General features: G+C 66.7%; 45 protein-coding genes, 5 tRNA genes and 3 pseudogenes. 31 read left to right on the forward strand and 22 right to left on the reverse strand.

Annotated elements, in window-relative coordinates:
* Positions 1-1,449: O-antigen ligase (locus NWF34_RS22515; RefSeq protein ID WP_258326116.1), on the reverse strand; the 1,449-nt coding region annotated here is incomplete at its 3' end.
* A 268-nt stretch (positions 1,450-1,717) separates the two neighbouring features.
* Between NWF34_RS22515 and NWF34_RS22520 the strand changes: the two are divergent.
* Positions 1,718-2,736, forward strand: a pseudogene (locus NWF34_RS22520) (IS481 family transposase).
* Between the two features lie 3 nt (positions 2,737-2,739).
* Here NWF34_RS22520 and NWF34_RS22525 read toward each other — a convergent pair.
* Positions 2,740-2,859: transfer RNA gene (locus NWF34_RS22525), tRNA-Ser, on the reverse strand.
* 341 nt (positions 2,860-3,200) lie between these two features.
* On the opposite strand from NWF34_RS22525, the gene NWF34_RS22530 reads away from it, so the two are divergent.
* Together NWF34_RS22530 and NWF34_RS22535 are read left to right on the forward strand one after the other, a co-directional pair.
* Positions 3,201-3,881 (forward strand): hypothetical protein, encoded by a 681-nt coding sequence (locus tag NWF34_RS22530; RefSeq protein WP_258326117.1) that lies wholly within the window; start codon positions 3,201-3,203, stop codon positions 3,879-3,881.
* Positions 3,882-3,890: 9 nt separating this feature from the next.
* Entirely contained in the window at positions 3,891-4,088 is a 198-nt protein-coding gene (locus NWF34_RS22535; RefSeq protein ID WP_258326118.1) for a hypothetical protein, read from the forward strand.
* Here NWF34_RS22535 and NWF34_RS22540 read toward each other — a convergent pair.
* Positions 4,085-4,786, reverse strand: a complete 702-nt coding sequence (locus tag NWF34_RS22540; protein WP_258326156.1) for a hypothetical protein — start codon at positions 4,784-4,786, stop codon at positions 4,085-4,087. The genes NWF34_RS22535 and NWF34_RS22540 overlap by 4 nt on opposite strands.
* A 133-nt stretch (positions 4,787-4,919) precedes the next feature.
* Positions 4,920-6,225 (reverse strand): annotated as a pseudogene (locus NWF34_RS22545) (IS3 family transposase).
* Between the two features lie 297 nt (positions 6,226-6,522).
* On the opposite strand from NWF34_RS22545, the gene NWF34_RS22550 reads away from it, so the two are divergent.
* Together NWF34_RS22550 and NWF34_RS22555 are read left to right on the forward strand one after the other, a co-directional pair.
* Complete coding sequence (locus NWF34_RS22550) at positions 6,523-7,716, forward strand: NAD-dependent epimerase/dehydratase family protein (protein WP_258326119.1); 1,194 nt, start codon at positions 6,523-6,525, stop codon at positions 7,714-7,716.
* Complete coding sequence (locus tag NWF34_RS22555; RefSeq protein ID WP_258326120.1) at positions 7,713-9,587, forward strand: hypothetical protein; 1,875 nt, start codon at positions 7,713-7,715, stop codon at positions 9,585-9,587. The genes NWF34_RS22550 and NWF34_RS22555 overlap by 4 nt, the downstream gene beginning before the upstream one ends.
* Positions 9,588-9,663: 76 nt before the next feature.
* Here the strand turns inward: NWF34_RS22555 and NWF34_RS22560 are convergent, their stop codons facing one another.
* On the reverse strand, positions 9,664-9,987 hold the full coding sequence (locus tag NWF34_RS22560) for a hypothetical protein (protein WP_258326121.1): 324 nt from the start codon (positions 9,985-9,987) through the stop codon (positions 9,664-9,666).
* Between the two features lie 235 nt (positions 9,988-10,222).
* On the opposite strand from NWF34_RS22560, the pseudogene NWF34_RS25485 reads away from it, so the two are divergent.
* Positions 10,223-11,182: pseudogene (locus NWF34_RS25485) on the forward strand (glycosyltransferase); the annotation flags it as partial.
* A gap of 263 nt (positions 11,183-11,445) precedes the next feature.
* On the opposite strand, the gene NWF34_RS22575 reads toward NWF34_RS25485, so the two are convergent.
* A tRNA-Lys gene (locus tag NWF34_RS22575) sits at positions 11,446-11,521 on the reverse strand.
* Between the two features lie 182 nt (positions 11,522-11,703).
* Here NWF34_RS22575 and NWF34_RS22580 point away from each other — a divergent pair.
* From NWF34_RS22580 to NWF34_RS22600, 5 genes are all read left to right on the forward strand, one after another.
* Positions 11,704-11,776, forward strand: a tRNA-Glu gene (locus NWF34_RS22580).
* Positions 11,777-11,824: 48 nt separating this feature from the next.
* A tRNA-Asp gene (locus tag NWF34_RS22585) sits at positions 11,825-11,901 on the forward strand.
* 26 nt (positions 11,902-11,927) lie between these two features.
* Positions 11,928-12,001: transfer RNA gene (locus tag NWF34_RS22590), tRNA-Phe, on the forward strand.
* A gap of 278 nt (positions 12,002-12,279) precedes the next feature.
* Complete coding sequence (locus NWF34_RS22595; RefSeq protein WP_258326124.1) at positions 12,280-12,909, forward strand: nucleotidyltransferase domain-containing protein; 630 nt, start codon at positions 12,280-12,282, stop codon at positions 12,907-12,909.
* Positions 12,910-12,927: 18 nt separating this feature from the next.
* On the forward strand, positions 12,928-13,125 hold the full coding sequence (locus NWF34_RS22600) for a hypothetical protein (RefSeq protein ID WP_258326125.1): 198 nt from the start codon (positions 12,928-12,930) through the stop codon (positions 13,123-13,125).
* Positions 13,126-13,231: 106 nt separating this feature from the next.
* Here the strand turns inward: NWF34_RS22600 and NWF34_RS22605 are convergent, their stop codons facing one another.
* Positions 13,232-14,314, reverse strand: a complete 1,083-nt coding sequence (locus NWF34_RS22605; RefSeq protein ID WP_258326126.1) for a site-specific integrase — start codon at positions 14,312-14,314, stop codon at positions 13,232-13,234.
* A gap of 344 nt (positions 14,315-14,658) precedes the next feature.
* Here NWF34_RS22605 and NWF34_RS22610 point away from each other — a divergent pair, with 344 nt between their 5' ends.
* From NWF34_RS22610 to NWF34_RS22620, 3 genes are all read left to right on the forward strand, one after another.
* Entirely contained in the window at positions 14,659-15,705 is a 1,047-nt protein-coding gene (locus NWF34_RS22610; protein WP_258326157.1) for a hypothetical protein, read from the forward strand.
* A complete protein-coding gene (locus tag NWF34_RS22615; RefSeq protein ID WP_024498630.1) occupies positions 15,702-16,304 on the forward strand; it encodes a CoA pyrophosphatase in 603 nt (200 codons plus the stop codon). The genes NWF34_RS22610 and NWF34_RS22615 overlap by 4 nt, the downstream gene beginning before the upstream one ends.
* Before the next feature lie 144 nt (positions 16,305-16,448).
* A complete protein-coding gene (locus tag NWF34_RS22620) occupies positions 16,449-16,694 on the forward strand; it encodes a hypothetical protein (protein WP_258326127.1) in 246 nt (81 codons plus the stop codon).
* 96 nt (positions 16,695-16,790) lie between these two features.
* Here the strand turns inward: NWF34_RS22620 and NWF34_RS22625 are convergent, their stop codons facing one another.
* Positions 16,791-17,054: a cyclic-phosphate processing receiver domain-containing protein gene (locus NWF34_RS22625; protein WP_258326128.1), complete on the reverse strand. Its 264-nt coding sequence runs from the start codon at positions 17,052-17,054 to the stop codon at positions 16,791-16,793.
* 248 nt (positions 17,055-17,302) lie between these two features.
* Here NWF34_RS22625 and NWF34_RS22630 point away from each other — a divergent pair, with 248 nt between their 5' ends.
* The 3 genes from NWF34_RS22630 to NWF34_RS22640 all read left to right on the forward strand — a co-directional run bounded on the left by NWF34_RS22630 (position 17,303) and on the right by NWF34_RS22640 (position 20,851).
* On the forward strand, positions 17,303-17,854 hold the full coding sequence (locus NWF34_RS22630; protein WP_258326129.1) for a YceI family protein: 552 nt from the start codon (positions 17,303-17,305) through the stop codon (positions 17,852-17,854).
* 187 nt (positions 17,855-18,041) lie between these two features.
* Positions 18,042-19,757 carry an adenylate/guanylate cyclase domain-containing protein gene (locus NWF34_RS22635; RefSeq protein WP_258326130.1) on the forward strand — a complete coding sequence of 572 codons (1,716 nt, stop codon included), beginning with the start codon at positions 18,042-18,044 and terminating at the stop codon, positions 19,755-19,757.
* Between the two features lie 206 nt (positions 19,758-19,963).
* A complete protein-coding gene (locus tag NWF34_RS22640; RefSeq protein WP_258326131.1) occupies positions 19,964-20,851 on the forward strand; it encodes an oxidoreductase in 888 nt (295 codons plus the stop codon).
* Between the two features lie 90 nt (positions 20,852-20,941).
* Here NWF34_RS22640 and NWF34_RS22645 read toward each other — a convergent pair whose 3' ends face one another.
* The gene (locus NWF34_RS22645) at positions 20,942-21,454 is read right to left on the reverse strand and encodes a hypothetical protein (RefSeq protein ID WP_258326132.1); all 513 of its coding nucleotides are present in this window, start codon (positions 21,452-21,454) and stop codon (positions 20,942-20,944) included.
* A 260-nt stretch (positions 21,455-21,714) separates the two neighbouring features.
* Between NWF34_RS22645 and NWF34_RS22650 the strand changes: the two genes are divergently transcribed.
* The 3 genes from NWF34_RS22650 to NWF34_RS22660 all read left to right on the forward strand — a co-directional run bounded on the left by NWF34_RS22650 (position 21,715) and on the right by NWF34_RS22660 (position 24,702).
* Entirely contained in the window at positions 21,715-23,211 is a 1,497-nt protein-coding gene (locus tag NWF34_RS22650; RefSeq protein WP_258326158.1) for a SulP family inorganic anion transporter, read from the forward strand.
* Between the two features lie 316 nt (positions 23,212-23,527).
* Entirely contained in the window at positions 23,528-23,833 is a 306-nt protein-coding gene (locus NWF34_RS22655) for a GIY-YIG nuclease family protein (RefSeq protein WP_258326133.1), read from the forward strand.
* A gap of 239 nt (positions 23,834-24,072) precedes the next feature.
* A complete protein-coding gene (locus tag NWF34_RS22660; protein WP_258326134.1) occupies positions 24,073-24,702 on the forward strand; it encodes an alpha-ketoglutarate-dependent dioxygenase AlkB in 630 nt (209 codons plus the stop codon).
* A gap of 224 nt (positions 24,703-24,926) precedes the next feature.
* On the opposite strand, the gene NWF34_RS22665 is transcribed toward NWF34_RS22660, so the two are convergent.
* From NWF34_RS22665 to NWF34_RS22710, 10 genes are all read right to left on the reverse strand, one after another.
* Entirely contained in the window at positions 24,927-26,663 is a 1,737-nt protein-coding gene (locus NWF34_RS22665; protein ID WP_258326135.1) for a GMC family oxidoreductase N-terminal domain-containing protein, read from the reverse strand.
* Entirely contained in the window at positions 26,660-28,201 is a 1,542-nt protein-coding gene (locus NWF34_RS22670) for an NAD(P)/FAD-dependent oxidoreductase (RefSeq protein ID WP_258326136.1), read from the reverse strand. The genes NWF34_RS22665 and NWF34_RS22670 overlap by 4 nt, the downstream gene beginning before the upstream one ends.
* Entirely contained in the window at positions 28,194-28,775 is a 582-nt protein-coding gene (locus NWF34_RS22675; RefSeq protein WP_258326137.1) for a TetR/AcrR family transcriptional regulator, read from the reverse strand. Before NWF34_RS22675 ends, NWF34_RS22670 begins: the two co-directional genes overlap by 8 nt.
* Positions 28,776-29,022: 247 nt before the next feature.
* On the reverse strand, positions 29,023-29,826 hold the full coding sequence (locus NWF34_RS22680; protein ID WP_258326138.1) for a tyrosine-protein phosphatase: 804 nt from the start codon (positions 29,824-29,826) through the stop codon (positions 29,023-29,025).
* The gene (locus tag NWF34_RS22685) at positions 29,823-30,698 is read right to left on the reverse strand and encodes a TIGR03620 family F420-dependent LLM class oxidoreductase (RefSeq protein ID WP_258326139.1); all 876 of its coding nucleotides are present in this window, start codon (positions 30,696-30,698) and stop codon (positions 29,823-29,825) included. The genes NWF34_RS22680 and NWF34_RS22685 overlap by 4 nt, the downstream gene beginning before the upstream one ends.
* Before the next feature lie 44 nt (positions 30,699-30,742).
* Positions 30,743-31,237 carry a MarR family winged helix-turn-helix transcriptional regulator gene (locus NWF34_RS22690; protein ID WP_051349605.1) on the reverse strand — a complete coding sequence of 165 codons (495 nt, stop codon included), beginning with the start codon at positions 31,235-31,237 and terminating at the stop codon, positions 30,743-30,745.
* Positions 31,238-31,350: 113 nt separating this feature from the next.
* Complete coding sequence (locus tag NWF34_RS22695) at positions 31,351-32,889, reverse strand: AMP-binding protein (RefSeq protein ID WP_258326140.1); 1,539 nt, start codon at positions 32,887-32,889, stop codon at positions 31,351-31,353.
* A complete protein-coding gene (locus NWF34_RS22700) occupies positions 32,886-34,319 on the reverse strand; it encodes a pyruvate, phosphate dikinase (protein ID WP_258326141.1) in 1,434 nt (477 codons plus the stop codon). Before NWF34_RS22700 ends, NWF34_RS22695 begins: the two co-directional genes overlap by 4 nt.
* Before the next feature lie 16 nt (positions 34,320-34,335).
* Positions 34,336-34,944 (reverse strand): hypothetical protein, encoded by a 609-nt coding sequence (locus NWF34_RS22705; protein ID WP_024498642.1) that lies wholly within the window; start codon positions 34,942-34,944, stop codon positions 34,336-34,338.
* Positions 34,945-35,094: 150 nt separating this feature from the next.
* The gene (locus tag NWF34_RS22710; protein ID WP_258326142.1) at positions 35,095-36,426 is read right to left on the reverse strand and encodes a cytochrome P450; all 1,332 of its coding nucleotides are present in this window, start codon (positions 36,424-36,426) and stop codon (positions 35,095-35,097) included.
* Between the two features lie 105 nt (positions 36,427-36,531).
* Here NWF34_RS22710 and NWF34_RS22715 point away from each other — a divergent pair, with 105 nt between their 5' ends.
* The 5 genes from NWF34_RS22715 to NWF34_RS22735 are packed head-to-tail and all read left to right on the forward strand — an operon-like array spanning position 36,532 to position 41,229.
* Positions 36,532-37,125, forward strand: a complete 594-nt coding sequence (locus NWF34_RS22715) for a histidine phosphatase family protein (RefSeq protein ID WP_258326143.1) — start codon at positions 36,532-36,534, stop codon at positions 37,123-37,125.
* Entirely contained in the window at positions 37,125-37,742 is a 618-nt protein-coding gene (locus tag NWF34_RS22720) for a histidine phosphatase family protein (protein ID WP_258326144.1), read from the forward strand. Before NWF34_RS22715 ends, NWF34_RS22720 begins: the two co-directional genes overlap by 1 nt.
* A gap of 5 nt (positions 37,743-37,747) precedes the next feature.
* A complete protein-coding gene (locus tag NWF34_RS22725; protein ID WP_258326145.1) occupies positions 37,748-39,181 on the forward strand; it encodes an FAD-dependent oxidoreductase in 1,434 nt (477 codons plus the stop codon).
* Between the two features lie 60 nt (positions 39,182-39,241).
* The gene (locus tag NWF34_RS22730; protein ID WP_258326146.1) at positions 39,242-40,255 is read left to right on the forward strand and encodes a thiamine pyrophosphate-dependent dehydrogenase E1 component subunit alpha; all 1,014 of its coding nucleotides are present in this window, start codon (positions 39,242-39,244) and stop codon (positions 40,253-40,255) included.
* On the forward strand, positions 40,252-41,229 hold the full coding sequence (locus NWF34_RS22735) for an alpha-ketoacid dehydrogenase subunit beta (RefSeq protein ID WP_024498648.1): 978 nt from the start codon (positions 40,252-40,254) through the stop codon (positions 41,227-41,229). The genes NWF34_RS22730 and NWF34_RS22735 overlap by 4 nt, the downstream gene beginning before the upstream one ends.
* A gap of 98 nt (positions 41,230-41,327) precedes the next feature.
* Here NWF34_RS22735 and NWF34_RS22740 read toward each other — a convergent pair whose 3' ends face one another.
* Positions 41,328-41,741, reverse strand: a complete 414-nt coding sequence (locus NWF34_RS22740) for a VOC family protein (RefSeq protein WP_258326147.1) — start codon at positions 41,739-41,741, stop codon at positions 41,328-41,330.
* Positions 41,742-41,847: 106 nt separating this feature from the next.
* Between NWF34_RS22740 and NWF34_RS22745 the strand changes: the two genes are divergently transcribed.
* The 5 genes from NWF34_RS22745 to NWF34_RS22765 are packed head-to-tail and all read left to right on the forward strand — an operon-like array spanning position 41,848 to position 45,538.
* Entirely contained in the window at positions 41,848-42,612 is a 765-nt protein-coding gene (locus NWF34_RS22745) for an SDR family NAD(P)-dependent oxidoreductase (protein WP_258326148.1), read from the forward strand.
* Positions 42,613-42,665: 53 nt separating this feature from the next.
* The gene (locus NWF34_RS22750) at positions 42,666-44,063 is read left to right on the forward strand and encodes an aromatic ring-hydroxylating dioxygenase subunit alpha (protein WP_258326149.1); all 1,398 of its coding nucleotides are present in this window, start codon (positions 42,666-42,668) and stop codon (positions 44,061-44,063) included.
* A 2-nt stretch (positions 44,064-44,065) separates the two neighbouring features.
* Positions 44,066-44,278: a hypothetical protein gene (locus tag NWF34_RS22755; protein WP_258326150.1), complete on the forward strand. Its 213-nt coding sequence runs from the start codon at positions 44,066-44,068 to the stop codon at positions 44,276-44,278.
* Positions 44,279-44,282: 4 nt separating this feature from the next.
* Positions 44,283-45,071 (forward strand): ThuA domain-containing protein, encoded by a 789-nt coding sequence (locus NWF34_RS22760; RefSeq protein WP_258326151.1) that lies wholly within the window; start codon positions 44,283-44,285, stop codon positions 45,069-45,071.
* A complete protein-coding gene (locus tag NWF34_RS22765; RefSeq protein WP_258326152.1) occupies positions 45,068-45,538 on the forward strand; it encodes a VOC family protein in 471 nt (156 codons plus the stop codon). Before NWF34_RS22760 ends, NWF34_RS22765 begins: the two co-directional genes overlap by 4 nt.
* 79 nt (positions 45,539-45,617) lie before the next feature.
* Here the strand turns inward: NWF34_RS22765 and NWF34_RS22770 are convergent, their stop codons facing one another.
* Both NWF34_RS22770 and NWF34_RS22775 read right to left on the reverse strand, forming a co-directional pair.
* Complete coding sequence (locus NWF34_RS22770) at positions 45,618-46,838, reverse strand: NAD(P)/FAD-dependent oxidoreductase (RefSeq protein ID WP_258326153.1); 1,221 nt, start codon at positions 46,836-46,838, stop codon at positions 45,618-45,620.
* Positions 46,835-47,020 carry a ferredoxin gene (locus NWF34_RS22775; protein ID WP_258326154.1) on the reverse strand — a complete coding sequence of 62 codons (186 nt, stop codon included), beginning with the start codon at positions 47,018-47,020 and terminating at the stop codon, positions 46,835-46,837. The genes NWF34_RS22770 and NWF34_RS22775 overlap by 4 nt, the downstream gene beginning before the upstream one ends.
* Before the next feature lie 140 nt (positions 47,021-47,160).
* Between NWF34_RS22775 and NWF34_RS22780 the strand changes: the two genes are divergently transcribed.
* Positions 47,161-48,900, forward strand: coding sequence for a PEP-utilizing enzyme (locus NWF34_RS22780; RefSeq protein ID WP_258326155.1), 1,740 nt, complete (start codon positions 47,161-47,163; stop codon positions 48,898-48,900).
* Positions 48,901-48,959 lie beyond the last annotated feature (59 nt).

A 48,959-nucleotide genomic window follows, 5' to 3' on the forward strand; every position in this document is an offset into this window, starting at 1 on the left:
TACCGCCAGCGCCAACGCCCCGGACTTGACCGCCACGACCCCACCGCGCATCCTCAATAACGCGCCAAGGTGGTCCCATGCTCGTGGCAAACAGGTGGTCCCATAGCGGTGGCAAATGACATTCGGGGATGTGGAGTTTTGGAGGGAGGAACGCCGCAAGCGCTTCTCTACTCCGAACAACGACGAGTAGTTGGTGCCCGTCGAGACCATGACGAGAGCAACCAGCACCCACGTCAGAGTATTGAGCAGGCCGAACGAGAGCGGCCGCTCTGTCGCGCCCAGAGCAGCGATCGGCAAGAACACCGCCAGGGTGACGTAACGACTACTCTGACTGCCCAGAAACAGAGCCAACACTCCGATCCCGAATGTGAGTGCACCAGCCAGCCCGGCCAGGAGCAGCACCTCGACCCACTGGTTGTGAGTGGAGTACGCGGCTGCTGCCCCGAACGCGCCCTGGTTGTACAGATTGTCCCAGGCAGTGATCCCGCCACCGATCAGGGGATTGTCCTCGAATGCGTTCAGGGCAATGTTCCACAACCCGCCACGCCCCGTCAGCGCAGTATCGTCACGCTCAACCAGCGGAAGCGCGATCGCGACCAATACGCTCACCGCCGCCGCGGCACCCAGCGGAATGAGCGTCCGCCCCCGGCCAATCCCGCCGCGAAGGGATGGATTCGACATGCCCAGAACTACCATGGTGATGAGACCGACGGCCAGCGCGCTACGCGATCCGCTCAGCGCCAGGTTAAAGATGACGAACGCTAGCATCCACCATTTCGTCCAGTTGGTGAACGCGAGCCACACAAACGGAATGGACGCTGCCATGATCAGTCCGAGCGTATTTCCGTGCGTCGTTGCCGCCATGAAAATTTCACCAGCAAATGTGCACTTTGCTGTGCATTCCATGAACACTATGCTCCGATCGTAGAGCACGAGTGCGGTACCTACGATCGCCACGCTCAGCGCGAGAACCGCGGCTCCAGAAACCGCGCCTTCACGAGATGGAGTTGCGAAGGTGGCTGCGAGAAGAAGCGCAAGCAGGACCGCCGGCTGCCCTGTCACGAGGTGCACCCAAGCGTTCAGGTTCGACAGCATCGCAATCAGGCTGGTCGCGATGAACATCGCACCGAACAGGGACATTTGGCGACGGCTGCCGCCCATTGCGACCCTCAGGAACAGCGCGCCAGCAGCGCACACGGTCAAGAAGTAGAGCGCCGCTTCCAATCTTGGATTCCTGACGAGGGTCTCAGAGACGACCTGCATCTGTGCATCGAGCTGGTAGATGACTTGGTGGCGCAGCTTGGCCAGTAGCGTCGGCACGATCGAAACCCATCCGACCAGGAATATGAGCCACGAACCCGCGTCCCACGCGATTCGGCGAAAGTAGAACTGACGCAAAAGAATGGTCGCGGTGATGAATCCCGTGAGTGGGAGCGTCAATTCCAGCATGCTCGGAATATACAGTCACCCGACGAGCGGGACCTGACGAGAGGGCGCGCCGCTCCGGTTTCACCCTGAGGCAGCGACCGAGTAGACCTTGATGTCGTCCCACCCGCTGGTGGTGTCGGCGGTGCCCGCCGCCACGCTGGCGCCCAGCGCATAGCTGTACTGACCCGGGACGTTAGGTACGGCGTTCGGCGAGTCGACGTGACATAGGGAAGACCTCCGAGTGAGGTGTGGAGCTGTCTAGGAACCGCTCCTCAACCCGGAGGTCTTCGTGTCTCACCGTAATTCACCGTTGTCCCTGACTGGCCGGTTGCGTCTGGCTCGGTGTGTTGTTGAAGATGGGTGGCCACTGCGCCGCGCGGCTGACAGGTTCAACGTACGGTCACCACGGCCAAGCGATGGGCGGATCGCTACCGCGAATCGGGGCCGGCCGGGATGGGTGATCGGTCCAGCCGGCCCCGATCGTGTCCGCATCGCACCAGCCGGCGCCGGGAACGCCGGGTCGTCGGGTTACGCGTCTCCCGTCGCTGGGGGCCGGCCCGGATCGCGTTTGACCTGGGGTTGAACGTCTCCACGGTGCACCGCATCCTGACCCGGTACCGATGCCTGCGGTTGTCATGGATCGACACGGCGACCGGGGCGCCGGCACGTGCCCGCTGGCGCGAGGTCCGCCGGTATGAACATGAAGCGCCCGGAGGCTTGATCCACGTCGACATCAAAAAGCTCGGGAGAATCCCCGGCGGAGGTGGACATCGCGTACACGGCCGCGCCCAGGGCACCCGCCACTCCAGTGCCCACCGCGAGCCTGGGCGACCCCGCAAAGTTGCTGGCCGCCCGAACCTGGGGTACGCCTATCTGCATCACGCCGTCGACGATCATTCCCGCTCCGCCTACTCCGAGATCCTCGCTGATGAGAAGAAGGAAACCGCGACCGCGTTCATGATTCGGGCGTTGGCGCACTTCGCCTCGATCGGTGTCACCACCGCGCGAGTGATGACCGACAACGGGTCGTGTTACCGGTCCCGCATATTCCGGGACTTGTTAACCGACAACAAGATCAAGCACAAGTGGACCCGACCGTACCGGCCGCAAACCAACGGCAAGCTCGAACGCTTCAACCGGACCCTCCAGGAGGAATGGGCCTACGCCCGTCCCTACCGCAGTGAAACCGAACGCGTCGCGGCCTTCCCTGAGTTCCTTCGTATCTACAATCACGAACGCGGCCACACCGCACTCCGAGGCAACTCACCCGCCGACCGCGTACCCAACCTGTCGGGTCAGTACAACTAGCGGTGCCCCCACCAGGGCTCGAACCTGGGACCTGCGGATTAAAGACAGAATCCGCCGTCATCCGGGGTCGATCAGGATCAACCGCGATCGATAGAATGAGCAGCTCAGAGGGCATATTGGGGCGATAGCGTTGCCCGCTGTTGCGCGCCCTCGATGGGTGTCGTGTGAGCACGGCGTGAGCACTCGTGCTGCCTGGCGACGGCTCCTCTGATTTGATGTGTGGATGCCTGACCCCTGGCCATCGCATAAGGCGCGGTTCGTACTGCGTCTCCTTAAGAGGGAACTTGGCTATCGGCCCGTGAAGGATGTGGGAAGGGCAGCCATACGTGGCTAGAGGCAGAGGGTAGACCTCGGATACGCTGGGCATACCACAACAAGCGGACACTGGCGCCCCGTGAAGTACGGCGTGTCCTGATTGAGGATGCGGGCCTCAGCCCAGAGGAAGCAAGGGAGGTGCTGGCAATATGACCAGTGATTTGCACTTGATCTTCACGAACAACGGCGATGCCTACGGATGGTCGCTGTCCAGCCCACAGCTTCCTGGTCTTGCGGCCGGCAGGGACACCCTCGCGGATCTCCTCCGTGACACCAACGACATCCTCGAGTTCGCCGACGCTCCGATCACTGACATGTGGGCACCAGGGGTCTACCTCCACGAAGAGCATGCTCTCTCTGACATATACGGATACGAGTACCTAGTCCGCTGGATGAATACTGGACCCGATGATGTCGTCGAACAGCGGATTCAGGCCGCATCGCGTCTCGAATCTGGCGTTGTGCTTGGCTACGACGAGATCGAGCGATCCCGACAGCCTGTCACGAGAACTACAGAGCGACTGTTGGTCGCGCTTGCTGGAACTGACCAGATGGGGTTCGTGATCGATGAGCTTGGCGACGACGGGTGCGCGACCCTGGCGAAGCATAGCGGTGACGACGTGCTGGTACTCGTTCCGTTTGCGAGTGGGGAGCTTCGCCTGGCCGACGAGCGGCGCAGCTTCGAGGAACTAGGCCTGGGGCGAGACAGTACCTTCGACGATGTTGTCGCCGCAGTCATCGAGGATGAGGCCAAAGGTCTCCACCGAGAGGTTGCGGCGTCTGCGACCAAACTGTATCCACGTCTCACACACTCGAAGCCTCGGAAGTAGCCGCTGCGAATGGCGAACCCGCGGCCCATCCCGCCGGAGATCAAAGAGGCCAACCGTCGCCGAGCCCTCGAGCTCGTCGACGCCGCCCCCGACACCCGCACGGCCGAGTTCGACGCCGTGATGCGGACCGTCGTTCTGCCCGCCTACCGCGAGGTGTTGGCCCGTCAGGCTGCTGAGTGCGAGCAAGGCGGAGCGACCGACTCCTAGACCTTCGTCCCGTCGCCGCCCAAGAAGATCGACTCGTTCGGGCTGCACGAAGGCTGGCGGGGGATGCGGGTTCCTCGGTCGGTGGTCAGGATGTCGCCGGTTCCGCACAGCGACGCCGGCCAAGCTTCGACCGGGATGCGGGTCTGGATCGTCGACACAGCCTGCATCAGCGCCATCGCGAGGTCGTCGTGGCCGATGTTCTCCGGTACCGAGATCTTGAGGGTGCCGATCTCGGTCTGTTCGTAGGTCAGCGCATGGAGCTGACGCAACAGGTCGGGATGGTTGGGCAGCACCAGGCGTCCGGACTGTAGAAGCACCTTCATACGGGAGAAGCCGGCATTCTTGCGGTGGATGGTCGTGGCGACGGCGTTCACATAGCGCAGGCTGCCGTCGTAGGGCAGTTCGTTCATGCGCTGCTTGAGTACCTGGGTGGGCATCTGGCCGACACCATTGGTCTCGGAGATGAAGCGCAGCACGTTGAGTCGCCCGGCGTGGTCGATCAGCCTGTCGATGAACGTCGCGTACTCCATGCGGAAATGCTGTTCGATCGCCGGTATCCAGAACACCGGGTCGGCGGCGTGCTTGGCGGCGTTGAGATCGACGTCGCCGGAGGCCGCCAGGTAGACCACAGCGTTGGCGTCGTGCGCCATGCCCCAGTCGAGTCCGCCAACGACCCGGTAGTCACCACGGGCGGTCATCGGGTCGACGAGTTCGTAGTCGGCGGTTGACTTGGTGATCTCGTCGGTGGTGAAGAAGGCGCCGGCCTCGTCGGTCCATTCGGCCAGGTACTCGCGGTTGAAGTTGTGCGACGGTTCGCGCTGTCGGATTGAATCACCCCAGGTTTTGTGCCGCCTCCAATGTGGGCTGGTCCTCGGGGCCGAGGCCAGCGTAGGGAGCGTTTCGAACTCGGTCGGGGGGATCTGGCCGGTGCTCGAATGCAATCTACTGTTGTTGTACCAATCGACCCAACCGGCGGTCGCGAGTTCGACGTCGGAGACGGTCTTGTACGGACCGGAGTGGAAGATTGTGGTCCGGATGCACTAGGTCTTGTACAACCCGTTCGCCGACTCTGCGAGAGCGTTGTCGTAGGCATCCCCGACTGTTCCGATCGACGCGGCGATGTCTTCGTGGCGTAGCCGCTCGGTCAGCGTAACCGACGTGTACTGACTTCCGGCGTCCGAATGATGTATCAGCTCAGCAGCTTTCACTGGATGGCCTTCGCCTTTACGTTGCCACAGTGCCATCCGGAGTGGGACGGTCACCAGCTCCACCGTCTTCGACGTCGAGGCATGCCACGCCACGATTCGTCGCGAGAAGACGTCGATGATGAACACCACGTACACCCACCCTGCCCATGTCCGGCAGTAGGTGAAATCGGTCACCCAGACCCGGTTCGGTTCGGCGGCACTGAACTGTCGGTTCAGCAGATCGCCGGCGCGGATACCATCAGCGGATCTGATGGTCGTTCGGACGCCCTTCGATCTCCGAATCCCGTTGTGGCCTAATACCTTCATCGCTCGATCGAGGGCACCGTAGGACACCCCGGGCAGCACGGTCCGGTCCAGGTGTGCGCGCATCTTCACCCGTCCGTAGAGGCCTTCAGGTGTCATCTGCCGTCGGCCGTCGGCCGCGTCGTCGGTTCGCCAGACCGCGGTCCGCACCGCATCGACGAGGTGAGCGTCGGAGACGGTACGCGCAGCAGCTGTGCGTGTTCGCCATGCCCGGTAGGTTCGTGCGGCAATCATGCAGCCCTGCTCACGCAGGATCCGGCAGATCGACTCGACCGCAAAACCGTTGGCGCGCATCTGATCTATGAACGTCACGAGCATCGGTTGCGGGGGTCGAGTTCCCCCGCGAAGAAAGTTGTCGCCGCTTTCAAAATGGCAACATCTTCTGGCAGTTGTTTGTTCTCCGCCTTGAGTCTCTTGATCTCGGCGGATTCCTTCGAGGTGGTACCAGAGCGCGCGCCGGCGTCGACCTGAGCCTGCACGGCCCAACGACGCACCGTCTCCTGACCGACACCGACTTGCTTGGCGATCGCCTCGGCAGCAGCGGTCAACGACGAGTACTCGCCACCGTGTGTCTCCAGCAACCGCAAGGCCCTCGAACGGACCTCCGGATCGATCTTCTTAGGCATGTGCGCATCCTTCCTGACTCAGAAGGAAGCGGCATTTAACCGGGGGTGATTCATTCACCTGCCGCGAGGGTACGAGCGCCGCCATCACATGCCGGGACGACCACACCGGACATGGATTCGGCTTTCTCCGCGATGTCCTGGTCACGCAACTCCTTGAGATCCTTCGTTGTGTCGGCGTCGAGCCGCGAGTTCCCGGTGACCGGGGCAGTGAAACAAGAATCAAAACAAGAATCCGTGACCATTTCAGTGTCTAATAACTTTCGAGGGGGTCGGTACGAGACATTGAGGCGGTCGGGAATGAAGATAGTTGTTGTCGGTGGCGACGGGTTCTGCGGATGGCCGAGCGCTCTGCACCTCTCCCGCTCAGGACACGAGGTGGTGATCGTCGACAGCCTGGTCCGTCGACAGATCGACGACGAGCTCGGTGTCCAGTCACTCACTCCGATCGCGAATATCGCTCAGCGCCTGGACTGCTGGCGCGAGCTCACCGGGCAGGCCATCGAGTTCATCCAGCTCGACGTGGCGCACGACTATGACGGCCTCCTCGCAGTCTTGCGGCACCAGGCGCCGGAGGCGATCGTGCACTTCGGCGAGCAACGGGCCGCCCCTTACTCGATGAAAGACAGTGCGCACAAGAGGTACACCGTCGACAACAACGTCAACGCGACCCACAACATCCTGGCCGCGATCGTCGAAAGCGAATCCGCTGCGCATCTGGTGCATTTGGGCACCATGGGTGTGTACGGATACGACACCGCCCCGTTCAACCTTCCGGAAGGATATTTGACGGTCAGCTTTCCCGACCGCCACGGTGAACCCGTCGTCCGCGAGATTCTCTACCCGACACGACCGGGCAGCATTTACCACCTGACGAAGTCGATGGATCAGCTGCTCTTCCAGTTCTATGCGCGCAACGACGGCGTGCGCATCACCGATCTGCATCAGGGGATCGTGTGGGGCACCCAGACCGAGGAAACCCGACTCGACGAGCGGCTGGTGAACCGATTCGACTACGACGGCGACTTCGGGACGGTGCTCAATCGCTTCCTGATGCAGGCCGCGATCGGTTATCCGTTGACCGTGCACGGCACCGGTGGCCAGACGCGTGCGTTCATCAATCTCCAGGACACGGTCCGATGTATCCGGCTCGCTGTGGAATCCGTCGACCAGGTCCGAGGCGGGCGGGTCCGCATCATGAACCAGATCGCCGAGACCCACCGCGTGCGCGACCTCGCACAGCTGCTGCAGCGTTTGGTCGGCGCCGAGATCGAGTACGTGGGCAACCCTCGTGCCGAGAGCGACGAGAACGACCTGGCCGCCGACAACGACCAGCTCGTCGCCCTCGGATTCACCCCGATCCTCCTGGAGGAGGGACTCTTACAGGAATCGGTGGAGATCGCCACGACGTACGCCGAGCGCTGCGACCTCTTCCGGATTCCGTCCGTCTCGTTCTGGAACCGTGAGCGCCGGATCGCGGTCACCCGGTCATGACAGAGGAGGAGCCCGAACCCACGCGCGCCACGTGGCTGCCCCGTCGGGCACTGCTGTTCTTCGTGCTCGTCGCCGTACTGGTGCTGGTGTTCATGTGGCTGCGGCCGAACTGGTTCATCCCGGAGAACGGCGGTGACGGTCCGACGACCACGGCTGGAACCACTTTCGTGCAGACACTGTCGACCGTCGGTTCCGGCGACGACGTGGTCCTCAGCGACGACAACACGACCTCGTCGTCGTTCACCTTCACTCGCCCGCAGGATGCGCGGGTGACGGACACCAGACTGATTCTGTTCGGTCGGTCCCAGGCCGAGGCGTCCCGTCCGGTCTTTCTCAAGGTGTTCATCGACGGCGCCATGCAGCACGTCGAGCGGCTCGGCGACGGCAACCGCGAACTCGACATCGAGGTCGCGATTCCACAGCGCGCCGTCGAGGACAATGCGATCGACGTCCAGGTGCGTTTGAGCGGGGCCAGCGGCGACGAGCAGTGTGTGACCGACCGGGAACTGGGCGCACTGGTGGTCCTCGAGGCCCGTGCCACCCGCGTGATCGGGGATCTCGATGCGCCGCTGCAGAGTGTTCGGGACGTCGTGACCGGCCTCGGGCAGCGGGTGACGCTGAGAATCGTCCCACCAGAAGGGGACTCGTCCGGACAGCTCGCCCGCAGTTGGATCGAGGCCGCCACCCGGGTCGGGGTCGCATTGACCCGTGAAGGCTACGAGGTCCGCGTCGTCGACGCCTCCGGTGACGTGCAGGACGGCAACAGCACGATCCTCATCGGTCCGGTCACCGCCCTGGCGGCGCTGGGATGGGAGCCCTCCGATGGCGCCACCGGAAGCATTCTGACCGGACGCCTCGGCGATCGCAGCGTGCTCGCCGTGGTCGGGACGTCGGGTGACGTCACCGTGCCGTTCCGGGCGGGTGGTGCCGATGTCATCGCCGACTCGCCGTTCTCCACCCCGCGCACCCAGGAGACGGAATCGCGCCGTGGCTCGGTGATGTCGCTCGCCGCGCTGGGACTGGACACCTCGGCGGTCCAGGTGACGCGGTCGCGTGCGTGGCGGGTGGCGTTCTCGCTGGCCGACCTGCCCGGCGGAGCCGCACCGCAGTCGGCGCGCCTGGGTTTTCAGGTGCCGCCGGCACCGCCCGGCTCGCGCTGGCTGACCCAGATCCAGCTCAACGGACACCTCGTGGCTTCCCGGGTCCTGGCCGCCGCAGGCACCACGGACTGGGTGGATGCACCCCTGCCCGCCGCCGCGACACAGGTGCGCAATCAGCTGACCGTCACGGTGGCGCGGGACCGGGACATCGCGGGATGTCAGGTCCGTGAGGCGTCGTACTCCATTGCGCTGTCCCCTGATTCAGCACTGGTCGGCCGCACGGAGGGTGCGGGTTTCACGGCGCTCCCGGCGGCATTCGCGTCGGGTTTCGAGACAGTCCTGCCGGCGGCGGCGGCCGGCGACCCGGCACAGACCGTGTCGGCGCTGGTTCCTGCGCTGGCGGAGTTCTCCGGGCTGTACGGGTCGCTCGACTTCGTGTGGGAGCGCACCCCGGACCGTCGACCGTTCGTACTCATGGGGTCGATGCCCATCGCCGGTATCTCTGCGCCGGTGGCACTTTCGGGCGATCGCCTGAAAGCGTCCGGCGTCGACGTCACGTCGATGAGCAACGGACTGGTCCTGCAGACGGCCGCGACGCACGGCGGTGCAATCGGGCTGCTGGTCACGCCGGTGGGGACCGCCGCCGATGTGTTGCTCCCGCCGCTGGGACGTGAGGCGGCGCTGGTCGTCCCCACCGGCGGTCGGGCACTGGTCGTCGACGAGGCGGGACGTGTGGTGCCGCACCCGCCCGAGCGAACACCTTCGCCGTGACCGCTGAACCGGCCCGCATTCCGGAGACCGAGGCCGTCAAGGAACACTTCCGGTCAGTCGACAGCACGCCGGTACGCTATGCCCGACCGGAACCGGCTGCGCGGGTCAACGGGTTCCTGCTGGCCTTCGCGGGGTGCTCGTTGATCGTGCAGCTCACCTTCACCGTGCTGGCGAACACGAGAGTGGGGAGCGGGAACCGGGATCTGGTGTTCTTCACCGGCGACGGACTGTACTCGCTGATGCCGGTCCGGTTGTTCCTGCTCACGTTCTTCATCGTCTTCGCGTTCTGGATCCACTCGAACCTGTGGCGTCGCCTGCTGATCGCCGTCGAACTCGTCGCGGGTGTGCTGATCAGTTCGCTGCTCATCGATTTCACCGCGCTGATGGTGGGCAGGTTCACCTCGGTCACCATCGAGGTCTTCGCCCAGCAGGTCCTGACCGCGCTACTGGCGCTGGTGCTGTTCCCGATCGTGTTGTGCACCAACGCGGTTCTTCCCTCGGCTGGAGCGCTCCCGAAAACTGCTCGGAAGAAACGGATTCGGTGGCACAGCTGGCTGCGGCTGGTGATGGCACTCGGGGTGGCCTTCGCCCTCGCGACGTGGGTGGAACTGCAGTGGGTCGACCAGATCGGCTGGATGCGTTCGACGGCGTTGCTCGGCGGCGTCGGACCGGGAGTGTTCCTGGCGCAGCAGGCGTTCGTCGTCCAGGTGGCGCTCATCGGCCTGGTGCTGGTCGCCCGTTCCCGCAGGCGCGGCAAGGATTTCGCGCCCGATCTCGCGATCCTGGTGCCCGCCCACAACGAGGCGCACACGATCGCCGACACCATCGCCGCGGCGGGGGAGGCTGCGCGCCGGTACGCGGGGAAGGTACGCATCTACGTCGTCGACAACCTGTCCACCGACAACACCATCGCCGTGGCGCGCGCCGCGATCGCCGCCAACACCGGTCTCGTCGGTGAGGTCCTCGAATGCCGAGAGCCGGGCAAGGCGATCGCCCTCAACAGCGGCATCGCACAGATCACGGAGGACTTCCTCGTCCGGATCGACGCGGATACGATCATCGGCCCGAACTGCCTGGCCGTCGCCATGCGGCATCTTGCCGATCCCGACGTCGGAGCCGTCGGCGGACTACCACTGCCGACCGAGCGCCGGACCTACATCGATCGGGTGCGCCTCGTCGAGGTGCTGCTGCGTCACGCTTTCTATCAGGTCGGGCTCAACGGATTCGACGGCGTCATGGGTGTGCCGGGAATGCTGACGGTGTATCGCCGTGCCGCGCTGAACGCCGCGGGCCCCATCGTGCAGGGCATGAACGGCGAGGACACCGACATCTGCCTGCGCATCAGCGCGGCCGGCTACCGCGTGATCGCCGACCCGGCGGTCGTCTACTGGAGCGAGACCCCGCAGAGCTGGGCCCACCTGCGCGAGCAGCGCACACGCTGGTTTCGCAGCATCTACCACGTCGCCGGTCACAACCGGAGGATGCTGCTCACCACCCATTCGATGGCCGGCGCGGTCACCCTCCCGTTCCAACTCGCCAGTGCCGCACGACGTGCGATGTTCGCGCCTCTGCTCGTCGCCGCCGCCATCGCGCTCCTCGTCTTCGGCCCCACGTTCCCCGGACTGCGCTGGGTGCCGGTCCTCGCCACGATCCTCGGGCTGCCGTTTCTCGTCGCGATTCTGGTGTGCATCGTGGCGAGACAGTGGCGCGCTCTCCTCTACATCCCGGAGTACCTGACATTCCGGATCATCCGGAGCTGGTTCACGCTGGGCGCGGCGATGACTCTCGTGTTCCCGCCGCTGGAACCGCGGCTTCGGCCGCGGCGGGCCGACAGTGTGTCCGCGGGGAGGGGAGACCGTGGTGCCCCCACCAGGGCTCGAACCTGGGACCTGCGGATTAAAAGTCCGTAGCTCTACCAACTGAGCTATAGGGGCGTACCCCGGGCAGCCGGGGCGTCGATGAGTTTACAGCCTGTTGCGCGGGCCTGAACGGGGCCCTCCAGGCGTGTCGCGAGCTGGTGCCCAAAACGGCCGTTTTCTGTCCCTGACCACCCGATTTGTGGTTTGCTCGAAACCTGTCATAAGCTATGCGAGCTCCCAGCGGAGAAGCGAGACCGGCCCCCTTCGTCTAGCGGCCTAGGACGCCGCCCTTTCAAGGCGGTAGCGCGGGTTCGAATCCCGTAGGGGGTACGCCTGTGCGGCACTCGGCAACGAGGGTCGGACAGCACAATTTAACAAGGCCCTGTGGCGCAGTTGGTTAGCGCGCCGCCCTGTCACGGCGGAGGTCGCGGGTTCGAGTCCCGTCAGGGTCGCCAAGGTTTCGGTTCTACCGACACCGTCTGGCCAGGTAGCTCAGTTGGTACGAGCGTCCGCCTGAAAAGCGGAAGGTCGTCGGTTCGATCCCGACTCTGGCCACCGACGAAAACCTCCCGGTTCACCCGGGAGGTTTTTTCGTGTTCCGGCATCGGTGCCGGTGGTGGTGCCCACGGCGTGGGTCACTGGCCGATGGGGGGCCGGCTGTCGTTGCGGGTTCTCGGTGGGTCGGTCTGCCCAGCCCGTGACGGAGTCCGGCGACGTCCTCCCGGCTGATGGCGCTGCCTACGGTTGTCCATCCGGGACGAGCCGCGTGGCCATCCAGCCGTTCTCCAACTATAGTTGTGTTACTCTAACTTTCGTTGGAGAAGGGGTTGGTTATGCAGCTCAACAAGCCGTTCGCCACGGTGACGCCGACCCTGGACGGCGACGTGCTCGCGGTTCTGGCGAGCGCTGATGTCACCTTCACGATCAGCCAGGTCCAGCGCATCCTCGGCACCGCATCAGGCGAAGGCATCCGCAAGGTCCTCAACCGCCTCAGCACACAGGGCGTGGTGCTGCACGATGAAGTGGGGCGGACCCATACCTACCGCCTCAACACCGAGCATCTCGCGGCCCAGCCGATCATGGCGCTGTCGCGGCTGAACTCGACGTTCCTGCATCGCCTCGAACAGCATCTCACCGAGTGGCAGGCGGCACTCCGGTACGCCGCCGTGTTCGGGTCGGCGGCGACCGGGCGGATGAGGCTGAACAGCGACATCGACGTGTTCCTGGTGCGCGCCACCGACTCTGAGGACGACGCGTGGGACCAGCGGGTCACCGCGCTCGCTCGTCTGGTCACCGCGTGGACCGGCAACGACGGCCGGATCGTCGAGTACACAGAAGACGAGTTGCGCGCCGCGGTCGCCGCCGGTGAGCCTCTGCTCGACGACGTGTCGAAACAGGGCCTGACCGTCGCGGGGAGACGGGCCTGGTTCACCGCGCAGCTGCGCCCGGCGAGGAGGTCCTGATCGCGGGACAGCGGAACTGTGACGCCGCGGTCACTGCCGGGCGCATGGCCAAGGCGACCGAGTTCTTCGAGGCGGTATCTGAACATCCTGCTCAACCTGAAGAACAAAGCGGCCTACACGCATCAGAACCTCGCCGCCGCGGAGTTGACGAAGATGAGCCGCGCGGCGGAGCACCTGCTCGAGGCAGCCAAGAAGGCCGTGGCCGCCCGCGGGTAGTTCGCTGCTCGTGTCTGGCGTGGGCGCGCGGGTGCGGACCCGCATGACGACGCGGAGAGCTGGGACCTGGGCTGGGACGAGGGGAATTCCCGCGCGGTAGGGGTTGTCACCGGCCGGAGCGGATCGCGGTGAGGCGCGCATCGAGCGCCGCGGCCACCGCGTCGAGCTCGCCGTCGAACAGATCGGCATAGGTGTGGGCGGTCACCGTGATCGACGCGTGCCCCATCGCCACCTGCAGCAGCCGCAGATCCGCGCCGGCGGCGCGGGCCAGACTCGCATAGGTGCGGCGCAGATCGTGCACCCGCAGTGCCGGGTAGCCCAGCGCGGTGACCTGCTCGCGCCACCGCACCGCGCGCACCCAGTTCTCCCGGCTCAGCCGCGCCCCGCGCGGTGAGGTGACCGCCGGGGCGGTGCGGGCCCGTCCACCGATCCGGGCGGCCAGCACCGCCACCAGGGACCCGGGGATGGGCACGGTCCGCAGCCCGGCGCGGCTCTTCGGGGTGCCGGTCACCAGTCGCCCGCCGACCTGGGTCATCGACCGCCGCACCGAGATCCGGCGGCGGACCAGGTCGACGTCGGCCACGTTCAGCCCGGTCAGCTCACCCCAGCGCAGCCCGGTGTAGGCCAGGATGCGCACGATGTCGCCCTGCGCGCCGCACCGCCCGGCGAGTTCGTCGACCTCGGCGTGGGTGAGGTAGAGGTGCTCGGCCGGCACCAGCGGCGGAAACACCGTCACCTCGGCCGGGTTCTTCACCAGCAGACCCTCGAGCACGGCATGCGCCAGGATCATCCGCAGCAGCGAATGCCGCCAGCGTCGGGTCCGCGGCGAACAGTCCATCGCGTTCACCCACGTCTGGATCGACGCCCGGTCGACCCGGGTCACCGGCCACGCCCCGAACTGCGGCTGCACATACAGCCGCCAGTTGTCCTCGAAACCCCGCCGGACCTTCGGGGTCACGTCCTGGCGGGTGGCCAGCCAGGACGCATAGACCGCGGCGACGGTGAACGCGTCGCCGCGATGCGGGTCGAACACCACGCCCCGGTTGCGGGCGGCGATCACCTCGGCCTCGAAGGCCTGCGCCTCGCGCCGCGTGCCGAACGCCTTGCTCCGGGTCCGCCGGTCGGGCAGCCGCCACTGCACCCGCCAGCGCAGCTCACCCGACCCCGTCCGGTAGCGGGTGATGCTCATCGGCGCCGACGAGCTCGTCGCAGCCGGTGCGGCAGCGGGGATGTCGTCGCCGGTGCGCCGACAGTGTCCACGGCTATCCCTCCATCGGGGTCGGGTGCGGTGTCGTGGGGTCGGGGGGACCCCCGCCCGCGGCGGGGTTCGCAGCGCCCGGCCCGTCGACGTCGTCCACACTGAGACGCGCCCGGCGCCCGCCCGGTTCCCACCACCGGACGGCGGCACCCCGGCCGGGGAGGGATCGCCCACGGACGCCACCTCGTACACGGCACAGACCCGTCGCCGTTTTTCACCGGCCGGCAGGGCCGGGTGGCCACATACTTCACTGCATGAGAAATCGCGCCACGTCGGTGCTCATCCGCAGCGTCTACGGGACCGCGGCCGTCGAGTGGTTCCTGATCCTGGCGATCGGCACGATCCTCGTCACCCGGCTGTACCTGCACCTGACCGGCTACCCGCAGATCGGCGGCGGCACCCTGCACATCGCCCACGCCCTGTGGGGTGGCGCGCTGATGATGCTGGCGCTGATCACCGGCTGGCTGTTCCTGGGCGCCACCGCGCGGGTGACGGCGGTGGTGTTGGGCGGCATCGGTTTCGGGCTGTTCCTCGACGAAGTCGGCAAGTTCGTCACCCGCGACAACGACTACTTCTACGGGCCGTCGGCGGAGATCATGTACGTCCTCGTCGTGCTGGTGTTGCTGATCAGCCGCATCGTGCGCGACTTCACCCCGCCGACCGGTGCCGAGGCGCTGGCCAACGCGGCCTCCATTGCCGCCGACGGCGTCGCCCACGGCCTGCCCGAGCGTCGTCGACGCCAGGCCGAGGAATTCCTCGAGATGGCCGCGGCCAAGGGCTTCGACGCCGACACCGTCGACCACGTGCGCGGCCTGCTCGACTCGAGCAAGGACACCCCGGATCGGCTGATGATCCTGCGCGACCGGGCCGTCGGCCTGATCCCCGACTTCTTCCGCAGTCCGCGCTGGGTGCCGGTCGTCGGCTGGAGCCTGGTGGCCTTCTCCACGGTCACCATCGTCATCGGCGCGCTCAGCTTCGTGTTCACCAAGGACCGCTTCGACGACATCGACATCTACATCGAACTCGCCGACAACCGCATCGCCACCTGGATTCTGTTCCTCAGCGGCATCGCGACGCTGGCGCTGGCGTTGCCCGCCATGCTGGCCCGCCGGCGGGGGATGGCCGGGATCTGGCCGCTGCGCACCCTGCGCATCGCGTCGCTGGTGTTCATGCTGAGCAACGCCCTCGTCGACTTCGCGCTCGAAGGTTTCGGTGCGGTGCTCAACCTCGGCATCGGCCTGTTCGCACTGAGCGTGGTCAGCTATCACCTCGGGCAGGCGGTCACGGCGTCGGACGGGAAACGTGATCAACTGAGGGTGTGACTCACCTCGAACGGGCCGTGGCGGCCGAGCGCGTCGAACGGTTCGCCCCCCGCAGGGTCGACGTCCCGGGCGCGCGGCCGGCGTCGGTGGTGCTGACGGTGGCCGAGAAAGACGGCAGGCAGGGGATCTGGCTGTGCAAGCGGCCCCCGACCATGCGGCGCCACGCCGCCCAGTTCGCGCTGCCCGGCGGCCGGCTGGACCCGGGGGAGGATCACATCACCGCGGGACTGCGCGAGCTCGACGAGGAACTCGGGGTGCAGCTGCCGCCCAGCTCGGTGCTGGGCACCCTCGACGATTACCCGACGCGCTCGGGCTTCGTGATCACCCCCATCGTCTGCTGGGCCGAGGACTACCAGGAGCCCACGCCGAACCCCGCCGAGGTGGCGCAGCTGTTCTTCGTGACGTTCGCGGAACTCGCCGTGCAACCGCGGTTCCTGACGATCCCGCAGTCGGAGCGTCCGGTGATCCAGCTGCCGATCGTCGAGGCGTTGGTGCACGCGCCCACCGCGGCGGTGATCTACCAGTTCGCCGAAGTCGTGCTGCGCGACCGCCACACCCGCGTCGACGAGTTCGAGCAGCCCGTATTCGCCTGGAAGTAGACCCCTCTGGGTCTTGTGACCGAATCGTGCGGTCGTCCCACCGGCTTCGGTGGTTCTCAGATACGCTCTGCGACAAGAATTCCACTGATCAGACGACACGGATTCGTCTGGCGGGTCACTCGCCGGTTGGGCATGATTGCTGGCGTGACTGATGCCAACTCGTCGAACGCGGCGAACCCGCCCGTCGACGGCCGCTCACCGGAGTGGGCTCCGGCACCGAGTGTGACGCCGCAACCGCCGGCAACCGAGCCGGCGAAGGTCGTGTACCGCTACGAGTACAAGGATCCCTACGCGCCGATGTCCACGCGCAAGCAGGTGCTGCTGGGCTGCGCGATCTCGCTTGTGGTGATCGCCTTCATGGTGGCCGCGCTTCTCATCGGGCGCGGATAGTCCGGTCACAGCGCCGAGACCGGGGCCGGGATCAGTTCCGGTGACTCACCGTTGACGTCCTAGGCAGGCACGACGCCGCGCCGCGCGCGTTCAGGATCATGGGCGGTAGCGGTCGACCATGCCCGTCAGCCACTCGACACCCACGGGGTTGGCGCTGTGCACCCGCACCACCTCGGGCCATACCTCGTGCTCGCACATCCACAACACCACGGGACGCGTCGTGTCGTCGCCGCCGAGGTCGTGATCGAGGGACAGCTCCGTCACGGCATGGTCGGTCAGCATGCCGATCGCCTCCGCGCTCGTCTTCGCCCACGCCCAACCGTCGGGAGGCGTGCGCAGATCGTCGCCCCACAGCTTCATGGCGGTCCATCCTCTCAGATGGCTGGTGCCGGCCGCTCGGCGTCGCGCGAGTGGGAGTCATCAACCCCGCCGGCGGTGGGCGCTGCGCAAAAGCGGGCAGGGAACTCGGCTTCTGCCGTCGGGTGACGTGTCTCACACGAGAAAGTCGGCCCCGGGGAATGAATCCGGACCGCGGTCCGTTTACAGTAACGATGGGTCGAACAGGCCCACGCGAACCAACCACCTCGCTCGTCTGGAAGGACGCAATCATGACCGCAGCCACCACCGTCAAGGCCCCGATCCCCGCCGGCACCTGGAACATCGACGCCGTCCACTCGGCCGTCGGCTTCTCCGTCAAGCACCTCATGGTCAGCAAGGTGCGCGGCACCTTCGACACCTTCTCCGGCACCATCACCGTCGCCGAGGACGGCACCCCGGCCGTACAGGCCGAGATCGACGTGACCTCGATCAACACCAAGAACGAGCAGCGCGACGGCCACATCAAGTCGGCCGACTTCTTCGACGCCGAGAAGTTCCCCAAGGCCACCTTCGTCTCCACCGGCGTGCGCGCCAAGGGCGACGACTACATCCTCGACGGCGACTTCACCCTCAAGGGCGTCACCAAGCCGGTCAGCCTCGAGCTCGAGTACAACGGCACCAACCCGGGCATGGGCCAGGGCGTCGTCGCCGGATTCGACGCCAAGACCGTCATCAACCGCAAGGACTTCGGCATCGACATCGAGATGCCCCTCGAGGGTGGCGGCGTCGTCGTCGGCGACAAGATCACCATCACCCTCGAGATCGAGGCTCTCCAGGCCTGATCTCCCGCACACCCCCGACCGGACTCGACACCCCTGAGTCCGGACGGTGCACGGACCGGCATCCACGCATCCCCCGCGTGGGTGCCGGTCTGTTCTTGTCCTCCCGGCCGACAAGGGACTTTTGATGTGTCCTCGGTTACACGCGCTTCGGTAGGCTGCCAGTATCGCCTTCAGGCAGGAGAAGCCCATGGGACGCAGGCGCCGCACCCGCCGTGGCGTGCCGTGGACGCGACTGAGACACCGCACCTCCGGGATGCTGTGGGGACTGCCCACGGTTCCGAGCCCCAAGACGTGGGCTCGCGTCGGCCCGGAGATGCGGGCCCGCATCGCCCGCCACGCGACCGTCACGGCGATGACCGGTGTCGTCGCCAGTAACGCGCTGATCGGCGTCGAGACCTTCCTCCTCGTCCAGCTGGCCTTCAACGGCGGGCAACTCACCTTCGCCGAGACCCTCGGCGCCCCCAACTTCCCGGCCGTCGTCGGCGCGATCATCACCGGCCTCCTGGTCAACCTGCTGCTCGGACTGCTCGTCTTCCGACCCCAGCTGCACTGGTTCATCAGCTGCCGGCCCGCCGACCATGCGCGTCGACGCTCGGTGCAACGCATCCCCGGATTCCAGCTGCTCGTCACCGTGGCCGCGTGGTTCGGCGCCGCGCTGTTCTACGTGCTCGTCGCCGACGACCTCACCGTCGCCACCGTCGCCGGCGTCGCGGTCGCGTTCAGCCTCGCCGGCATGTCGAGTGCCTGCCTGACCTATCTGTTCGTCGAACGCGCCGCCCGACCGCTGGCCATCGTCGTCCTCGAGGACTTCCCGGCCAACCACGTCATGAACGGCGTCCGGATCCGGCTGCTCGCGGTGTGGGCGGTGAGTTCGGCGGTGCCGATGATCGGGCTGCTGACGGTCAACGCCGGACGCTTCACCGGGATGCTGCCCGACGTCTACGGCGCGGTCGACTGGACCACGGTCGTGCTCACCATCGTCGGACTCCTCGCCGGGGCCCGCGTCATCGTCCTGGTCGGACAGGCCATCACCGACCCGCTGACCGAGATGCGGCAAGCCGTCCACCGCGTCGACCACGGCGACTACAACGCCCGCGTCCCCGTCTACGACTCGTCGGAACTCGGTGTGCTGCAACACGGATTCAACGTGATGGTGCAGGGACTCGCCGAACGCGACCGCATGCGGGAGATCTTCGCCCGCCACGTCGGCGACACCGTCGCCGAACTCGCCATCAGCGACGGCGTCGGCATGCACGGCACCAACACCGAGGTGGGCGTGCTGTTCGTCGACATCGTCGGCTCGACACGGCTGTCCCAGGACCGCAGCCCCGACGACGTCGCCGAACTGCTCAACGCGTTCTTCAGCATCGTCTTCGACGTCGTCGACCAGCACTCCGGCTTCGTCAACAAATTCGAGGGCGACGCCGCGCTCGCCGTCTTCGGGGCGCCCGTCGAACTCGACGACCCGGCCGGGCACGCGCTCGCCGCCGCCCGCGACCTCGCCGACCGCCTCGCCAAGAGCCTCGACATCCGGTGGGGGATCGGCGTCTCCTTCGGCGAGGTCTTCGCCGGCAACATCGGCGCCGAACGACGCTACGAATACACCGTCATCGGCGACCCGGTGAACGAATCCGCCCGCCTGTCCGACATGGCCAAGACCGGTCGCGTCCCCGCCCTCGCCAGCGGCGCCGCCCTCGACGCGGCCGGCGCGGAAGCCGACGAATGGGAACTCCTCGGCAGCCGCATCATGCGTGGCCGAACCCAACCCACCGAGTTCTACGCCCCCACCGAACTCGTCGAACGACTCGGCTCCTCGCGCAACCTGATCGCCGAACTGCTGCGCCCGGCACGACGCATCGTCGGCGCCAGTCCACTGCGGCTGACGACGTTCTTCGGCGGTTGAGCACCGGACTCCCTGTTGGTTGAGCCGGTCGCGAGCGGAGCGAGCCACGCGTCTTGCGGGTTGAGCCGGTAGCGAGCGGAGCGAGCCACCGCGTCGAAACCCCCGCCCGGTCGAGACGGATCGTTGACGCCGTCCTACGTCGTCAATAGCGTGGGCCGCAGGATCGCGGTGACGACGCCGGGCCACACACCACCCAGGGGGTTGCGATGAACGATTGGACGTCAGCGAACATTCCGGATCAGACGGGCCGCACCGTCGTGGTGACCGGCGCCAACAGCGGCCTCGGGGCCGAGACGGCCAAAGCACTCGTCGCCGCCGGCGCGCATGTCATCCTGGCCTGCCGCAACACCACCAAGGCCGACGCCGTCGCGTCGAAGCTGGGACCCAACGCGACCGTCGCCGAACTCGACCTCGCCGACCTCACCTCGGTCCGCTCCTTCGCATCGAGCTTCACCGGCGCCGACGTCCTCATCAACAACGCCGGACTCATGGCCGTACCGCTGCGGCGCACCGCCGACGGTTTCGAGATGCAGATCGGCACCAACCACCTCGGTCACTTCGCGCTCACCGCGCTGCTGCTACCGAAGATCACCGACCGCGTCGTCACCGTGTCGTCGGGCGTGCACCAGATCGGGAAGATCCAACTCGACGACCTGAACTGGGAGCAGCGCCGCTACCGCCGCTGGCAGGCCTACGGCGACTCCAAACTGGCCAATCTCATGTTCGGGCTCGAGCTCGCCAAGCGACTCAAGGACGCCGGCTCGTCGAAGCAGTCGTTCATCGCCCACCCCGGTTATGCCGCAACGGAATTGCAGGGCCGCAGCGAGAACATCACCGACGTGGTGATGAAGCTGGGCAACAAGCTGCCCATCGCGCAGTCCGCCGCCGACGGGGCGTTGCCGCAGCTGTACGCCGCCACCATGTCGGGACTCGAATCCGGCACCTACTTCGGGCCGACCAAATTCTTCGGCCTCCACGGCGCACCCGGCCGGAACAAGTACAAGAAGGTCGCCGACGACGAGTCGTTCCGCGCGCGGCTCTGGGCCGAATCCGAACGTCTCACCGGGGAGAAGTTCGACGTCGCGGCGGGGTGACTGCCGCAGCCCCTCACACACAGTGCGGGGTGCGTGCTGGTTTCCAGCACGCACCCCGCACTCTGCTGTGTCTCGCCGACCGGCGGTGAATCACTCGACCGAGAACGCGATGCTGTTCGATGCGCCCGAGATCAGGTCGGTGACGCGGATCGTGAAGTTGCCGCCGCCCTTGAAGAAGTAGGACTTCACCGCGGTGCAGTCCTGCGTCTTGTACAGCGCCGCTTCCTTGGGCACCTTCGGTCCGGCGAGGCGGACCTCCATGCGGCACTCGTTGCCGTCGACGATGGGACCGGAGTCGATGATCGAGTTCCAGCGCACGCCGAGGCGCGAGTTCTTCGCGAAGGTGCCCGGCGTCGTCTCCTTGGCGCCCTTCGGGTTGTAGGCCCAGACGTTGATCGACTTCACGCCGTTCGGCGCGCCCGCGCGGCCGAGCTTGCCGTAGTGGGTGACCTTGTCGCCCGACGACCCCAGCGCGGCGCTTCCGGAGTCCAGGCTGCCGCTGGCGCTGCCGAACAGGTCGTCGACCGGGTTGGCCGTCGCCGGAGCGATCGGGATCAGCATGGCGGCAGCAACCAACAAACCGGCGACACCGGAGCGTTTCATCGAGTTTCCCCCTCGTGATTTATAACGAATCGATTTAAGCATCGTCGCCGCAACTGTGCTGTGTTCCACTTCACACCCCGTGGCGCGGGTGTTCTCTGTAGGGCAACAGGCCAATCGCGCGGCGAGCGATGCGGCGGCGGAGGGGCGGACCGTCCGACGATGTGAGTGTCGGGTCGCGGACGAGTAGAGTTCCGCGGGTTCACCACCCCGATACAGAGGAGTCCGCGGTGCGGAAGTCCGCGCAGACCGCCCCCGACACGATGTCATCAGCCACCATCTCGCCGGCCGACCACCAGTCCGTCCTGCTGACGCTGCGCTCACCGAGTCGGCTGCGCACCGAGGTCCTCGCCGGACTCGTCGTCGCGCTGGCCCTGATCCCCGAGGCGATCTCGTTCTCGATCATCGCCGGCGTCGACCCGCGGGTCGGCCTGTTCGCGTCGTTCACGATGGCGGTGACCATCGCGATCGTCGGCGGACGACCCGCGATGATCTCGGCCGCGACCGGTGCGGTCGCGCTGGTCGTCGCACCGCTCGTGGAGAGTCACGGCCTGCAGTACCTGATCGCCGCGGTGCTGCTCGGTGGCATCTTCCAGGTCCTGCTGGGTGCGCTCGGGGTCGCCAAGCTGATGCGATTCATCCCGCGCAGTGTGATGGTCGGCTTCGTCAACGCGCTGGCCATCCTCATCTTCTCCGCGCAGGTGCCGCATCTGCTGGGCGTGCCGTGGCTGGTGTACCCGATGGTGGCCGCCGGTATCGCGATCATCGTCCTGTTCCCGCGCCTGACGACGGTGGTGCCCGCGCCGCTGGTCGCCATCGTGCTGCTGACCGCGGTGGCCCTGATCGCGAGCCTGAACGTGCCGAATGTCGGTGACGAGGGCGAACTCCCGGACAGCCTGCCGACGCTGCTGGTGCCCGACGTGCCGTTCACCTGGGAGACCTTCACCGTCATCGCGCCGTACGGTCTGGCGATGGCCGTCGTCGGTCTCCTCGAGTCGCTGATGACCGCGAAACTCGTCGACGACATCACCGACACCCACTCCAACAAGTCCCGCGAAGCCGTCGGGCAGGGAGTCGCCAATACGGTGACCGCCCTCTTCGGTGGCATGGGCGGTTGCGCGATGATCGGCCAGACGATGATCAACGTCAAGGAATCCCGTGCACGCACCCGGATCTCGACGTTCCTGGCCGGCGTTTTCCTGCTGATACTCGTTGTGGGACTGGGTGATGTGGTCGCCAAGATCCCGATGGCCGCGCTCGTCGCCGTGATGATCATGGTGTCGGTCGGCACCTTCGACTGGCACAGCATCAACCCGAAGACGTTGCGCCGCATGCCGAAGTCGGAAACCGTCGTGATGCTGGCGACGGTCGCGGTGACGGTCGCGACGTCGAATCTGGCGTACGGCGTCGTCGTCGGCGTGCTGACCGCGTCGGTGCTGTTCGCCCGTCGCGTCGCGCATATGACGGAGGTGGTCGAGGTCGCCGGACCCGACGCCGACACGCGCGTGTACAAGGTCCGGGGCGAACTGTTCTTCGCCTCGAGCAACGACCTCGTCTACCAGTTCGATTACACCGCCGACGAGTCCCACATCGTCATCGACCTCAGCGACTCGCACGTCTGGGACGCGTCGTCGGTGGCGACCCTCGACGCGATCACCACCAAGTACGAGGCCAAGGGCAAGGACGTCACGATCGTCGGGCTCAACGACGCCAGCGCCGAACGGCACGGCCGGTTGAGCGGGCACCTCGGCGGGGAGTAGCCCGGTGCCGTGCCGGTTCCTACTGCTGGCTGAGCCGGTTCCTCGCGCAGCCGAGGCGCCCCCACTGCTGGCTGAGCCGGTACCGAGCGCAGCGAGGCACCGCGTCGAAGCCACCCCGCAAGCGAGGCGCCCTACTGCTGGATGAGCCGGTTTCTCGCGCAGCCGAGGCGCCCCCACTGCTGGCTGAGCCGGTTCCTCGCGCAGCGAGGCACCGCGTCGAAGCCACCTGCAAGCCGACGTCGAACCCGCTGGGGATCGAGCTACTACCTGTGGATACGACAGTGCCGCAGGCCTCGCCATCGTCCACAGTCGATCCATGTCCGGCTTCGTCTACATCCTCGAGTGCGCCGATGGCAGTCTGTATGTCGGCAGCACGCGCAACGTCGAGCACCGCGTCAACCAGCACATGAGTGGGAAAGGTTCGAGGTACACGCGCTCACGGCTTCCTGTTCGTCTCGTCTATCAAAGAGAGTTCCCGCATATCGGTGAGGCGCATGCGGCCGAACGCCGCTTGCACGGTTGGTCGCGTGCAAAGCGTCGCGCGCTCGTCGAAGGGAGAATGGAATTGCTGCCCGGCCTCGCGATGAAGGGTGGGCAGCTGAGGCTCATGATCGACCCATGAGGGTGGCGGTGCGAGGGCTTCGACGCGGTGCCTCGCTTCGCTCGGTACCGGCTCAGCCGGCGGTGGGGGTCCCGGCTCAGCCGGCAGTGGGGGTGGCGGTGCGGGGGCTTCGACGCGGTGCCTCGCTTCGCTCGGTACCGGCTCAGCCGGCAGTGGGCAGCCGTCAGCCGGCCGACATCGGGGCAGCGATTGAACCCCAATTATCGAACGCGCGTTCGATGCGGGTGTATGGTGGCGACATGTCCATCGGCATCCAGGGCTCGTTGTTCGCCGAGGTCGCCGCAGAACCGGCGCTCGGCGACCTGTCGACTTCGATGACGCGGCGTCCGCTCACCGACGGTGCGTGGGTGGACCTGTGCCCGGGGTGGATCGGCGGGCCGGACGAACTCTTCGACCGCCTCCGCGAGAACGTCCCCTGGCGGGCCGAACGGCGTCAGATGTACGACCGCGTCGTCGACGTCCCGCGGCTGGTCTCGATCTACCAGAAGGACGATCCGTTCCCGGACGGGTTGATCACCGACATGCGTGCGGCCTTGAGCCGCCACTACCGGGACGAGCTGCCCGAGGGGTTCGCGACCGCCGGCATCAGCCTTTACCGCGACGGCAACGACTCGGTCGCCTGGCACGGTGATCGCATCGGCCGGGCGTCCACCCACGACACGATGGTCGCCATCGTCTCCCTGGGAGCCCCGCGGCCACTGATGCTGCGCCCGCGAGGCGGTGGCAAGTCGCTGAAGTTCACCCTGTCGTCGGGCGACCTGCTGGTCATGGGCGGCAGCTGTCAGCGCACCTGGGAACACGCGGTGCCCAAGGTGCGCGGCGTCGGCGCCCGGATCAGCATCCAGCTGCGGCCACCCGGGGTGTGGTGAGCGAGCCAGTCCTGGGCGTCGAGCGGTTGTCGGGCGGTGGCTCGTTTCGACGCGGTGGCTCGCTGGCGCTCGCTACCGGCTCAACGAGCGGGGGCAGTGGCTCGCTGGCGCTCGCTACCGGCTCAACGAGCGTGGTTGGCGTCGAGCGGTTGTCGGGCGGTGGCTCGTTTCGACGCGGTGGCTCGCTGGCGCTCGCTACCGGCTCAACGAGCAGGGTCGCGAGTTCAGCCGGCGTTCGAGATCGGCGTGATCGGCAATCGCAGGGCGGCGGGTGCGTACTCGGGGACCGTGGGACGGACCGGCGGCACCGGGGCGACCGGCTCATACGACGCGCCGAGCTCCGGCCGTGGATCGGCCTCACCGGCGTTGGGCCACATGGCGAGTGCGCGTTCGGCCTGCGCGGTGATCGTCAGCGACGGATTCACGCCCAGGTTCGCCGACACCGTCGAACCGTCGACGATGTGCAGCCCCGGGTGGTTGAACACACGATGGTAGGGGTCGACGACGCCGTCGGCGGCGGACCGTCCGATCGAGCAACCGCCCAGGAAATGCGCGGTCATCGGGATGTTCAGCCAGTCGACGATGGAACCGCCCGCGTCGCCGTCGATCTCGTCGGCCATCTTGCGGACCGCCTCGTGGCCCACGGGGATCCAGGTCGGCGGGGGATCGCCGGCACCCTGCTTGCTGCGCAGCATCGGACCGAAACGGCCTCGGCGGGCGAACAATTCGAGCGAGTTGTCGGCGGTCTGCATCACCAGCGCGATGATCGTGCGTTCCGACCAGCGTCGAACCGACAGGCCGCGGAGCGTCACGAGCGGATGGCGGATCATCTCGACCAGGGCCGCGAGCGGACGCGGCAGACGACTGTCGCCGTCGATGAGCATCGCCTGCAACAATCCGATCAGGTTGCTGCCCTTGCCATAACGCACCGGCTCGATGTGCGTGTGTTCGTTCGGGTGGAACGACGACGTGATCGCCACACCCTCGGTGTAGTCGACCTTCAGGTCGGTGGCGGTCGCGGCCAGGACGGCCTCGGAGTTGGTGCGGACCACCTTGCCCAGACGCGACGACAGCCCGGGAAGGGTTCCGCTCTGCTGCATGTCCAGCAGAAGCTTGTTGGTGCCGTAGGTGCCGGCGGCGAACACGACGTGGTCGGCGGTGAACGACCGGCGACCACGACGCGACCGGCGTCGCCCCGTCCGATGCGCCCCGACCGTGTATCCGCCTTCGGAACGCGGGCGGACGGTGTCGACGGTGGTCAGCGGAATGATCGTCGCTCCCGCCTGTTCGGCGAGATACAGGTAGTTCTTGACCAGGGTGTTCTTTGCGCCGACCGGGCAGCCGGTCATGCAGGCGCCGCAGTCGGTGCAGCCGGTACGGGCCGGGCCGGCACCGCCGAAGTAAGGGTCCTCGACGGTCTTGCCCGGCTCACCGAAGAAGACGCCGACGGGGGTGTGGACGAAGGTGTCGCCGACGCCCATGTCCTCGGCGACCTTGCGGATCACCCGGTCGGCCGGCGTGACCTTCGGGTAGGTGGTCACGCCGAGCATGCGTGACGCCTGGTCGTAGTAGGGGTCGAGTTCGGCGGCCCAGTCGGTGATCCGGCCCCAGTGCGGGTCGTCGAAGAAGGCGGGGAGCGGCCGGTAGAGTGTGTTCGCGTAGTTGAGCGAGCCTCCGCCCACACCCGCGCCGGCCATGACCAGCACGTCGCGCAGGAGATGCATGCGCTGCACGCCGAACATGCCGAGTGCCGGTGCCCACACGTAATCCCGGAGACGCCAACTGGTCTTGGGGAGGTCGGCGTCGGTGAAACGACGACCCGACTCGATGACCGCGACGCGATAACCCTTCTCCGTCAACCGGAGTGCGGCCACCGAACCGCCGAAACCGGAACCGATGACGATGGCGTCGTAGTGGTCGGCGTCATGACGAACGGCGTCACGAACACGGGAGCGCGTCACTGGGCGAGGGTCCTCTCGGGATCGGTGTCGGTTGCGGTGGTCTCAACGGCTTCGGAGACTGCCGGGACGGCGTCGTCGAAGCGGTGGTCGGCGGCCTCGAAGGACGCCATCTGCCGGCGGAAGTCACTGGTGAACTTGGGCCACATCACCGAGTTGCGTCCGGTGGAGTCGAGGTACCAGCTCGAGCAACCACCCGAATTCCACACCGTGCGTTCGAGTTCGGGGTCCAGATCGGCGTTGTAGGAGTCCTGCGCGGCCTGGGTGACCTCGAAGGTCGAGTGTCCGGCCCGGGTGACCTCGGCGATCGTCTTCGACATGTAGTACGCCTGCGGTTCGAGCATCAGCACGATCGAGCTGTGGCCCAGATTGGTGTTGGGGCCGTACAGGAAGAACAGATTCGGGAAGCCATGGACCTCCACGCCGCGGTATGCGCGCGGCGAGCCCTGCCACGTCTCCGCCAGGGTGCGTCCGTCGCGCCCGGTGACGACCTTCGCGATGGGCGGTTCGGTGGGCGTGAACCCGGTGGCGAAGATGACGGTGTCGACCTCGTGCTCGCGGCCCTGGTCGTCGACGGCGCCGTTCGCGGTGAGGCGGGTGATGGCACCGGTCACGGTGGCGTTGTCCCGCTGCAAGGCGGGGAACCACTTGTTGGTCAACAACATCCGCTTGCAGCCGATGGTGTAGTCGGGGGTGAGGCGCTTGCGCAGGGCACGGTCGCGGACCTGGACGCGGAGCTGCGCCAGGGCAAGGGTTTTCGCGATCGGCAGCAGCTTGGGGTTGCGCGCCATCATCAGCACGTAGGCCTCGCGGTAGGCCCACACCATGCGTCGGACCAGGCGATGGACGCCGGGGACGCGCTTGTAGACGGCGCGTTCCATCGGGCCGATGTTGCGGTCGAGGCGTGGCACGACCCAGGCGGGGGTGCGCTGGAAGACGGTGAGATGTCCGACGGTGTCGACGATCTCGGGCACGATCTGGATCGCCGACGCGCCGGTGCCGACGATCGCGACCTTACGTCCGCGCAGGTCGTGGGTGTGGTCCCAGTTGGCGGAGTGGAACATCGTGCCGGTGAACTCGTCGGCGCCCGGCACCTCGGGCAGTCCCGGCTCGGACAGCGCGCCCGGCGCCGCGACGAGGAAGCGGGTGCGGATCCGGCCGGTGGTCGTGTCGACGACCCACTCCTGTGCGGCGCCGTCCCATCGGGCGGCGGTCAGCGCGCAGTCGTAGCGGATCTGATCCTCGTAATCGGCTGCGACGGAACGCAAATAGTTGTGGATCTCGTGGCGTCGACCGTAGGTGTGCGACCAGTCCGGGTTCGGGGCGAACGACAGCGAGTACAGCGAGGTCGGGACGTCGCAGGCGGCACCCGGGTAGTCGTTCTCGCGCCAGACCCCGCCGGCGCCACCGGCGCGCTCGATGGCGAGCGTCTGCAGCCCGGGATGGTCCTTGCGCAGCCGGTGAAGTGCGGCGAGGCCACCGAATCCGACGCCGACGACGAGAACGTCGACGCGTTCGGGGAGCGAACTGAGTTCAGTCATGGGTCAACAGGTCCTTCCAGACGGGCAGAAGTCGGTCGAGGTAGTCGCGGTCGGCGGCGGGAGATCGCAGGATGCGCGACACCGCGACGCCGCGTGCGAGTTCGATGGAGAGTTCGAGTTCCTGCGGGGTGTACCGGTCGCCGAAGAGCTCGGCGCAACCCACGGCGAGGGCGTCGGAGACCCGCTGTTCGAGCGGGATGAGGGCGGTGCGCAGACCGACGTCGCAGCGGGCGGCCACCCAGAGTTCGAGGGCGGCGTCGAACAGCGGTCCGCTGAACGCCTCGATCAGGACTTCGAGTCCCTCCTCACCCGTACGCGGGCGGGACAGCACTTCCTCGAGACGACGGTCGACGAGATGTGCGACGGCCGCGACCACCAGCGATTCCCGGGTGGGGAAGTGGTGCAGCAGTGCGCCGCGGGAGACGCCTGCGCGCCGGTTGACCTCCTGGGTGGTGGTGGCCGCGTAGCCGACCTCGACCAGCGCTTCGACCGCGGCGTCGAGGACCCGGGTGCGGGTCGCCGCGGTGCGCTCGGCCTGGGTTCGCCGACGCGGAGTGCTGGTGGGCTCGGTCACAGTGGTGAGCGTAACACACAAACAGTCCGGACTGCTTGTAAGTGGGTGGGGGTTTCGACGCGGCGCCTCGCTGCGCTCGGTGCCGGCTCAACCGGCGGAGGGGGTCGGTGGGGTAGAAAAAGTCTAGTGATAAATAACTGATTCTCAGATATAGTTGTCGGGAGTTCGCGACCGGACGGTCACCGTCCATCAGAGCTCGGGCCGGGAGTCGGTATGTGTGCCCGACTCCCGGCCCGATACCCCGGTCTCAGGCCGAGGCCAGCGAAGTGTGCACGAATCGGTTGCGGATCGCCTCGAGGTCGGCGTCGTCGAGTTCGAGGCCGCGGGTCAGGTATCCGTCGAGACCGCCGTAGGAGTCGTCGGCCGCTTCGTATGCGACATCGAGATACCTGCTGTCGCAGGAGAAGGCGGGCTCGTAGGCGGGCACACGTTCGGAGCCGAGGTTCTCGAGGATCGAATCCAGGGTGGCCTGTCGGCTGGTAACCGCATAGGTGTCGGTCAGCAGGTAGTCCTCCAGCATCACCTCTCGGTCGACGCCGGCGATGTGGTGGAGGAGTACGGCGGCCCAGCCGGTCCGGTCTTTGCCGGCGGCGCAATGGAACAGCTGGGGGCCGTCGGTACGCGCGATCGTCCGCAGCAGGCTGGAGAAGCCCGCCCGGCAGGCCGAGTCCGTCACGAAGGTCTGATAGTTCACCAGCATCGCCTGGTAGGTCTGTGCCGCGGTCATCAGCGAGGAGACCTCGGACTCGGGGATGCCGGGAACCGGGTGGTGGTGCCACCGGGCGCCGCGGATCTCGACGTTCGGATGCCTGGCGACCTCGTTGGGCTGGCGTAGATCGTGGATGGCGGTCAGGCCGAACGTGGCCATGGTCGCGAGATCGTCGGCGTCGAGTTCGAGGCGGTTGGAACGGAACAGGACCCCGCGCCGCAACCTGCCACCGGCCGCGGCGTAGCCGTCGCCGGTCCCCGCGAGGTCGCGGAAGTTGTCGGCGGAGAGCAGCCGGGGGAGTGCTCCGACGGCTTCGGGGGTCGGAGTTGCCTGGTGCGTCATCGGTGTGAACCGTCCTTCATCTGGGGGTCGAGGTCGTCCGCGAGAACGCCGGCGAGTTCTGTCCACTGGGACAGGGGTGCATCGCTGGAATCGCTGAGTACGTGCAGTGCCAGGTGATCGGCGCCGGCGTCGCGCTGCTGCCTCATCCGCTCCCTGATCTGGTCCGGGTCGGGGCCGGCGACCAGCGCGTCGACGAGCCGGTCGCTGCCCCCGCCGGAGAAATCCCCGTCGTCGAATCCCATGGCCCGCAGATTCTTCTGGTATCCCGGAAGGTGCAGGTAGTTCCCGAGATTGGCCCGTCCGAGACGGCGGCGATCGGCCGCGTCGCCGGTGGTGACGACCTTGACCTCGGTGGCCAGCGTCGCGGTCGATCCGAGCCATTCGCGCTGGCGGGCGGTGCGTTCGGGTGTCACGAGCTGGGTGATGGCCCCGTGGGTGCGTCGACCGGCGAGCTCGAGCATCTTGGGGCCGTTCGCGCCGATCATGCACGGGATCGGCTGCGGTCGACTCGCCTCGAGAGTGTCGAGGTAATTCTCGAGCAGGGACAACGGATTACGGTAACTACCCGGCGGCGCCATCGACGGATGGCTGACGCCGATGCCCAACACCATCCGGTTCGTGGGGTCGTCCCACGTGCGGGCGAGGTCGGCGGCCGCCAGGTCCCAGATGCTCAGTACCGCGGTGGCGGTGACGATCTCGGTGGTGGCCGCGGTGATCTCGATGAGGGCGGAGAGATCCCCTCGTACGTCGGCAAGCCACAGCGTCTGGAATGACGCGCGTTCGGCGCATCGCCCGGTGTCGACCGCTCCGCTACGCCGCGCGCGGCCGAGACTGGTGAATACTCCGGTGGAACCGACTCTCGCAGAAGACATGCCATTACTCTAGTACTAGACTAATGGCTTTACCAGTGTCGTTCTCAGGCGTCCCCGGCCGAGTGGCGCATCGCGGTCAGTGCGGCACGGAGCTGTTCGACGTCCTGGATGGTGCTGCCCTTCATCCCGAAATCGATGGCCGTCAGGGCGCGGGTGGCCTCGTCGACCTTCGTGCGGCCCGCCTTGGTGATCGTGACACAGGTCGCGCGCCGGTCCGTCGGATGGGGGCTGCGCTCGAGGAGGTCGCGCGCCTCGAGGCGGTCGGTGGCCAGGGTGGCCGTGGTCGCGTGGACGAGGAGGTTGCGGGCCAGGCTCGAGATCAGGCGGGTGCCGGTCTCCGACAGCTGCAACGTCATCAGGAGCAGATAGTCGGTCATGTTCAGGCCGTGGGCCTTGAGCTCGGAATCGACGGAATCGGCGACGATGCGCTGGTAGCGCAACAGGGACGTCATGGCGAGAAAGCGCTGCTCGTCGCCGTCGAGTCCCTGTTGCTCCCAGTAGTGTTTGGCCCAATCGACCGGATCGGTGATGTCAGGCATTCTCTTTGCGCGTGCCACGTGTTCCCCTCAACCGATATGCGGTGATCCGATAGAAATGAGATTGCTCAATTGTATATAACTCTATGGATGCTCTGTAGGGGAACGGCGATCGCCTACAGTGTGACCTTCACCGCGTCGCCCTTCACCGCGTGACGCGATCGCATCGCCTTCTTGTCCAGCTTCCCCACCGCGGTGCGCGGCAGGGCGTCGGTCAGATGGATTTCCTTGGGGATCTTGTAACCGGCCAGGAGGGCCCGACCACGGTTGGCGATGTCGGCGGGGTCCGGCGGATTCGCGCTGTCGGCCGGCACGATGAGGGCGACCAGCCGCTCGCCCATCGCCTCGTCGGGAATCCCGAAGCAAGCGACGTCGGCGACCTCGGGCAGGGTGCCGAGCGCCTGCTCGACCTCCGCCGGATAGATGTTGACCCCGCCCGACACCACCATGTCCGACAACCGGTCGGTGATCCAGACGTAACCGTCGGCATCCATGCGACCGATCTCGCCGAGGGTGAACTCGTTGCCGGTACGCACGCCGGAGGTGTAGCTGATCCCGTGCCCCGAGGTGTCGCGGAACCACAGGGGCCCTTCGGTACCGGGTGGTGCGGGGTTGCCCTGCTCGTCGGCGATGTAGGCCTCGAAGGGGGGCACCGCCCGTCCCACCGAGCCGGGGCGGTCGAGCCAGTCCTGTGCGCTGATCATGCAGGTGGTGCCGACCTCGCTGGCACCGTAGCTCTCCCACACGATGTCGCCGAGCCAGTCGATCATGGCCTGCTTCACCGGCGTCGGACACTTCGCGCCGACCTGCAGGACGTAGCGCAGGCTCGACACATCGGCCGTGGCCCGACGCTCCGCGGGGAGCGCGAGGAGTCGCTGGAAGTGCGTGGGCACCATGATCGACGATCCGATCCGGTCCCGTTCGATGGCGGTCAGCGTGGCCTCGGCGTCGAACTTGCCCAGCACGGTCACCGGAACACCGCCGGCGAAGAGGCGCGTGGCGGACAACGGACCCGAGTGGTACAGCGGTCCGACGGCGAGGTGCCGCCCGAATCCGATCATCCGGTTGGTGGCCAGCCCGGCCAGGTGTTCGGTGATGTCGGCGCCGCCGACCCACGAGGTGAACGGCAGCTCAACGCCTTTGGGACGACCGGTGGTCCCGGAGGTGTAGACCAGTGTGCGCCTCGGGGCGACATCGGTGCGTGGCTCCGAGTCGTCGGTGCACCACTCGGCGAAACTCACCACACCGTCGGGAAGATCGCCGGCGGTGACGCCCGGGGCGTCCCAGGCGACGACCGTCGGTACCCCGGCGAGACGTGCCGCCTCGGCCGCGACCTCGGCGGTGGTGGTGTCGCAGAACACCAGCCAGGCCTCGGAATCCTCCAGGATGTACGCGGTCTCGGGTGCGGTCAGATGTGAGTTGACCGCGACCGCCGACGAACCGGAGAGGGTGGCGGCGACGTAGCCGAGCAGGGTCGCGGCCGAGTTGGACGCCAGGATCGCAACGCGCCGCATCGGACCGAGATCCTGTGCGAGAAGGGCGTTCACGGCCGGACGCAACCGATCGTCGGCCTGCTGCCAGGTCAGTTCTTCGACGATGTCGCGCAGCGCCACCTCGGTGGGGCGCTGCGCGGCGATCTGAGCTGCGAAAGTCACTGCGCCACCTGCAGGGGCGACTCGGCTGCCCACTTGCGCAGGAGATCCGCGGCCTGTCGTTCGACGCCGTCGGTCTGTGCGAGCGGGACCTCGCCGGCGAAGACCTCGCCGTTGGTGCCGTCGACGGTGACGACCTGTCCGGCGAGGGCGTCGAGGGTGCCCTGGCCGCAGCCGACGACACACGGCGTGCCGAGTTCGCGACTGACGACCGCGGCGTGGCTCGTGGAGCCGCCGATCTCGGTGATGATCGCGGCGGACACCACCATGCCGGCAACGTCATCGGGGTCGGTGGTCGGCCGCGCCAGGACCACCGGAACACCCTCGTCGGCAAGGTCTTCGGCGGATTCGCAGTCGCCGACAACACGACCGGTGGCCACGCCGGGGCACGCCGGGAGACCGCTGGCGACGAGGGTCGCCGACTTGCGGGCGACCGGATCCACATGCGGCGCGGTCGCGGCGGCGATCTGGGCGTCGGTGACCATCGCGGCGGCCTCGGCCTTGCTGACGATGCCCTCCTCGGCCAGGGTCACCGCGATGCGGACCGCGGCCTGCGGGGACCGCTTGGCCGAACGGGTCTGCAGGATGAACAGTTTGCCGCGCTCCACGGTGAACTCGATGTCCTGGGCGTCGCCGCAGACCTTCTCGAGGTGCGTCGAGATGTCGAGAAGCTCGTCGTGGATGGACGGCAGTTGTTGCCTCAGCTCGTCGAGGTGGAGCGCGTCGAACCGGCCGGAGACGACGTCCTCGCCCTGCCCTCGCGGAAGCCATTCCCCGTAGGGGGCGGGGTCGCCGGTGAGCGGATTGCGGCTGAACAGCACGCCCGTACCGGAATTGTCGTCGAGGTTGCCGAAGACCATGGACTGCACGGTGACCGCGGTCCCGCCGTCGTGGCCGATCCCGTGGTGGTTGCGGTAGGAGCGGGCGCGCGGCGAGTTCCACGACGCGAAGACGGCTTCGGCGGCCAGGACGAGATCCGACCAGGGATCGCCGGTCGACGGTGCGCCGACGACGCGCTCGAACTGCTCGAGGAAGCGGCGGTGGGTGTCGGCGGCGAAGGCGGTGTCGCCGGTGAGCTCGGCGATCCGGGCCTCGACGGTTGCGTTCATGCCGAGATTGAGGACGGTGTCCATCATGCCGGGCATGCTCTTGGCGCCACCGGAGCGGACCGAGATGAGCAGCGGGGTGTCGTCGCAGCCGAGACGCCTCGACGCGGCCTTCTCGAGTTCGTCGAGTCCGGCACGCAGATGCGCTTTGATCGGATCGGTGAGGCGGCCGTCGTTGGCGTTCACCTTGGCGCAGAAGTCGGTGGACAGGACGAACGCGGGCGGCACGGGCAGGCCGAGGGAGCGCATGCGGTTGATGCTGCGCGCCTTGCCGCCGACGAGTGCCGGGTCGAGGTCGGGAGTGTCTCCGAGCCAGATGAAAGTCATGTTGTGCGAACCTTTCTCAGACCGCGCGACCGGCGGCGGCCTCTTCGGCCCGGTTGAGGCCCAGCAGGCCGATCAGCTCTTCGTGGAATTCGAACCAGACGGTGTGGTAACTGTCGGCGATCGGACGGGCGACGAAGCCCGTGTCACCGCCCTGGAGCTGCTCGATCGCATTGGAGAAGCGCTGCGCAAAGGTGGTCAGGCGCGGTGCCTTGTCGGCGATGCGGGCGACCAGGGGCTGGAAGCCGGCGTCGAGTGCGATCAACCGGTCGATGACGCCCTTGTCGTAGGCCTCGTCGGAATGGTCGTTGGGTGAACCGTCGCGGATCTGCCAGTCCGTGATGATCTGCTTGAGGGAGTTGTTGTGGTCGTCGAACTCCTCGTACAGCGCGGTGAGTGCGTCCCGGTCGATGGTGTCGCGCTCGGCGCTGATGAGTTCGGCCAGCGCGGTCTTGCCCTCGGGGGTCAGGCGAACCGACGGTTCGCCCTTCAGGCTTCCTGCGTCGCGGAGGCGTGCGATCACGTCCTGGGCGGTGTCGAGGTCGACGCCGGCCGAGGCGGCGGCGAGTTCGGGTGACAGTCGTCCCTTGAGTCGGGCGGCTTGCAGGATGGCGAGCTCGTGGGCCACGGAATCCCTCTTTCGAATCGGGCGTCGATGATGGCGCGTACACGGGCGCCGACGACGCGTTGTCTAGTTACCGATCATCGAGTTATAGAGTAATTTCAGGAGTCTATCTGAGACGGTGATCACATGTCCACCGGCGGTGCCGTCAGGTCACTACCGGGGCGAGTCGACCTTGCGGTAGCGCATCGGAAGGGTGGCCAGGCCCCGGAGGATGAAGCTCGGCTGGTACTCGACCTCGGGGTCGGGCACGGCCAGTTCCAGGTCGGTGAGCCGGTTGATCAGAGTCTTGACCGCGATGAACGCTTCGCGTCGCGCGATGTTGGCCCCGAGGCAGACGTGCTCGCCGCGACCGAACGCCAGATGCTGGGTGCTCGGGTTCTCCAGGTCGAGCTCGTCGGGGTCGGAGAAGATCTCCTCGTCCCGGTTGGCCGAGGCGTACATCAGGAACACCATCGTGCCCTCGGGGATGTCGACGCCGCCGATGCTGGTGTCGGTGGTGGCGGTGCGGTACAGGCCCTGGGTCGGGGATTCCAGGCGCAGGCACTCTTCGACGAACGGGGTGATGAGATCCTCGTCCTCGCGCAGCGAGGCGAGCAGCTCCGGGTCTTTGAGCAGGTAATAGACCATGCTGGAGATGAGGTTGGTGGTGGTCTCGTTGCCTGCGACCAGGAAGAGCACGAGCATCTGCAGCAGCTCTTCGTCGCCCAGTGGGGTCTCGCCGTCGAGGCGGGCGTCGAGCAGGGTGCCGATCAGGTCGTCCTGCGGCTCCTTGCGACGGCGCTCGATCTCGGCGCCGAAGTAGGTGTAGAACGCGTTGGTCGACTTGAACAGCTCGGTGATGTCCTCGTGGGTCAGGTCCATCGCGCCCACGCCCTTGGTGAACGCGCCGGTCCATTCCTTGAAGGTGTGCATCATGTCGGCCGGGACGCCGAGCAGGCCGGCGATGACGGTCATCGGCAGCGGCAGGGCGAAGTCCTCGACGATGTCGGTCACGCCTTCGTCGGCCATCTTGTCGATCAGGTCGTCGGCGATGGCCTGGAAGTGCGGCTCCATCTCCTTGATCCGGCGCGGGGTGAAGGCGGCTGCGACGAGTGCGCGCTGGCGCTTGTGCTCGGGCGGATCGGAGTTGATCAGGACGGGGTACTCGGCGAGTTCGAGCCGGCGATGGGCTGCGGCGCGGGTCTCCTCGGAATACGATTCATCGGCCTCGACCTGGCGTGCCAGCGGGGTGACCGAGGTCGGGCCCGAGGCCTGCAGGCTCGAGTAGGTCTTCGGATCGCGGAGGACCTCGCGGATGTCCTCGTAGCGGCTGATGATGTAGGCGCCGAGGCGATCGTTCCACATCACCGGTGCTTCCCGGCGCATCTCGGCGTAGACGGGGAAGGGGCATCGTACGAGGTCACGGTCCCGCATGGTGAGCTTCGCGAACTGCTCCTGGGGGTGAACGGGGCAGCCTCCGGCGGTGGTTTCCGGTGCGGTCGTCATGGTGGATTCGCCCTTTCGTGGATTACTCTAGAACTGAACGATCTAGTGATAGAGTATGACCATAGTTGCGACTCGCATCACATGTAAAGGGAAAGGGCGTGCCAAGTGATTCTCTCGCTTGTCAGGCATGGAGAGCCAGTTCGTGAGGCATCCGGGGACGTCGGGATGGATCCCCCGCTGAGTGCGACGGGTGTCGAGCATGCTCGCGGCGTCGGACAGCTGATCACCGCCGACGGCTATGCCGCGGTGTACACGTCGCCGCTACGACGAGCTCGCGAGACGGCGCAGATCGCCGTCGGTCCGGAGGTGTCGGTGAGCGAACGGGATGGACTCAGCGAGTTCGACCGTGGCAGCACCTACCTGCACTACGAGGACGGCGCGGACATCTGGAAGCGCTACCTGGCCGGGGATCTCAGTCCGTGGGGGACGACGCTGGACGAGTTCCGCGCCCGCGTGCTCGACACCATCGAATCGGTGCGCGCCGACCACGACGGCGAGAACGTGGTCGCGGTCTGTCACGGCGGGGTCATCAATGTCTTCGCCGCCTGGATTCTCGGGATCGAGTCCGCGCGGTTCTTCTCGCCTCTCTACGGCTCGGTGAACCGGTTCTGGTACCGGCCCGGTGAAGGGTGGTCGATCCGCGAGCTCAACGCCACACCGTGGTCACCTAACGGGGCCGGCCGGGAGGGGCAGATCTGATGGAACTCATGATGATCCGCCACGCATTGCCGTCGGCGCCTGGCGACAGCGCGAATCCCGGCGATCCCGGACTCGCCGACGAGGGTCGCCGCCAGGCCGAACTGGTTGCCCTCCGGCTGGCCGAGATGGGGCCCTGGGATGGGCTCTACTGCTCACCGCAGGCGAGAGCGCTCGAGACGGCCGCGCCGATCGCGAACCAGCTCGGTCTCGACCTCGTGATCCGCGACGGGCTCGCCGAATTCGACTGGGGCAAGGCAAATTACATCCACTTCGAGGACCTCGCCAAGCCCGGGAACGACGTCATGGCCAAGTTCGCCCGGGAGGACTTCTCGGACTACGGCACGACCGCTGCGGAGATCCGCGCCGATGCGATCGCCGCGGCCGAGGAGATCATCGCCGGACACCCGGGCGGCCGAGTCATCGCGGTCACCCATGCGGCCGTCATCAACGGCTTCGTCGGCGGGTTCCTCGGTGCCCGCAAACTGGTGTTCCACCACCCGAACTACACCGGCATGACCTTGGTGCAGGCAAGTCGACGAGGTCATCGGGAAGTCGTGTGCCTCAATGAATCAGCGCATCTGCGTCTGCTGCAGACCGCAACCGTGAACGGAGAGTGAAAACCATGGGTTCGGAACGAGATTTCGACGTCATCGTCGTCGGTTCGGGTGCGGCGGGTCTGTCCGCCGCCCTGTCGGCGACCGAAGCGGGAGCCTCGGTGCTCGTCGTCGAGTCCGAAGGTGTCGTCGGCGGTTCCTCCCGGCTGGCCGGTGGCGTCGTGATGGCGAGCCGGAGCAAGCTGCAGAAGGCCGCGGGCATCGAGGACGAGGAAGGTGCCCTCTACCGCGAGTACATGTCGATCAACGGCTGGGATCTGTCCGCCGGCCCGGTGCGCGCCTGGGCGTCTTCCCTCGGTGAGACCGTGGACTGGTTGAGCGCCAACGGTGTTCCGTTCTACGAGCAGATGATCTTCGGCGGCGACGAGAGCCGCGCGCGCGGGCACTGCGTCGAGGGTGGCGGGCAGGCTCTCGTGTCCGCGCTCGCCGCGGCCTGCAAGAAGGCCGGTGTCGACATCGCCCTGGGCCGCCGGGTCGAGCGACTCGTCGTCGAGGACGGGACGGTCGTCGGGATCGAGTCCGGCGGGGAGACCCTCACGGCGGGATCGGTGGTCCTGGCCACCGGCGGGTTCGGTGCGAATCCGGCTCTGCTGGAACAGTTCTACCCGTCGTCGTATGTCGAGGACGAGACGTTCTACATCGGCGCCGACGGTGCTCGCGGCGACCACGTGGAGTTCGCCGAGCAGCTCGGAGCGCAGCTGACCGGTGTCGACCGCGGCCTGCGGATGCTCAATCCCGGTGTCGACAAGGTCCACGAGGCATTCCTGCCGGGCTGGACGATTCTCGTCGACCGCAACGGCCACCGGTTCACCGACGAGACGGCGCCGTACGGCATCCTCGACGCCCTCATGCGCAACCGGGGCAATGTCGGCTTCGTCATCTTCGATGATGCATGTGTGCGTCCGCCGGCGGACAAGGCCGACCGCTACCGCGACGCCTACAAGCAGGTGTGGCCCAACCACGCGCCGTTCCGTCCCAAGCACTACACGGCCGAGGTGATGGAGCTGTTCGCCGATCACGAGCGGGTCCACATCGCGAACACCGTCGAAGAGCTCGCCGACGCGATCGGGCTGCCGCGTGCCGAGCTGGCCGGTGAGATCGACCGCTACAACGGGCTGGTCGCCGCCGGCGCCGACACCGACTACAACAAGCCGGCCAAGTTCCTCAACCCGTTGAGCACCGGCCCCTTCTACGCCGTCGAGGTGCGGCCGACCGCGGTGGCCCACACCGGTTACGGGCTCAAGATCGACGAGTCGGGTGCGGTCGTCTCCCGCAATGGTCATGCGATCGACGGCCTGTTCGCGGCCGGCGAGTGCACCGGCGGAATCTCCGGACGCGTCTACATGGGGTCGGGGAGTTCACTGTCGAGTGCGGCCGGCTTCGGCCGCATCTCCGGTGCGGCCGCGGCCAAGCGGGCGGCGCGCACGGCTGTCACGGTCTGACCGCGGCGAACCGGAACATTCACTCATCTACCGAAGAATCAGAAGAAGGAGGAGGGTCACATGTCGGCATCGACCGATCTGACGGCCGGACTCGGCAGCGACGAACTCGCGGCGATGTACCACCTCATGCTCGTGACCACCCTGGCCGATCAGCGATCCGCGAAGGAGGCCAAGGCGGGGCGTCTCGCCGCGGCGTTCTACCCGGTCCGCGGCATGGAGGCGGTCTGTGCGGCGCTCGGTGCCGTCCTGGACAAAGAGGATCGGATGGTGTCGACCTACCGGAACCTCGGAGATGCGCTCGCCAAGGGCGCCTCCCTCCGGTCGATCATGGCCGAGTTGTACGGGCGTGCCAACGGGATGTCCAAGGGCAAGGGTGGCCCGATGCACCTGCAGGATCAGGAAGTCGGGTTCACCGCGACCACCGGAATCGTCGGCGAGAGTCTGCCGCTGGCCGTCGGCCTCGCCATGGCGACGCAGCTCGACGGTGGCGGTCGCGCCACGGTCGCGACCTTCGGCGACGGTGCTACCTCGATCGGCAGCTACCACGAGTCGATGAACTTCGCGTCGCTGTGGAAGCTGCCGGTGGTGTTCGTGTGCCAGAACAACCAGTGGGGCGAGCACACCGCCATCGCCGACTACGCACCGGACACCGAGCTGGCCAAACGCGCTGCGTCCTATGCGATGCCGACCGAACGCGTCGACGGTTTCGATCCCATCGCGAGCACGCGGGCACTTCGCGTGGCGGTGGATCGCGCGCGGCGCGGCGAGGGGCCCTCGTTCATCGAATTCGTCCACTACCGGCTGACCGGACACACCGGAACCGCCGACTTCAGCTACGTCCCCAAGGACGAACTGGCGGCGGCGATGGAGCGCGACCCTGCGCCGAACTTCCGTGAGTGGCTCAAGGACAACGGGTTCTTCGACGACGCCGCGTTGACGGCCATCGAGAAGCGGGCCGAGGAGTACGTCGAGGACGCCTTCGCCTTTGCCGAGTCCAGCCCCTTCCCCGATGCGGACGATCTCGAGACCGACGTGTTCGCCGATGACGAGTTCGTGAGGAGTCTGAACCGATGAGCGAGAAGAAGACGATGACGATGGCCGCGGCCATCAACGCGGGCTTCCACGAGGCCATGGCGGCCGATCCGAAGATCGTGGTGCTCGGCGAGGACATCGAGGATCCCATCGGTGGACCCTTCAAGACCAGTAAGGGGCTGTCCACGGCGTTCGGTCGTGATCGGGTGCGGTCGACGCCGATCGCCGAGGGCACCTTCGCCGGCACGGCGGTGGGTCTGGCGCTCGGCGGCTACCGGCCGGTGGCCGAGATCATGTTCTTCGATTTCATCACCCTCGCACTGGACCAGGTGATCAATCACGCCGCGAAGCTCCGCTACATGACCGGCGGCGCGACCCCGACACCGATCCTCGTCACCACCGTGATCGGCAGCAGCCACTTCGGTGCACAGCACGCCCAGTCGCTGGAGGCGTGGTTCATGCACACGCCGGGCATCAACGTGGTGATGCCGTCGAATCCGGTGGACGCCAAGGGTTTGCTGCAGTCGTGCCTGGAATCGCCCGACCCCTGTCTGTTCATCCAGCATTCCGGTCTCCTGTACTCGACCAAGGAGCCGGTGGAGGAGGGGCGCTACACGGTTCCGCTGGGCAAGGCGGCGACGTTGCGGACCGGTACCGACATCACCCTGGTCACCTACGGGACCGGTGTGTCGATCTGTACGGACGCCGCGAAGGCGTTGTCGGAGAGCGGTGTCGAGGCCGAGGTGATCGATCTTCGCAGTCTGGTGCCCCTGGATCTGCCCACCGTGATGGAGTCGGTGGAGCGCACGCGACGCTGCGTGATCGTCCATGAGGCGACGGAGTTCTGCGGACCGGGCGCGGAGATCAGTTCACGAATCCACGAGAACCTGTTCAACGAGCTGCTCGCACCGGTCGGCCGTGTCGGCGCGATGTACACGCCGGTGCCGTTCTCCAAGGCGCTCAACGGGTTCCCGACGGTGGACCGGGTCGTGGCGAAGGTGCGCGAGCTGATCTGACGGCCGTCGGCCGCCGAACGACCGCGGACAGGCGAGAACAAGGGTCGGCACACTTCTCGAAGTGTGCCGACCCGTTGTCGTCCGACAGGGGGAGTGACTCAGAGGGTCCCGCCGCGCTGGACGAATTCGATGACGTTGCCGTCGGGATCGGCGCCGAACGCGATCCAGGCGCCCGGACGCACCTCGACGGGCTCCTCGAGCACGGATGCGGTGGCCGACGCGCGGCACGCGGCGAGTGCGTCGGCGATCTTCTCGACCGACACGGTGATGTAGCGGATGCCGGTGCCGGCGCCGATACCGCCGGTCGCGGCTGTCTCCGTGGGCTTCTCGTCATATACGAGAACTTTGAGGACCACGTCGCCCACTTCGAAGCGGATGATCGTGAAGCCGGGCATCGCGATGTCGTCGAGGCGGGGCAACCCGAGGAGTTCGCCGTAGAACTCGATCATCGGGCCCGGGTCCGTGGTCACGATCCCGACGTCGATGGTGGGTTTGGTGAGGACGATGGTCATGAGTTCTCCGTTTCGTGGGAATCCGTCAGATCTAAGGTACTCTAGTGACAAATAATCTAGAGATGAACGAAACCGTTCTGGGTGATTTTCGCGAAAGGGTATCGACGTGGACCTCAATCTGACCGGCAAGCGCGCAGTCATCACCGGCGCGAGCAGGGGTATCGGCCTGCGGATCGCCGAGACGCTCGTCGACGAGGGTGTGCGAGTGGTGATCGGCGCACGTGACGTCGCCCGACTCGACGCCGCCGCGGAGGCGCTGCGCGAGCGCGGCGGCGAGGTCCATCCCATCGCCGTCGATGTGTCGCGACCCGAGTCCGCCCGCGAGTTCGTCGCCTCGGCGACCGCTGCGCTCGGCGGGCTCGACATCCTCGTCTCGAACGCGTCGCCGGGCAGCGTCAAGGGTGACGACGCCTGGGTGACCAGTGCGCGTGGTGACCTCCAGGCGTTCGCGATCCTGGCCGAGGCGGCACGCGGGGAACTGGCCGCGTCCGGCTCGGGTGCCGTGGTGGCGATCAGCTCCACCAGTGCCCTCGACGTGGACTTCCCCTCCGGCCCCAATTCCTTCGGCGCGATCAAGGCGGCCGTGCTGCATCACGCCTCGGCGCTCGCGCGGGCCTGGGCCGGCGACGGAATCCGGGTGAACACCGTGTCCCCGGGACCGATCGAGTTCCCCGACGGCGCATGGGATTACGTCCGGCGGTCGCGTCCGGAGGTGTACGAGAACCTCAAGACCAGGATTCCGCTCGGGCGTCTGGGATCGGTCGATGACATCGCCGACGCGGTCGCCTTCCTGGTGAGTGCGCGTGCCGGTTTCATCACCGGCGGCAACGTGGTTGTCGACGGCGGGATGTTGTCCCGGATTCAGCACTGAGTCCGGACGCAAACCTATACTCTATGAGTAGACTATTCAGTAATCGATCTTGAATGAGTTTGGAGGACCAGATGGGTGAGCGGCTGGACGTCGGCGATCGTCTGTTGACGTACAAGGACGTGCTCGATCTCGACACCCGCGAGGTGCCGAAACACATCCGGGAAGAGCGCCGCGGTGAGTTCGACTTCACCGAGGCCTCCATCGAGCGGTACATCAGCCGTGACTGGCATCTCCGGGAGAAGGAGCTGGTGTGGAAGCGCACCTGGCACTTCGCCTGCCGTGAGGAGAACCTGCCGGACGTGGGTGACCATGTGGTCTACTCGATCGCCGACATGTCCTACCTCATCGTGCGCTCGGCACCCGACGAGATCCGCGCGTACCCGAACTCGTGCCTTCACCGCGGTCGCCAGCTCAAGGACCACGACGGCTGGTGTGCGGAAATCCGTTGCGCCTTCCACGGATTGGCGTGGAACCTCGACGGTTCGTTCAAACAGAATCCGGCGCCGTGGGAATTCCCCCACGTCGACGAGTCGACGTTCAGCCTGCCGACGGTCAGCGTCGGCACCTGGGGCGGGTTCGTCTTCATCAATCCCGACCCGGATGCGGCGCCCCTCGAGGACTATCTCGGCGAGCTGCCGGAGCACTTCGCCAAGTGGGGTCACGAGGACCGCTACATCGAGGCTCATGTGTCAAAGATCCTGCGCTGCAACTGGAAAGTGGCGCAGGAGGCCTACATGGAATGCTGGCACGCCGCTGCTACGCACCCGCAGACCGTTCCCTATGCGGCGTTCGGGGTCTGTCAGGTCGACTGCTATGACAACTTCTCCCGCTTCATCACCCCGTCGGAGGTGGTCGGACCGATGATGAAGGGCGATCCCACCACCGAGGAGATGTTGCGCGCGACGATGGATGTCCGCATCGACGAGAAGCTTCCGGTCACGCCGGCCGAGGGCCAGACCGCGCGCGAGTTCGTCGTGGCGTCCACGCGGGAGAAGTGGCGCGGGTTCCTCGGCGAGGCGATCGAGGAATGGGCCGACTGCGAACTCGTCGACAACTTCACCTACACGATCTTCCCCAACATGATGCCCTGGGGCGGAGTGCACAAGCTGTGCTACCGCTTCCGGCCCAACGGCGACGACCACCGTACCTGCATCATGGACGTCTTCCTGATCAGCCCGTTCACCGGGGAACGGCCGGCGCCGTCGCCCGAGGTGCGCCTGGACGCCGACACCCCGTTCAGCACGCGGTCAGAACTGGGCATCGTGGGCAACATCCTGGATCAGGACGTCTTCAACATGGAGAAGGTGCAGTACGGCCTCGAGACCACGGTGAAGCCGACGGTCACCTTCGCCACCTACCAGGAGGACAACATCCGCTGGATGCACCAGCTGATGGACCGGTACATGGCCGCCGGCGACAAGGTGAACGACGAGAAGGCAGGGGAGAAGTAACGATGCACGGGCTTCGACATCCGTTCAGCGGCGCGCTCTACGAGCCGGAGGAGAACGAGTTGGTGCGCGTCACCACCAAAGCCGGGAAGGTCGGGATCTACACCAAGGACGGGCGGCGGGTCTCCGGCGACAAGATCGACGTCGACCCGCAGATGACGGGGTGGATCGCCTCCAAGCGCGGCGTCCACCGCATGGTCAACACAGCGTCGCACTGACCCGATGACAGCTCCGCTACGTGTGCTCGCGGTGACCCGCGGCCACAATTTCGAGCGCAATGCGTTCACTGCGATGCTCGACGCGCTTCCCGGCGTCGAGGTCAGCCAGGTGGAACAACCCGCGGCACAGACCTTCTTCCGGGCGGAGAACGCCTCGGAATGGGACGCGTTCCTGATGTACGACATGCCTGGCTACACCTTTCATCGCGACCACTCACCGGTCGATCTCCACGAGCCGCCGTCGCGGTTCCGCGAGGACTTCGAGGGGCTGGTCGCCGCCGGGCACGGATTCGTGTTCCTCCACCACGCTCTGGCGTCGTGGCCCACCTGGCCGGAGTACTCGGCGTTGATCGGTGGCCGATTCCGGTTCGTACCCGGTGGCGGACAACCGGATTCGGGATACCGGCACGAGGTCGACCAGCGGATCAGGGTCCTCGATCGGAGTCATCCGATCACCGCTGGTGTCGACGCGGAGTTCGCCCTGCGTGACGAGACGTACCTGTGCGCGGTCGACGAGGGCGTGCATCCGTTGCTGGCGACCGACGTTCCGCTCGACACCAGCACGCACTACTCGACCTACAACGCCGTCCAGGGGCGGCGCGACACCAACGACGGCTGGAGTCACGAACCCGGCAGTGGCGTCGTGGGGTGGGTGAAGCCGCACGACACCAGCCGGATCGCGTATCTGCAGTTCGGTGACGGACCGTCCGCATACGGCAACGAGAATTTCCGCCGACTAGTGACCAACGCCCTCACCTGGGCGGCCGGCGCATCCCCGGAGGCTTCCGCATGACAGCTCAGATCCCCTATCACTCAGGAATTCTCGTCGACGACATCGGCGCGGCGGCGGCCCGGTTCACCGCCGAGATCGGCTATGAGTTCAACGAACCGACGTCGATCACGGTGCCGCGCTTCGAAGACCGGCTCGCGGGTACCGAAGGCGAGGTCACGCTGAGCGCGGTCTACAGCCGGTCCGGCCCGCATCGCCTGGAACTGATCGCCGCCCAGGGCGACGGAATCTACTCGCCGGCTCGCGCCGGCCTCCATCACCTGGGCATCTGGGAATCGGCGATGCCGGCGCGACTGGCCGACCTCGAGGCGGCGCCGGACACGGTCGTGGAAGCGGTGTTGTGGCGCAAGGACGGTGGGATATCGGCGATCTACGCCCGGTCGACGTCCACCGGGACCCGACTCGAATATGTCAACGACGACCGACGTGAGGCCCTCGAGCGCTGGTTCGACACCGGCGTCTTCTCCTGAGGCGCACCACGTCCGGTGAATCGACGACGGCGGCCTGCTCCTCGAGGGAGCGGGCCGCCGTCGTCGGTTGAGGTGCGCCTCAGCCCAGTTCTCGCGCCAGGGCCACGGCCTCGTCCCAGGAAGCGCTGCCGGTCAACAGCTTCCGGAACTTCTGGGTCGCCGCGGGTCGGCCGACGGTGAGGGCTCCGCGCAACTGGGAGTCCTTGCGGTACAACGCGACGAAGCTCTCGCCTTCGACATCGCCGACCAGCAGCTCCTCGTCGGCGTCGGTCTGGCCCACCACCTGGATCTTCACGCCGTACCACTCGGTCCACACATAGGGGATGGAGCTGAACGCGCTCGCGCCGGCGGGATCGAGCGCCGTGATCGCGGCATGCTTGCCCTGCTCGGCTGCGTTGGTGCGATGTTCGACCCGGCGTCGGATGCCCCATCGTGGGTCCACCCAGCTCGCGACGTCACCGGCCGCACTGATGCCGTCCCCGGCGGACAGGTCGGGTTCGCAGACGACGCCGTTGTCGACCGGAACCCCGGAACCCGCGAGCCATTCGGTGTTGGGGACGGTTCCGATGGCCACGACCAGTGAGCCCGCCGAGATCTTCTCGTCGCCGATCCCGGCCTCGATGTGGTCGTCGAAGGCGGAGACCGAATCGAGGGTCTGGCCGCACCGCAGGGTGACGCCGCGGCGGCGATGCAGATCCATCAGCGCGGCACCGGCCTGGATGCCGACCACATGCGACAGTGGGTGTCGCGCTGCTTCGACGATGGTCACCGATCTCCCGGAAGCCACGGCGGCACTGGCGACTTCGGAGCCGATAAAGCCTGCGCCCACGATGAGCACGGGCTGCTCCTCGGTGAGTGACTCCCGCAGGGCGTTGGCCGAGTCCAGCGTGCGGATGGCGTGGATGCGGGGATGGGTGACGTCGACGCCGTCGAGGAGCCGCGGCCGCACGCCGGTGGCGATCACCAGTGCGTCGTAGGGCAGGACGTCACCGGAATCGAGAGTGAGTTTGCGCGAGTCGGTGTCCAGGGACGTGGCTGTCCGCCCGAGCCGGAGTTCGACGTCGAGTTCGGCGAGGGCGTCGGCGGTCTTGAGCGGTTTGGACTGCTGGGGACCGTCGGGCTTCAGATGTTCTTTGGTCAGCGGCGGGCGATCGTAGGGGAGTTCGGGCTCGGCTCCGACCATCGTGATCGCGCCGGTGAACCCGGACTTGCGCGCGGCCTCGACCGCGCGCAGTCCCGCGAGGGATGCGCCGACGACGACCAGGCGAGCATCTGCGGCCGACCCCGGTTCGAGGCTCATGCGATCTCGATCGCTTCGGTCGGGCACTCCTCCATGGCTTCCTTCACGGCCGCCTCGAGTTCGGCCGGGATCTCTTCGAGCAGGACCTGCGCCACTCCGTCGTCGCTCACGGCGAAGACGTCGGGGGCGGTGGCCTCGCAGATTCCACAACCCTGGCAATTGTCGTTGACCGTTACCTTCATGGGATGCAGGCCCTTTCGCAGTCGTTTCCGCCACAGCCGGGGTGGCCGAGCGATATATTGTTTATGGCTAGACAATGTACCACTAGACAACCTAGTGTGGCACAGGTCATAGAGACATTGCTTTCACGAAAGGCGTCGCAATGGTCGACATCACTCAACCCTTCGTCATCGACACACCGTTGAGTACGCGCTTCCCCATCTACACGCGTGCCAACACCGGTGAGGTCGCCGGCGGGACCACGAGTCCGCTCATGTGGTCCTACGGTGGCGGTATGGGCAACGAACGCCAGTGGCGCAAGGCCCTGGCCGAGTTCGGCGCATTCGACGAGGACGAGTTCCGCGAGGACTACATCGACATCCAGGGCATGGTGCACGGGTACATCTACCTGAACCTCTCGCAGTCGCGGGTGTTCGGTGTGCGGATGCCCGGTGCAACACCGGACCTCATGGACCGCACCTACCTGGGCGACGTCACCGCGCCTCCCTACGTTCCGCATCCCGACGATGCGAAACCCGAATACACCGAACGGATTCTGGCCTCCGTGCAGCGGGTCCTGACCGAAACCCACCGCAACGACATCGAGATCGAGGACCGTGAGTCCTCGGCGGCGCTGCGCGCGGCCCGCCCGGATCTGTCGTCGATGAGCGATCGTGAGCTCCTCGAGTACGGCAAGAAGCTCATGGCCGACCGCTACCCGCACTACCTGCGCAAGCACCTGAAGATGGTGTACGAGTCCTCGGTGGTGACCGGAGCGCTCGACGAACTGGCGAACAAGCTGGGCGATCCCACGCTCACCATCCGCCTCACCGGTGGTCAGGGGAATGTGGCCTCGGCGGCGCCGAGCCAGGCGATGTGGGACCTCTCGCGTCAGGTGATCGCGAGTCCGGCACTGACCGCTGAGTTCGACGGCGGTGTCGAGGGCCTCGAGGACCGTCTGCGGGCGTCCGGTGACGCCGACGTCGTGGCCTTCGTGGAGAAGTTCGACGAGTTCCTCTACGAGTACGGTTCACGCTCGACCGACGAGTGGGCTCCGATGCCCAAGACCTGGGAGACCCATCGCACCATCCCGCTCGGCATGATCGATCGTCTGCGGCTGCAGGACGAGTCCAAGAACCCGCGGCTGCAGTCGCAGCGCGTGCGTCGCGACCGCGACGAGGTCACCGCGGCCATCCGGGAGAAGCTGGCCGGTGACCCCGAGGCGCTCGCCGGCTTCGATGCCGTGCTCGCCACGGTGGACGTGTACATGCCTGCCCGCGAGCAGTCCAAGACCAACACCATCCGCGTGCTCCAGGAATGCCGGATGCCGTTGTTCGAACTCGGCCGCCGGTTCGTCGAACGTGGAACCCTCAGCCGGCCGGACGATCTCACGATGCTGAAGATCGACGAGCTGGACAAGTTCATCGACGACCCGACGCCGTTTGTCGCCACCATCGACGAGCGTCGTGAATGGTCCGAGCAGCTCTCCGAGCTCGAACCGCCCTTCATTATCGACGGGGAGATCCCGCCGGTGACCACGTGGCCCAAGAAGAAGGCTCCCGCGGTGAACGTCGCCACCACCGGCGATGTCCTGACCGGGATCGGTGCCTGCCCGGGCACGGCCGAGGGTATCGCCAGGGTCATCTTCGATCCCGAGGATGCGCCCGACCTCGAGCCCGGCGAGATCCTCGTGGCCCCGGTGACCGATCCGGGCTGGACCCCGATCTTCACTTCCGCCGAGGCGGTCGTGGTGAACGTGGGATCGCCGCTGAGTCACGCGGCCATCGTGAGCCGTGAGCTCGGGATGCCCTGCGTGCTCGCGGTGAAGGATGCGACCAAGCGAATCGTCAACGGCACCAAGATCGCCGTCGACGGAACCAACGGGACCGTCACGATCCTGTAGCAGGAGTGAAGCCCACATCGAGGCGGTCCGGCGATGGGCACCCCACGCCCGACCCCATC

Source organism: Gordonia sp. GONU (assembly GCF_024733855.1).
Classification (GTDB): domain Bacteria; phylum Actinomycetota; class Actinomycetes; order Mycobacteriales; family Mycobacteriaceae; genus Gordonia; species Gordonia amicalis.

What these genes read in the sequence shown, in the direction of transcription:
- NWF34_RS22530 (WP_258326117.1), top strand. Translation starts at nt 3,201, where the DNA reads ATGACCAGTGATTTGCACTTGATCTTCACGAACAACGGCGATGCCTAC.
- NWF34_RS22535 (WP_258326118.1), top strand. Translation starts at nt 3,891, where the DNA reads ATGGCGAACCCGCGGCCCATCCCGCCGGAGATCAAAGAGGCCAACCGT.
- NWF34_RS22540 (WP_258326156.1), bottom strand. Translation starts at nt 4,786, where the DNA reads ATGACCGCCCGTGGTGACTACCGGGTCGTTGGCGGACTCGACTGGGGC.
- NWF34_RS22550 (WP_258326119.1), top strand. Translation starts at nt 6,523, where the DNA reads ATGAAGATAGTTGTTGTCGGTGGCGACGGGTTCTGCGGATGGCCGAGC.
- NWF34_RS22555 (WP_258326120.1), top strand. Translation starts at nt 7,713, where the DNA reads ATGACAGAGGAGGAGCCCGAACCCACGCGCGCCACGTGGCTGCCCCGT.
- NWF34_RS22595 (WP_258326124.1), top strand. Translation starts at nt 12,280, where the DNA reads ATGCAGCTCAACAAGCCGTTCGCCACGGTGACGCCGACCCTGGACGGC.
- NWF34_RS22605 (WP_258326126.1), bottom strand. Translation starts at nt 14,314, where the DNA reads ATGAGCATCACCCGCTACCGGACGGGGTCGGGTGAGCTGCGCTGGCGG.
- NWF34_RS22625 (WP_258326128.1), bottom strand. Translation starts at nt 17,054, where the DNA reads ATGAAGCTGTGGGGCGACGATCTGCGCACGCCTCCCGACGGTTGGGCG.
- NWF34_RS22630 (WP_258326129.1), top strand. Translation starts at nt 17,303, where the DNA reads ATGACCGCAGCCACCACCGTCAAGGCCCCGATCCCCGCCGGCACCTGG.
- NWF34_RS22635 (WP_258326130.1), top strand. Translation starts at nt 18,042, where the DNA reads ATGGGACGCAGGCGCCGCACCCGCCGTGGCGTGCCGTGGACGCGACTG.
- NWF34_RS22640 (WP_258326131.1), top strand. Translation starts at nt 19,964, where the DNA reads ATGAACGATTGGACGTCAGCGAACATTCCGGATCAGACGGGCCGCACC.
- NWF34_RS22645 (WP_258326132.1), bottom strand. Translation starts at nt 21,454, where the DNA reads ATGAAACGCTCCGGTGTCGCCGGTTTGTTGGTTGCTGCCGCCATGCTG.
- NWF34_RS22650 (WP_258326158.1), top strand. Translation starts at nt 21,715, where the DNA reads ATGTCATCAGCCACCATCTCGCCGGCCGACCACCAGTCCGTCCTGCTG.
- NWF34_RS22655 (WP_258326133.1), top strand. Translation starts at nt 23,528, where the DNA reads ATGTCCGGCTTCGTCTACATCCTCGAGTGCGCCGATGGCAGTCTGTAT.
- NWF34_RS22660 (WP_258326134.1), top strand. Translation starts at nt 24,073, where the DNA reads ATGTCCATCGGCATCCAGGGCTCGTTGTTCGCCGAGGTCGCCGCAGAA.
- NWF34_RS22670 (WP_258326136.1), bottom strand. Translation starts at nt 28,201, where the DNA reads ATGACTGAACTCAGTTCGCTCCCCGAACGCGTCGACGTTCTCGTCGTC.
- NWF34_RS22680 (WP_258326138.1), bottom strand. Translation starts at nt 29,826, where the DNA reads ATGACGCACCAGGCAACTCCGACCCCCGAAGCCGTCGGAGCACTCCCC.
- NWF34_RS22685 (WP_258326139.1), bottom strand. Translation starts at nt 30,698, where the DNA reads ATGTCTTCTGCGAGAGTCGGTTCCACCGGAGTATTCACCAGTCTCGGC.
- NWF34_RS22690 (WP_051349605.1), bottom strand. Translation starts at nt 31,237, where the DNA reads ATGCCTGACATCACCGATCCGGTCGATTGGGCCAAACACTACTGGGAG.
- NWF34_RS22700 (WP_258326141.1), bottom strand. Translation starts at nt 34,319, where the DNA reads ATGACTTTCATCTGGCTCGGAGACACTCCCGACCTCGACCCGGCACTC.
- NWF34_RS22710 (WP_258326142.1), bottom strand. Translation starts at nt 36,426, where the DNA reads ATGACGACCGCACCGGAAACCACCGCCGGAGGCTGCCCCGTTCACCCC.
- NWF34_RS22720 (WP_258326144.1), top strand. Translation starts at nt 37,125, where the DNA reads ATGGAACTCATGATGATCCGCCACGCATTGCCGTCGGCGCCTGGCGAC.
- NWF34_RS22725 (WP_258326145.1), top strand. Translation starts at nt 37,748, where the DNA reads ATGGGTTCGGAACGAGATTTCGACGTCATCGTCGTCGGTTCGGGTGCG.
- NWF34_RS22730 (WP_258326146.1), top strand. Translation starts at nt 39,242, where the DNA reads ATGTCGGCATCGACCGATCTGACGGCCGGACTCGGCAGCGACGAACTC.
- NWF34_RS22735 (WP_024498648.1), top strand. Translation starts at nt 40,252, where the DNA reads ATGAGCGAGAAGAAGACGATGACGATGGCCGCGGCCATCAACGCGGGC.
- NWF34_RS22740 (WP_258326147.1), bottom strand. Translation starts at nt 41,741, where the DNA reads ATGACCATCGTCCTCACCAAACCCACCATCGACGTCGGGATCGTGACC.
- NWF34_RS22750 (WP_258326149.1), top strand. Translation starts at nt 42,666, where the DNA reads ATGAGTTTGGAGGACCAGATGGGTGAGCGGCTGGACGTCGGCGATCGT.
- NWF34_RS22755 (WP_258326150.1), top strand. Translation starts at nt 44,066, where the DNA reads ATGCACGGGCTTCGACATCCGTTCAGCGGCGCGCTCTACGAGCCGGAG.
- NWF34_RS22760 (WP_258326151.1), top strand. Translation starts at nt 44,283, where the DNA reads ATGACAGCTCCGCTACGTGTGCTCGCGGTGACCCGCGGCCACAATTTC.
- NWF34_RS22765 (WP_258326152.1), top strand. Translation starts at nt 45,068, where the DNA reads ATGACAGCTCAGATCCCCTATCACTCAGGAATTCTCGTCGACGACATC.
- NWF34_RS22770 (WP_258326153.1), bottom strand. Translation starts at nt 46,838, where the DNA reads ATGAGCCTCGAACCGGGGTCGGCCGCAGATGCTCGCCTGGTCGTCGTC.
- NWF34_RS22775 (WP_258326154.1), bottom strand. Translation starts at nt 47,020, where the DNA reads ATGAAGGTAACGGTCAACGACAATTGCCAGGGTTGTGGAATCTGCGAG.
- NWF34_RS22780 (WP_258326155.1), top strand. Translation starts at nt 47,161, where the DNA reads ATGGTCGACATCACTCAACCCTTCGTCATCGACACACCGTTGAGTACG.